Raw genomic sequence first — 57,671 nt, 5'->3', positions numbered from 1 at the left:
GCGGAGTCGTTGGCCGTTGCCGTCAGCACGTTCTGCTGCTGGTTCAGGCTCTGCATCGCGTTGATCGACGAGTCGGACGACGGTGCGTAGGTGATATCGCCGAAGGTGTACGACGGTACGTAATATTGGTTGTGGCCGCCGCGCACTGCCGCCATGGCGGTGCGGTCCAGTTGTTCGGCGCGGTCCAGGTCTTTGATGGTCAGGGTTTTCATGGTGTTCTCCTCGGATTGAATGGCGATAGATGGTTGGAATACGTTGCGCCGATCAGTGACGGACGATCACGTTCTTGCCGTCCTGCGACACGTTGTTTTGGACGCTCACGCCGTCGACGAAAGCCGAACCGTTGGCCGTGGCCGTCATCACGTTCTGGATCTGGTTCAGGCTCTGGCTGGCATTGATCGACGAGTCGGACGTCGGGGCGTAGGTGTAATTGCCGAAGGTGTACGACGGTGCGTAGTAGTCGTTATGGCCGCCGCGCACGGTGGTCATGGTGGCGCGGTCCAGGGTCTCGGTACGGGCCAGGTCGGTGATGATCAGGGTTTTCATGGTCAAAGCTCCTTAAAGTTTCGGTTGGTTGGTCGAGGCATTTATCTGCGCTCGATGGTCTTATTGCGAAAGGCGTGCCAGGTCGTTCCAGCAGGTGCCAATCCATACGCAAGTCATTGAAAATAAAGGAATTTTAGTAAATAAGCAGAAAAACTCGGCGGTACGACAACGACGCGCGGCGCCGGCTACTGACGGGTCCGATCCAACACTTTTCCGGCACCTGTTCGGCGCGATCCCACACCCTCGCTGGGGGGAGCGGCGTGCGCGGCTTGATCATCGGGCGTTTCATGCTAGTCTCAAGAAACGCCCGGGATACAGACAACACTATGGACAGCCTCGCCCACGCGATCCGGCAATTGCAGACCGGCGCCTTGCCGCGTACGGAGTTCTTTGCCCATGTCGACCACGTGCTCGAGACCGCTCCCGAGAGCGTGGGCCGACTGCTCGAAGTCTTGAGCGAGGAACATGCGCGCAAACCGCTGCCGGGCGAGGTCTACACGGAAATCCAGCACCGCATCGAGCGCCTGATCGTGGCGCGCCAGCGCAAGGGCGGCGACGACACGTTCGTCCAGACCCGCCCCGGCGCGAACACCTTGCGCGACCCGCCGCCCCCGCTCCCGCCACGCGACGATCCCGACCCGGAACCCGAGCGCATGAAAGGCGTCGGCGACACGCTGAACAACCGCTTCGTGCTGGAAGAATGCATCGGCTTCGGCGGCATGGGCACCGTCTACAAGGCGCTCGACCTGCGCAAGCTGGAAGCGTCCGACCGCAAGCCGTATATCGCCATCAAGGTGCTGAACGTCCAGTTCCGCGGCCATCCGAAATCGCTGATTGCCCTGCAGCGCGAGGCACGCAAGGCGCAGGCGCTGGCGCATCCGAACATCGTGTCCGTCTACGATTTCGACCGCGACGGCCCGATGGTCTACCTGACGATGGAGTACCTGAAGGGCAAGCCCTTGAGCCAGGTGTTGCGCGCGCCGGGCTTTGCCGGCATGCCGTATGCCGACGTGTTGCGCATCGTGACGGGGATGGGCAACGCGCTCGCGTACGCGCACGCGCACGGCTTCGTCCACTGCGACTTCAAGCCCGGCAACGTCGTGCTGACCGATTCCGGCAACGTCAAGGTCATCGATTTCGGCATCGCCCGCGTGTTTCAGAAAACGGAAGAGGACGTCGACGTCACCGTGTTCGACCCGGGCAGCCTGGGCGCGCTCACGCCCGCGTACGCGAGCCCGGAGATGCTGGAGCACCTCGACCCCGACCCGCGCGACGACATCTACGCGCTCGCCTGCATCGCCTACGAAATGCTGACGGGACGGCATCCGTTCACGGGCGCATCCGCGCTGCAGGCGCGCGGCGCCGGCATGAAACCGCAGCGTCCGCCCGGTCTCGCGCGCGGGCCATGGCATGCGCTCAAGTGCGGCCTCGCACTCGAGCGGAGCGCACGCACGCCCACGGTCGAGCGCTTCCTGCACGACTTCGGCTCGGGCGCATCGAAGGCGCGCTACGGCATGTTGGCGGGCGCGGCGGCAGGCGTCGTCGCGGCTGCCGCGTTGGGCGCGGCCGGCTGGCACTGGATGCACGGCAAGCCGCCGGTGCCGGCGACGGTATCCACGCCACCCGCATCGACACCTGCAGCCACGCCGCCCGCTGCCGTGCACGAGCCCATCCAGGCAGCGCCGCCGCCGGCCGCGACCGTACCGGCACCTGTACCTGCACCCGCGCCTGCGCCGACACCGGCCGCCATCGCCGCCGCGCTGTCACGCATCCCGTGCGCGGCACTCGTCGGCAACGTCGACGGCCATGCGGTGACGGTACGCGGCCTGCTGTCGACGCCGCCCGGCCCCGGCGGCTTGAAGGAACAGCTCGCCGCGCTGCCCGGCGTCGCGGCCGTGCAGCTCGACGTCGCGCAGGTGGGCCGCGACAAGTGTCCCGTGCTGTCGGCCCTGGGCCCGTACTGGGCCGCCTACCGCCAGGCCGGCGGCGGTGCCGCCATCCATCTCGCGGGCGCGCACGGACCGGACGCGCAGCTGACCGAGGGCGACTCGCTGATGGTCGACGTGACGACGCCGGCAGTGGAGTCGTATATCGCGGTCGATTATTACTCGCTCGACGGCAGCGTCACGCACCTGCTGCCGAACGAGCGCGCGCGCGACAACCGGGCACCGCCGAACTACACGGCCACCATCGGCAGCCTCGGCGAATGGGGCATCGGCAAGCCGTTCGGCGCGGAACTGGTCGTGCTGCTGACGACACCCGCGCCGCTGTTCGACGGCGTGCGCCCGATCTCCGAACCGGCCGCCGGCTACCTGGCCGACGTGGCCGGCCGCCTCGACAAGATGCGCGCGAAGGACTCGATCGCCGTCGAGTTCCTGCAGATCCACACGCGCCCGCGCTGACGGTGCATCACTTGAGGCTGCGTGCGACGCGGAACCCGTTCTGCGAATGGCGCACGCTCGCGTCGTATTTGAAACGGGTGGACGCGACCATGTACGGCGCGCCTTCGCGCCACGACCCGCCCCGGATGACGCGCACGCGGCAATCGGACTCGTCCCACGCGCGGCCGTCGGCAGGCGCGCCCTTGAAGTTGTTGTGCCAGCAGTCGGCGACCCATTCCCACACGCCGCCGCTCGTGTCGTACACACCGTACGGGTTGGCGGCGAAGCTGCCGACGTTCGCGGGCGCGTCTTCCGCCCACGGCTTGCCGCATTCCTTGCAGTTGGCCTTGCCCTGCGTCATTTGTTCTCCCCACCAGTAGCGCGTGGCCGTGCCGCCGCGTGCCGCGCGTTCCCATTCGGCCTCGGTGGGCAGGCGGTACGGCTTGCCGCTGACGGTGGCCAGCCATTTCACGTACTGCTGCGCGTCGTCCCAGCTGACGTCGCGCATGGGCGCCGTCGGGCTCGTGTTCGGCCGCTGGGCGATCTTCTGGCATGCGCCGGCAGCCGCGCACGCGTTCCACTCCTGCACGGAGACTTCGTAGCGGCCGATCGCGAATGGCCCGACCGTGACCGCATGCGCCGGCTTCTCGCTGGGGTCGCTCGTGTTATTCCCCATCGTGTAGGTGCCGCCGGGAATGGAGACGAGCGTCGGACAGGCCGGACAATCCTTGATGTCGGTGCCGGCCGCGACCGTGTGCGCGGGCGTCGCTGCGGCAGCAGGCGCAGGCGCAGGCGCGGTCGTCTTCGCGGGCGGCGGCGGTTTCGGCACCGCTTCATGCACGACGGGCGGCGGGGGCTTAGGTGTCGGCGTGGCCGCGGCCGGCTGCGCCGCGCGCAAACGGGCCAGGCGTGCCTGCGCGAGCGCGGCGAAGCGGCCTTTCGGATACTGCTTCAAATAGGCCTCGTAATCGCTGGCCTGGTTGCTGTCCTTGATCGTTTCCCAGAACGCCAGTTCGAACTGCTCCGCGCTGTTCTTGGGAACGACGCCGACGAGTTCGATGCGCGGCGCGCGGTCCTGCGCTGCCGCCACGCCCACCCACGCCGGCCCCGCCAGCACGACTATCATCAGAAGCCGTTGCCACATGACGCCCTCCCGCTCTCGATTTGGCTACATTCGACAGAAGTGCCTTGCGATCTGGCTCCGAGTGTGCCAGATTTAGAAGTATTGACGCGCACCTCAGCTTGCCCTAGCCAGGAGCTATCGATCATGCGCTTTCCTTTGTTATTCCCTGTCCTGCTGACGGCGGCCCTGTGCGCCGGTCCTGCCACTGCGCAACGGAGCACAGCGCCCGAAAACGCGCAGGTGTATTTCATCTGGCCCCACGACGGCACCGTCATCAACGGCGGCAAGTTCTGGGTACGGATGGGCCTGCGCAACATGGGGGTCGCGCCGAAAGGCACCGCGGTCCCCAACACGGGCCACCACCACCTGTTGATCGATACCGACCCGCCGCCGATGACCGAGCCGATCCCGAACGACCGCAACCACCTGCACTTCGGCGCCGGCGAAACGGAAGCGCGCGTCGAACTTCCGCCCGGCAAGCATACTTTGCAACTGCTGCTGGGCGACAAGGACCACATGCCGCACGACCCGCCCGTCATGTCGAAGAAGATCACCGTCACGGTGAAATAGCCGCCGCGCCGGCCATCCGAGGGAGACCATCATGCGCAACCTGTTGCCCGCCGCCGTCGCCCTGGCGGCCCTCGTCGCCGTCGCACCGGCCGGCTCGACCGATGCCCCGTCCAACGCGTACTGCTATATCGGCTGGCCATCGGACGGCGCCGTGCTCCCGGCGGGCAAGCCCTTCCGCGTGTGGTTCGGCCTGCGCAACATGGGGGTCGCGCCGAAAGGCGTCGTGGCCAAGAACACGGGCCATCACCACCTGCTGATCGATGCCGACGTGCCGCCGCCCGGCCAGGAAATCCCGTCCGATCGCAACCACCTGCACTTCGGCGCGGGCGAGACGGAAACGATGCTCGAGCTGCCGCCCGGGAAGCACACGCTGCAGCTCGTGATGGGCGACGACAAGCACATCGTCCACAGCCCGCCCGTCGTGTCGAGGAAAATCACGATCACCGTCAAGTGACGCCCGCCCGGGCACGGAAACGACCGCCGCCATGGAACCGAACGCATCATTCGTCCCTACCAGCGCCGGCCCCGTGCGTGCGTACCTGGAATGGATGGGGACGGCATCCAGCAAGCCGGCCGTGTTCCCCCTGCATGAAGAGGCCGTGCTCGGCCGCAACGCGCAGGATGCGCTCGCGTCCGACAAATACGTGTGCATCCCGGAGCAGACGGTCAGCCGCCGCCACGCGCGCATCCGGCGCCGCGGCGCCAGCTATTTCATCGAGGACCTCCATTCGAGCAACGGCACGTTCGTGTCCGGCGAGCGGCTGTCGCCCGGCACGTGGCACCCGCTGACGGAAGGCGACGAGCTGGGGCTCGCGTCCGCGCGCCTCGTGTTCCACTCGCTGCTCGTACCGGAGCGAGGCGCGGCCCAGGCCGTGATCACGCGCTCCGTCGACGCCACGCAGTTCGCCCCCATCGTCGACACGCGCCACGCCGACCGCGACGAGCTTGAGAACACGGTGCACCGGCTACATGCGATGGCCCAGGTCGGCATCGCGCTGGGCGCCGTCACCGACCAGGACACACTGATCGAAAAGCTGATGAATTTTATTTTCGACCTGTTCCCTGCCGCCGAGCGCGCGTTCATCATGCTGCGCCCGAGCGAGCGCGATCCGCCGCAACCCGTCGCCGCGCGCCGCCGCGGCGGGGCCGCGGAAGACCCGACGCAGATGCGCATCTCGCGCACCATCGTCGACGAAGTGCTGGGGCGCAAGCGCGCGATCCTGTCCGTCGACACGCTGGCCGACCGCCACTTCGGCGCGCACGAGTCGATCGTCGCCCAGGCGATCCTCAGCGTCATGTGCGTGCCGCTGATCCTCGGCGACGACGTGCTGGGACTGATCCAGGTCGACACATCGTCCGACCGCCACGCATTCCAGGACGCCGACCTGGAAATCCTCAGCGGCGTGTGCGCGGAGACGGCCGTCGCATTGAAAAATTTCCAGCTGTACTCCGACATCAAGGGCTTGCTGGACGGCTTCGTGTGCGCCTCCGTGCAAGCCATCGAGGAACGCGACCCCGTCACGGCCGGCCACTCGTTCCGCGTGGCGGGTTACGCCGAGAACCTGGCGCTGGCGCTCGCGCGCACGGACGACCCCGCGCTGCGCCGGCATGCGTTCACACCCGCGCAGCTGCGCGAGATCCGGTATGCCGCGCTGCTGCACGACTTCGGCAAGGTGGGCGTGCGCGAACACGTGCTGCGCAAGGAGAAGAAGCTGCACCACGCCGACATGCGGCTGCTGGAACAGCGCTTCCGCTACGCCCGCGCCTGTCTAGAGCGGCAGGCCTGGCGCAACCTGACGGAACGCCAGTTGCGTGGCGAGCTGGACGCCGACGGCCTGCGCCGCGAGCGCGACCGCATCGAGGCGCAACTGGCCGACGAGGGCGCGCGCCTGGACGATTTCCTCGACACCATCGTGCGCGCGAACGAACCCGCCATCTCGCACGGCCCGCCACCGGCCGGCCTCGACGCGATCCACGACCACGTGTGCGCAGGCATCGACGACCCGGCGTTCAAGTTGCTCGGCGACGAGGAATACGCGGCGCTGTCCATCGGCAAGGGCTGCCTGACGCCGGACGAGCGGCGCCAGATCGAAGCGCACGTGGCCGATTCGTATTCCTTCCTGATCCTGATCCCGTGGACGCGCGAACTGGCCGGGGTGCCCGCGATCGCGCACGGGCACCACGAAAAGCTGGACGGCTCCGGCTACCCGATGGGCTTGTCCGGCGCGCAGATCAGCGTGCAGACGCGCATCCTCACGATCAGCGACATCTACGACGCACTGACGGCACGCGACCGCCCGTACAAGCAGGCGATCCCGGCCGAACAGGCGCTCGACCTGATCGCCGAGGAATGCCGCGCCGGCCACGTGGACGAAAACCTGTTCAACGTCTTCGTCGAATCGAAGGCATGGCAGGCGCGGCCGAGCGCCTGACGACACCTCACGAGGCGAGCCATGGACACACGCCCCCCTTGGAACAGCACGCACCCGGCACGGGCATTGGCGGCATGCGGCGCCGCCGTGCTGCTGTGCGGTTGCGCCGACGTCAGCATGAAACCGTACAAGACCCCCGACACACCCGCCAAGACGGGCTGGGCCGGCACGCAGGCGCCGCCGACCGCCCCGAGCGTGCTGGTCGAGCAGGATTGGTGGAAGGGCTTCCGCGACCCCGAACTGGACGGCCTCGTCGCGCGCGCCGTGCACGACAACGTCGATCTCAAGATCCTCGCCGCGCGCACGAAGATGGCCGGCGCGCAGATCGAGGAAGCCCGCGCGGGCGCGTTGCCCACGCTCGACGCGGGCGCGGGCGCCAGCTTCGAAAAGAGCACCGGACAAAAATTCAGCAAGCAGTTCAACCTGGGCACGCAGGTCAACTGGGACGTCGACGTGTGGGGCAAGGTCGCGAAGGGCGCGGAAGCGCAGACGGCCGAGTTCCACGCCACCGAGGCCGACTGGCGCGCCGGCTACCTGACGCTCGCGTCCGACGTCGCGACGACGTACTTCCAGATCCTGCAGTTCGACGAGCAGATCGACCGCCAGCAGAAGACCCTGGACAAGAACAAGCAGATCCTCGCCACGTACGAAGCGATGCAGCAGCAGGGCCTGCTGCCGGAGACGCGCGTGATCCAGCAGCGCGCCGAGATCAACCGTCTCAGCAACGACCTGATCGAACTGGGCCGGCTGCGCGCGCTGTCCGGTAATGCGCTCGCCACGTTGCTCGGCGTGCCTGCCGGGAATTTCCAGCTGCCGAAAGGTGCCCTGCAAGACCGCGTGCAACTGCCCGCCGTGCCCGAGGGCCTGCCGTCCGACCTGCTCAAGCGCCGGCCCGACGTCGTGGCGGCCGAGTACCGCGTGCTCGAATCGTACGACCTGGTCGGCCAGGCCAAGCTGGCGCAACTGCCGTCGATCAGCCTGACGGGCCGCGGCGGCACGTCGAGCTTCGCGCTCGGCTCGCTGTTGAAGTCGTTCACGTTCGGGCTACTGCCCAGCATCAACTTCCCCATCTTCGACCCGGGCGTGAAAGCGCACATCAAGACGAGCCAGGCCAACAATGAGGTGGCCGAACAGCAGTACCGCAAGGTCGTGATGGACGCGTTCGCGGAAGTGGAAAACGCGCTCGTCAACCTCGACGCGCACAAGCGCCAGCGCGTGGAGCTGCAGCAGCAGGCGCAGCGGCTGGGTGTCGTCGCCGCGGCGGTGGAGGCGCAGCTGAAGGAAGGCGTCGTCTCGCAGCTGGAAGTGTTCGAGGCCGAGCGCTCGCTGCTGGGCGCGCAACTGGCGCTGCTCGCGAACCACCAGCAGATCCTGGCCGACACGGTCACCCTGTACAAGGCACTGGGCGGCGGCTGGCCCCCGGTGGACGTGCGCAATGTGGCGCGCAACTGAGCCGGAATGGCCGCCATGGCGTCCGACGTGACGATGGCCGCAGCCCGCCCCGCGACGGAGACCGGCGTGCGGATCGTGCTCGAGCCCGCGTCTCACCCCGAGCTGGCGCCGATCCAGATCCACGACAGCCTGTTCGCGATCGGCCGCGCGGAAGCGCCGTTCGATGCCTACCCGCCCGAACTGTCGGCTGAACTGTCGAGGCGCCATGCGCGCATCTTCTGCGAGCACGACGCCGTCTACCTCGCCGACCTCGGCAGCACGAACGGCACGAGCCTGAACGGCGTGGCCGTCAAGACGGCGATTGCCCCGCTGCGCGACGGCGACACGGTCGGCTTCGGCAAGGCGCTGCGCTACCGCGTGCACCTGCGGCACGGCCCCGCGCCGCCGCCGCGCGCGCGCCTCGCGAGCCTCACGTTGACGCCGAAACTGAACGGCGCAGCGCTGCAGACCATCGTCATCACGAACTTCCCCTTCCTCGTCAGCAAGAGCGAAGAGACGTTCGCGCGCTACCGCGACAGCGAACCGGCGCAGGTGAACTACCTGTCGCGCCGCCACGCGCACCTGTTCCTGAAAAGCGGCGAGCCGTACGTGGAAGACCTGGGCAGCACCAACGGCACGTTCGTCAACGGCACGCGCCTGGAGGCGCAGGCCGTGCCGCTGCACGAGGGCGACACGCTCGCGTTCGGCGGCCGCCATTTCGTCTACCGCGCCAGCATGCAATGGGAAACGCCCGTGTCCGACACGGCGCCCACGCGCATCGGCGTGACGCAAGTCCCGCCCGGCGTCGACGTCGACCGCACGACGTTCGTCGCAGCCGCCGATTCCTTCCTCGACATCTTCTGCGTCGAGCCCGCGCAGGCGGCGGGCAACGAGGCGGAGAACACGCCCCCCGACACGGCACCGGAAGCACCGCGCGATGACAGCCTCGTCGCCCGCGTCGCGCGCAGGCTGGGCCTCAAGACCGTGCCCGATGCGCGGCGCCTGGCCCGGTGGGGCGCGGCCGCGCTCGTGCTCATCGTTGGAGTCGCCTGGCTGCTACTGCGCGATGGCAGCCCCGAAAGCAGGACGGAAGACTTGCTGGCGCGTGGCGACTACGCGCGTGCCGCCGCCGTGGCCGCCAGCGGGCTCGATGCGGACCCGGGCAACGCCCACCTGCGCGCGCTCGACACGGAGGCGCAGCTGAAAGCGACCTTGCCGGCGTGGATGGCGGCCGTCGACAAGAAACAGTTCGGACGCGCGACGGCCCTGACGGACGCCATGCGCCGCCAGGGCAGCAGCAATCCCGACCTCGTGCCGCTGTTGGCCGAGCTCGACTGGGTCGTGCGCGTGCGCGCGTACGCGGCCGCGCGCGGCGGCGCGCAGGCACCCGTGCGCGACGCGGCGGACGCCGCCCGCATCCGCCAGTTCCAGAAGCAGTGGGAAGACCAGGGCGACGCCTACCAGCGCGCCTTCGTCATCATGTCCGCCCAGGTGCCGGCGTACCGCGACGCCTACGCCGCGGCACTGAGCGATATCCGCAAGCTCGCATTGCAGGAGGCCAGCCATGAAGCTGCCAGCCCTGAAACCAAAACCGATGACGCCGCTGAGCGAAGCCCTCGAGGACCATAGCGCCGAAGGCATCGGCATCCTCACCGCCGTGCCGTGGCGTTTTACGCAAGCGCTGGTGTACGCGATGGTGGCGCTCGTCTTCACGGCCCTCGTGTGGTCGTTCTTCGGCCACGCCGACGTGCTCGTGACGGCCGGCGGCGCGCTCGTGCCCGCGTCCGACGTGCGCCGGCTGTACGCCCCCATCGACGGCGAGCTGAGCAACATCTACATCGCCGAGGGCCAGCCCGTGAACAAGGGCGACGTCGTCGCGCGGCTGTACGCCCGCGGCGCGATCGAGGCGGCCAAGAACGCGCTGGAAGCGCGCCTGAAACTCGAGGATGCGGAACGCGACTGGAAGGAATTCCCGGAGAAGAAGGCGCTGATGGAACACCGCGTGGCCGTGCTGAAGGAAGCGGTCGAGGTCGAGGAGCGCCAGCACCGCCAGCGCCTCGCGGAAGGGACGAGCCGCCTGGCGCAGGGCCAGTCTGCGCAACAGCAGGAAGCGCGGACGAACCTCGACGAAGCCAAACGGGCGCGCGACGCGGCCAAGGACGAGGCCGACAAGTACGCGCGCCTGTTCGCGGCGCCCGGCGGCGGCGGCGTGTCGCAACTGCAGGTCGAGACGAAGAAGAACGCGCTGCTGGCGGCCGAGAACGCCGTGCGCGTGGCGCAGTCGCGCATCGCGGAGCTGGGCGCGCGCCAGAGCGTGGAAGCGACGCAGGCACGCTCGGAACTCGAGACGAGCGGCCAGGAATTGTCGAAGCTGCGCTTACAGCTGGAAGCGGCCGAACGCGAGATGGACAATGCGGAAGACAAGATGCGGCTGCAGGTGCAGACGGCACGTCTCGTCGCCGACGCCGCCGCGCGCATCAAGTTCGAGAACATCGACAAGGAAAACTTCCTGCTGATCGTCGCGCCCGTCGACGGCGTCATCACGGACGTCACGTCGACGCAGCCGGGCGACAAGATCCAGGCGAACACACCGCTGGGCGGCATCGCGCCGAAGAACGCGAAGCCGATCATGAAGATCGAGATCGCGGAGCACGACCGCGGCTTCCTGCGCGAAGGCTTGCCCGTGCAGCTGAAATTCAACGCCTTCCCGTACCAGCGCTACGGGCTGATCCGCGGCACCCTGCAATTCATCTCGCCCGCGACGAAGGCGTCGCCACAGACCCGGCAACCCGTATACGAAGGCCGCGTCACGCTGGACCAGGATCACTACAAGGTGGGCGAGACGGTCTATCCGCTGCGCTACGGGATGACGGCCGTCGCGGAGATCGTCGTGCGCGAACGCCGCCTCATCGATCTCGCGCTCGACCCGTTCCGCAACGTCGGCGGGTAGGCTCCCTGCGACGTCAGTCGTGCACGCTGCGGCGTCCGACGATCACGTGCACGACGAACAGCACGGCGACGACGAAGCCGAGGACCCAGTGCAGCAGCGACCACAGCGGCCGGTCGCTTTCGCCGGCCACGTAGTACAGGCCATAGCCGGTCAGCGTGAGGAACGACAAGGTCGCGATCATCGCCCAGCCCGTCAGCGTGTTCCTGCCCGCGCGCAGCGCGCGGCGCACGTGCATGTGCAGCAGGCTGCCGACGAAGAACAGGGCGGCCATCGCGGCCGCGCCGTGCAGCTTCATCGCCCACGGCTCGAGCGGATTCACGGATTCGCCGAACTCGGTGACAGGCCGCAGGAAATAGTGCAGCACGAGCCAGGCCGCGCCGGACAGCAGCAGCAGCAAGCCGGTCGCGTAGACGCTGCGGCGGTGCCAGCGTTCGAGTTTGAAGGCAATGCGGCCGGTGGTCGGGCCGGGCGGACGGGTCATAAGGTCTCAGGTCAGGAAAGCGGTGGCGCAGAACGCCGCCAGTGCCGGATGGCGACAGTCTCCCGTCGCCAGCACGACCTTGGTCAGCGCGTCCGCCACGGCGCAGCGGGCAGCGCGCACGGACGCGCTGGCGGCAGAGACGAGCGGCCGGCCGTCGCGCGCATCGAGCAGGGCACTGACGACGCCGCCTTCATGCACGCGCGCCGAAAAATAGCTGCCCGACGTCGCCAGGGCCTCGTCGCACAGCATTATATGCCGCGCGGCCTGGCCGGGCGCGCGCGGCGAGCGTACGGCCACCGGGAATGCTTTCGTACCGAACGCGCGCAAGTCGCCGCCCGCGTTCACGCAGCCCTCGATCGCGCCCGCTTGCTGCAGCACGGCGACGGCCGCATCGACGATGTAACCCTTGGCGATGCCGCCCACGTCGATCCACCCGGCGTCGCGCTTGACGACGCGGCCGCCGTCTTCCAGCGCGAACACGCCGGCCGCGGCACGCGGCGCCGGACGGGCCTCGTCGGGCGCCGGCAGGATGTGGCGGCCGACGAGCCAGGGCGCGCACGCGATGTCGAACGCGCCGCCGGATACGTCCGCGACGTGCAGCGCCAGCCGCAGCACGTCGCACGTGGCCGCGTCGACGTCGACGACGTCGCCGGGCAGCGCACGGTTGATGCGCGCGACGTCGCTCGCGCGATCGTGAAAACTCATCAGGGCGTGCAGGCGGGCGATCTCGGCGAACGCCCGGGTGACCGCATCCTGGCCGGCCCCATCGTCGACGGTGATCTCGACGAGGGTACCGAGCCAGGGCTGCGCGCGGCGGATCATCTGGCCAGTGCGACCTGCGCCACCGCGGCGATGCGGCGCACGCCGTCCGTGACGTGCGTACTGGACAGGGTGGCGCCGCTGATGTTGTCGATGCCGGCGCCGATGCGCAGGTTGCCGCTCTTCGCGCTCTTGCCGACGAATTGCCGGCGCCAGGCGGGCAGGCGGATCTCGCTGCCATGGCTTTCGCGGTAGGCGAGGATCTCGACCTGGCGCACGGTCGCGTCCGGGTTGAGGCCCACGGCGTAGGAGATGAGCTCGAACTTGCCGATCACGTCATCGAGCACCATGTAGCCGAGCAGCGTGTCGCCTTTGTACGCGCCGACGACGCGCCACTGCGCCGACCGCGTCGGCAGCCCGGACGCCTGCTCGACCAGGCGCATCTGCGCCGTGTCGAGCGCCAGCGGGTGCGGGCGGAAGGCGTCCGCCTCCGGGAACATCAGCTTCTCGGCCTGTTCCGGGCTGAGATACTGCGTCGCGAAGGCGGGTGCGGTGACGGCGCAGGCGGCGAGGACGGTCAGGGGAACGTAACGCATGGCACCTCCGGGTACTGATCAATCAATAAGCGAAGCCGACGCCCAGGTTCAAGCGGTCCAGCGTCTTGTCGTCGCGGAATTTCTGGTAATCGGCCTTCAGCACGACGCCCTGCCCGATCATCAGGTTGGCGCCGACGGTCGCGACGCGCTCGTACGGCGACGTCGGCACGCCCAGGCCCGCCGGCACCTGCGCGTACGTGCGGGCCGTGTTGAAGCTTTCGAAGCGCGCGAACGGGGTCAGCGCGTAGTCGGCGTTCTGCCACAGTTTATACGCGGCCTGCAGGTACCAGCCGGCGAAGCTGCTGGGGACGGGCGTCGGGTTGCCGACGAACGTCGCGTTCAGCGCTTCCGTGTTCGAGATGCGGCCATACGCCCACAGCGCCGACAGGTCCCACGCGCCCGGCGTGTAGCGGGTGTGCAGTTCGGTCATCGTCACGCGCGCGTCGTTGCCGGCGAAGTCGGGCGTCTTGTGGCCGGCTTCGCCCGTGAACACGGAACCGCCCACGAGCAGGCCCGGCACGCCGCGCCAGTTCAGCGCTCCGTGCACGGCCAGGTTGCGCGACTTGGCCAGCTGGCCTTCCTGGTGGATGGCGCCCAGCGGCGATTCGCGGCCTTCGCCCGATGCGGGATCCCACTTGGTCAGGTCGAAGCCCGTCGTCAGGCCCGTGTCCCAGGTGAAGCCGTCGCCGAATTCGCCGGACAGGCCGACGCCCGCTTCGCGCCACGTCGTCGGGATGATGGCCGTCTCGACGAAATTGCGCTCGACGCCGTAGTAGGCGGTCGGTTCGTGGTTCTGGTTCAGCAGGCCCACCGGCATCAGGAACAGGCCGGCCTTGCCGCGCAGGCCGTTGTTGAATTCACGCTCGACGTACATCTGCTCGATGGCCGACTCGCCGCTGTCGGAAGCCGACGCGATCGCGTGTTCCCACTCGAATTCGGCGACCACTTTCGTCTTCTCGTCGAAGCGGTGCTGGATGCCGATCACGGCACGGCGCAAGTCGGTCTGCGCGCCGCTCGCATTGCGCACGGGGTGGTTGTAGTTCACTTCGCCGTAGCCGGAGAACACGGTGTCCGACGCGAGTGCGGCGGCCGGTGCGGCGGCGGCGGCCGGTGCCGTCACCGCGGGCTGCACTGCGGACTGGACCGGCTGGGCCGCCCGCACGGGCTGGGCCGGCGCGGCGGCCGCTTGCGCGCGCTGCGCCGCGAGTTCCGCCTTCACTTTTTCCAGTTCGGCCGCGAGCTGCTCGACACGTTTCGCCAGGTCGGTGTCCTGGGCCAGGGCGGCCGCCGGGGCGGCGAGGAATGCGGCGGCCAGGGCCGCGCTGAGGATGCGTTGTTTCATGGATTGTCCTAAAGGTGGAATCAGGGGCGATAGCCGTCGTCGAGCGTGCCGAGGAACTGGACGAGGTCGGCGATCTCCGCCTCGTCCAGCGCGGGCGCCATGCCCGGCTGGCGGTTGTACGGGACTTCCGTCGTGTTCACGTTCTTGCGCATGGCCGACGGCAGGTCGTTGAACTTGTCCACGGTCCCGTCGGCGTTCAGGGGATACCAGCGCTCCGGGTTCGTGTCGCGCGTCACGTAGAAGCGGACGACGTCCGTCAGGTTCGTGAACGCGCCGTTGTGGAAAAAGACCTTGCGCGTGGCTACGTTGCGCAGGGTCGGCACCTTGAACGCGCCGCACAGGTCCGTGCGCGCCGCGAGATCGGTACGGTCCGGGCCGCACAGGCCCAGGTCGAAGTAGGCCGCATCCAGCGTGGCCGGAATGCGCGCATTGCGCGGCACGCCGAGGTTGTCGTAGCTGAAGTCGGTGAACAGCGGCGCGCTGCCGTCGGCGCCGCGCGCGCTCGTGTGGCAGGCCGCGCAATTGCCCTTGTTCGGATCGTTGAACAGCGCGAGGCCGCGCAGCTCCGCATCGGACAGCTTCGCCTTCCCGGCCAGGAACGCATCGTATTTCGAATCGAACGGGTGGAAGCGCGGGTCTTCGTTCTCGAATTGCTGCAGGGCGAACGTGGCGCGGTTGAACGCCTGGTCGACGTTGTCGAAGATGTTGTCGCCGAACGTGGCGCGGAACTGGGCTGAGTACGCCGCCTGCTTCAGGCGTGCGACGACGTCGGCCTTGGTGGCGTTGGCCATCTCGTGCGGTGCGAGGAACGGACGTTCGGCCTGCTCTTCCAAGGTGCGGGCGCGGCCGTCGCGGTCGAAACCGCCGACGGGCGTGCCGTCCGCCTCGAAGTGGAATGCGGGCGTGCGCTGCATATAGCGCAGCGACGGCGACGCGCGGAAGCCCGGCACGTCGCCGTTCGGGCCGCCCAGCTGGACGGCGAAATCGTTCGTCGGGCCGTGCGCGTTGTCGGGGCTATGGCATGTCGCGCACGACTGGCGGCCGGATGCGGACAGCGACACGTCGCTGTAGATCCTGGCGCCCAGCGCGGCGCTGGGGCTGAACGACGTCTCCAGGGCATCCGTGGACGTGGCCGGCGCGGGACCGCCGTCGCCACCGCCGCCGCATGCCGCGAAGGTGGCAGAGATCAGAATTCCCAGCAACAGGGTGGCACGACGGGACGATAGGCGGGACATACGCAAATGATAATGGAAATCTAAATGAGAACCATTCTAATTTATGCGTATACGGTTGACAACGAACGGAGGGGGTTAACGGCCCGATCCGGTGATTTCTGTATCCAGTTAGCAACGATCAGGTGCGGGGCAACGTTACCTTGAACATCGTACCGCTGCCGACGACGCTCTTCACGTCAATGGTGCCACGGTGGCTCTGCACGATGCCGTACACGATCGACAGGCCGAGGCCCGTGCCCTTGCCGACGGGCTTGGTCGTGAAGAACGGTTCGAAGATGCGATCGAGATGCTCGGGCGCGATGCCGCTGCCGTTGTCCTCGATCTCGACCCAGACCGCGTGCTCGTCGTAGCCCGTGCGAGCGACGATCCGGCCCCGGCCCTCGATGGCGTGGGCCGCATTGATGAGCAGGTTCAGGAATACCTGGTTGACCTGCGACGGCAGGCACAGCAGATCGGGCACGCCGGCGTATTCCTTGACGACGTCGGCCTTGTACTTGATTTCGTTCCACGCGACGTTCAGCGTGCTGTCCAGCCCCTGCTCGACGTTGGCAAGTTCCTTCGTCGTGCCGCCCGCCCGCGAGAAATCGCGCAGGTTCTGCACGATGTGCTTCACGCGCTGCAGGCCTTCGTGCGATTCGCTGAACAGTGCGTCGAGGTCCTGGCGGATATCGTCCAGGCCGATGTCCTGTTTCATGAACGCGACCGGGGCACGCGCGTCGCCCGGCAGCAACGTTTCGACGCCTTCGAACGCGCTGACGAGGCGCAGGATGTCCCGGGCGTCCCGTTCCAGTGCGCCGAAATTGGCGCTGATGAACGCCAGCGGATTGTTGATCTCGTGTGCCACGCCGGCCGCCAGCAGGCCGATCGACGCCATCTTTTCGGATTGCAGCAGCTGGCCCTGCATGTCGCTCAGCTTGCGGATCAGGACCTGCTGCTGCGCCTTCTCCGCTTCCAGCCTCGCGTTCGCGACTTCCAGCGCCTGGGTGCGCTCCAGCAGGCGCGCCTCCATCTGCTTGCGCTGGGTGACGTCGTAGCCGATGCCGACGATGCCGTTCACGGTGCCGTCGACGTCGCGCAACAATACCTTCGTCGTCACGGTCCAGCCCAGCTCGCCCGTATCCTGGTCTTCCACCAGTTCTTCGTAGTCGAGCAGCGACTCGCCGGAATCCATCACCTGCTTTTCGTCGGCAAAATACTTGGCCGCCAGCTCGGGCGGGAAGAACGCGTAGTCGGTCTTGCCGATCAATTGAGTCGGCGTCTCGACGCCGGCCAGGCGGGCCATCCGATTGTTACCGAACAGAAATCGGCTACCGCGGTCCTTGGCGTAGACGCGGAAAGGGATGTGGTCGACGAGAGTGCGCAGCACGTTCTGCTCGAATGCCCATTCCGCGGCCGACACGTCGTGCCTGTCGCGTGCCTGCCGGAGGTCGGCGCGCAGCCGGGCGTTCGCCAGCGCGCTTGATGCCGACGTGGCGAGGATGTCGAGCAGCGCGGAAGACACGCCGTCCGGCACCTGCTCCAGCACCACGACGGCCGCTTCGCCGACGGCGAAACAGGCCACGCCGCCGTCGCAGGCGGCCTCGCCCGTGCGCCGCACGTGCGCGACGATCTCTGCTAGCGCCGTCGAGGCAACAGGGGTGTCGGCGGCAACCCAGTCCCCGCGGCCCGCACCGCACAGCGCGACCGCGACGGCCACGGTGTCATGCTGCACCGTGTCGACGCTGGCGCTGCCGGCAAGGCGGCGCAATCCCTGGGCAAGCGCGTCGAGCGCCTGCCCGTCAGATTTACCCTCGGAGAACTTTAATTTCGTCATGGCAAGTTGATTCTTGCAGGTTTCGGTCCGCACTTGCAAATGAATTCCGAACGATGCGCAGATTTGGTACACCAGCTCGCCAACCGCCGGGCTTGGCCCTCGTTGTGGCTTCGCAACATGAGAGATTAGGAGAAACGCGTATTTACCTGGAGCACTATTGTCAACGTACGTTGAGCGGTGACAAGAAGTTGGCCCCGGCTGGTAAATTTCATTTCCGACATTAAAAATTATTGTAATTGCCCTCGCGATCGCCCAAGTGTCATCATAAAGCGTCCGAATGTCCGTTATATATAAAAAACCATAACGCGTAGAGTTTGATAAGGAACACGGCTGGGGTTTCCGTGCTGCCTGGACGCCAGGATTGCACACGGGTACCAGCCGTTCCGCAACCAGTCGATACCACCCCGTTTGAACCACCGCCGTTGGCGCATCGTCCCCGCATGGCGCGGCGGGCATCGCATCGTGTCCCGGCACGGCGCAGGCGCTACGAGCAACCAAGTTAATACAAATGAAAGGGAACACTACCATGAGGAGACAAGCGATGAAATTCCAAGTTTCTGCGATTGCGCTTGGCTGCATCGCGCTGCTGAGCGGTTGCGGTGGCGGCGGCGGCGGTTCGAGCGATGGCGGCAAGTCGCAATCGATTACGTTCAACTTTGCGGGCGGCCCGCTGGTCGGTATCCCACCGAATGTCACGACCACTAAGCTGGTTGCAACGGCAAGCGGCGGCGGCGCTGTCACATTTACATCGGAAACGCCGACGACTTGCACCGTCAGCGGCGACACGCTGTCGCTGATCAAGGCAGGCGAATGCGCGGTGACGGCCCACCAGGCCGGCGGCAACGGCTACGCCGCGGCATCGCAGCCCCAGCTGTTCGTCATTCCGAAGAACCCGCAGTCGATCGTCCAGTTCCGCAACCCGGGCTGGCAGGCGCTCGATTCGACGCCGGTTATGTTGTCCGCCAGCACCACCTCCGGCCTCCCGGTCACGTTTACGAGCAAGACACCCAGCGTGTGCTCGGTCAACGGTAACACGATGACCAAGCTCGCCAACGGGACGTGCACCGTCACCGCCGCGTCGGAGGGGGACTACTACCAGAAAGTGTCGATGGATCGGAGCATTCCGATCGGCACCGAAAAGGCCTCTGCATTGAATTTCCTGACCGGCTACAAGGACGGCGGTACCACCAAGGAAGGCGGTCTCATTGGTCACCTGGGTGGCAACCAATGGTGGTGCCCCCCAGACGCATGCACGCACGACGCTTCCAGCGATGGCAGCACCTACACATTCACCGCGACCTGGAATAGTGTTCCGCAACCAGGGTCGTGGAATTACAACTCGGCAATATTCTGGATTAACGCGGTTGGATTTACCGACGACAGTTTCGATTCGAAGGGTCCTTACCGCGGCACCTTATTAGCCAGCAACTTCGATCAGACCGGCAACGCGTCCGTAGGCCTGCATATCGACGCCCAGGCGGCGCTGAAATTCAATTTCGGGGAGAACCCCGAATGGTTCGGTTCGACGAATAATTCGTTCAACGTTGACCTGGTCCTCGGCCACTTCAACCTCAAGAACGGCACGGATGCATGCAGCGTGACCCTGAGGGCCACTGTGAAGCCGACCGCCGCCGCCGCGGACTACAGCGTCGGTCTCAAGGATCAATTCGCGATCAGCGAAACGTGCGGCCTGGCCGGTCTGGATCTCTGGAATGAACTCCAGGACCACCCCATTACCCAGATTAAGTTCTCCGCAGTACAGCCGAACGCGGACGTGGCCGACAGCGCGTCGAAGTACACCACCCAATTCAAGCTGACCGGACCGATCTACTTCCAGTAACGACGGATCGTTATACACAGCCACCGCCCGGCGCGGTGGCAACCAAGGCATAAACAAAGGATATAGATAATGACAAGAGTTGAGACGAAGATCGTGAGGAAGCCGATCAAGATGACCGCGCTGTCGATCGCGGTGGCACAGGTGGCCCTGGCCTGGGGCGGCGTGGCACACGCGCAGACGGAGCCGGCCGGTGACGCACAGAGCACGACGGTGATCGTGACCGGCCAGCGCGCGGCCATGCAGTCGGCCACGAAGCTCAAGCAGTATGCCGACGAGGTCATCGACGCGGTCGTGGCGGAAGAAGCCGGCAAGCTGCCGGACAGGTCGATCACTGAAGTGCTGCAGCGCGTCGCGGGCGTTACCATCGACCGCAACAACCGCGGCGACCCGGAACACTTCAACGTCGAAGGTTCAGGCATCTCGGTGCGCGGCCTGACCTGGGGTTCATCCACGCTGAACGGTCGCGAATCGTTCTCGGCCGGCTGGCCGGGACGTGAACTGAGCTGGGGCGACGTGCCGCCGGAACTGATGTCCGCGGTAGTCGTGCACAAGAATCCGCCCGCAGAACTGATCGAAGGCGGCGTCAGCGGCCAGGTCGATCTGCGCACGGCACTGCCGTTCGACTACAAGGACAGCAAGGTCGCCCTGTCGATCAACGGCAACTATAACGCACTGGGCAGCAAGAAATCTCCGGGCATTTCAGGCCTGGTGTCGAAGCGCTGGAAGACCCACACCGGGGAATGGGGCGCGCTGCTCGACCTGTCGGCCAACGAAACCAACAGCCACAACGATTCGCTCCAGATGGATGCGTATTATCCGCGCACCGACATCGTCAACGGCAAGACTGTCTGGGTGCCGAAGTCCGCGGAATTCCGTACCAACACGGGCAAGAACGACCGCGCCGGTATTTATGGCGCACTGCAGTGGAAGAGCAACGACAAGAGCATGGAATCCGCTCTGACTTACTTCCATTCGGGCTACAAGGGAAGCAGTAAGGAATATGCCACGTTCTCGGGTGTCGGCGGCAACCCCGAGTCGCCCTACAATATCAAAGTACTGAATCCCGTGTTCGACGAGCGCGGTGTCCTACAGAAGGGCACCCTGACCATGCCGATCGGCGGCCTGGGAGCGAACCAGTTCGCAGCGGGCGGCCTGGCCTTCAACTCGGGCACCTCGGGCGGCGAATCGCGCTCGCAGACGCGCGAAATCGCCTGGAACTTCAAGTGGAACATCAATGACCGCTGGTCGCTCCAGAACGACGTGCAGTGGGTACACGCAACGGACAGCTCTAATGGTTACTCCATGATCATGAGCACGTTCGCGCCCCGCGTCAACGTCGACATGTCGGGCGGCCTGCCGAATTACACCTACGACGACGCCACGCGCGCCTTCCTGGCAGACCGGAAAAATTACTACTTGTACAACATCATGCCGTCGCTGGGCAAGGCCGACGGCGATTTGTATGCCTGGAAAGGCGATGTACGCTACCGCTTCGACCACCCGATACTGCGCGACCTGCGCTTCGGCGCCCGTGTGACCCAGCGCACGGCTAACCACTTCAACAACTATGGCTGGAAGAGCATGGCCGAACCGTGGGCCGTCCTCCCGACGGACGTGGCGGGCCAACTGCCTTCGGCCCAGGCACAACAGGGCCAATGGCAACCGCGCGTGAACATGGGTTACTTCAGCGATCCGCGCTATGGAAATCTGGTGCCGACCACGGCCCGCACCTTCCCGAACTTCTTCAACGGCAAGGTCCCGGCAGTGCCGACCATGGTGGCGCCGACCGATGCTTACGCCGCCAATTATCCGGCGTCCTATGCCCAGGCAATGACGATCCTCAAGCTGTTGTGCGAGGATGGGCACACGGCCAAGGGTACGACCGGCGACTGCTCGAACGCCGATGGTGGCTGGAAACCGCTGGACTTTAACGACCCGTCCCATGTCAGCCGCCAGAAAGAACGTACCGAGGCCGTCTACGGACAACTGCGCTTCGGCTTCGACGAATTGCGCTTCCCCGTCGAAGGCAACCTCGGCGTGCGCGTGGCCCGTACGAATTCCAACTCGCACGGCTTCATGATCTTCAATCCGACCTACGGCGCCACGACGCCACCGTCGGTCCCGCAATTCGGCACGGTCAATGCGCCGATCCAAGTGAAGAATTCGTACACCGACGTGCTGCCGAGCCTTAACCTGAAGGCCGACCTGACGGACAAGGTGCAGACCCGCATCGCATTCGCCAAGTCGATCTACCGCCCGAGCTTTGGCGATCTGAGCGAGTACGTCAACCTGAGCCAGACGATCACGACGGCCGCCAACGCGCAAGGGGTTTCCCAGGTCCAGAGCGTAGCGTACACGGGCAGCGACAGCGGCAACGGCAAGCTCAAGCCGATCCGTGCCAACAGCTTCGACTGGACGCTCGAGTGGTATCCGGGTAATGGCTCGTCGCTGACACTGGCGCTGTTCCGCAAGAACGTGAGCGACATCATTCTGCAGACGGGCTATCTGACACCGGTGAAGGACCTTGCGGGCAACCCGCAGAACTTCCTGGTCACGGGGCCGGACAACGTCGCCAAGGGTTCGGTAACGGGTGCGGAACTGGCTGGCCAGACGTACTTCAACAATGTGCCAGGCCTGGACCGCATCCTGCCCGACTGGGCCAAGGGCTTCGGTATCTCGGCGAACTACACGTACATCGACAGCAAACAGACCCTGTACCATCCGTTCGACCAGAAGTATTGCCCGGCCAACGGCTCGTTCAACAACTCCTCGGTCAGCATCTTCGGTTGCGACACCAACGGCCTGCCGTTCACGTCGATGCCGCTGCAATACCTGTCGAAGAACGCGTTCAACGTGATGTTCCTGTATGACCGCGGTCCGGTGTCGGCACGCCTGGCCTACAGCTGGCGTAGCCGCTTCCTGCAGGGCGTGGGCACGAACGGCACCGGTGGTCCGGACGGCACCAGTGCCGATCCGGCTCGCAAGGATGCGAACGGCAACGAACCGAAAGACGTGGCTTGGGGCCTGCCGACCTGGCAAGAAGCGACCGGCATGCTGGACTTCGGCATCGACTACAAGTTCACCGACCACATGACGGGCAGCTTCTCGGCCAGCAACCTGACGGACGTCGTCGTCCGCCAGACGCAGCAACAGACGGTCGGCAACATGGGCCGCGCCTGGTTCGAGCCGGGCCGCAGCTACCGCGTGACCATGCGTTACTCGTTCTAAGCCGCACCCAGGCGGTGCCCGCCCGGGCGCCGCCTTCCGCAGTTCACGCCCGGCCGTCTACGGCTGGCCGGGCGCCTTCCACCGCCGCGCAACGATGCGGTAGCGCACTTCCAACTCATCCCCCACCGCCAGCAGCCCGGCGCCCACCGAGAACGGCGTGATGCCGAAATCCGTCTGTTTCAAACGTGCCGTACCATCCGCAACGATCGTCGCGGCGTCGACCCGCACCGTGGCCGGCAGATCCAGCCGGCGCGTCACGCCGTGCAGCGTGACGGCGACCTGTAACGCGCCGTCGCCCGGCCGTTCCACGTGCAGGCTCACCACCGGATAACGCTGCGCGTCGAGCACGGGACCGAGCATGTTGCTGCGCGTGCCCGCCACTGCCTCCGGCGACGGTTGCGTCGCGATGCCCGCGTCACGCAGCAGGTGCGGCTCGTCGACGGTCAGCGCGTCGAGACGGAATGCCAGGTCGGCGCGCCCCAGGCCCGGCGCGGCAAAGCCCGCCAGCGTGTGGCTGGCCACCACGTGCTCATGCCCGAGCCGCGCCATCAGCCCCGCGCGGCGCACCGTGACGGCAATGAGCGAGGCGCCCGAATCGACCGCGTAGACGGCCGCGCCGGACGCCGCGGCCGTGCGATAGGAAGCGGGATCGGCGTTAAGTCCGGTTGCCGGACCGCGCGCCGGCGGCGCGAGTGGCTGTCCGCAGGAGGCCAGCAACAACAACATGGGGACGAGGCGCTTCATCGCCCGAGGTTGTCCCACAGCTTGTCCAGCATGGGCTTGCGATGGTCGATGGCGCGGAACAGGCGGATCTCGAGGCGCATCGTCCACGCCTCGCCGCCCGCCCGGACGAGCCTGCCTGCCGCCAGTTCGGCCGCGATGCAGCTGTCGGGGAGCCAGGCCAGTCCCTGGCCGGCAAGCGCCATCGTTTTCAACAACTCCGCCAGATCGCTTTCCTGGCAAGTCTGCAGGCAGGCCGGCTGGTCGACCCGGGACTGGATGTGCCGCACCGCCCGGCCAAAGTACGACGTGGCGGTAAAGGCAAGGTAGGGCAGCGGTGCCGTCTTACTGCCCGGCAGGGCAAATGCGGCGGAGCCCGCCCGGTTGGCGATCGACACGGGCATGAGGGTTTCGAAGCCCACGACCCGGTACTCGAAGCGTTTCGGATCGAGTTCGACCGGCAGCTCCGCATGGTGATAACACAGCAGCAGATCGCAGTTGCCCTCCACCAGGGCAAGCACGGCATCGTGCACGTTCGCGGGCAGGATGCGGGCGCGCAGCGGCCCGTACCAGGCTTGAACGGAATTCAGCCAGGTCGGGAAAAAATTCAGGGACAGCGCGTGGCCTGCCGACACGCGCAACACGTCGTCGCCCGTCTCCTTCACGCGCAACATCGCGCGCGTGTCGTTCAGCAGCCGCATGGCTTCCGTGGCCGAGGCGCTGAAGAGTTTTCCGGCCGGTGTCAGGGAGAGTGGATACGTGCTGCGGTCGACCAGGTCGGCGCCGACCCAGGCCTCCAGCGCCTGGATGCGCCGGCTCAAGGCCGACTGGGTGACGTGACGGTCCTGCGCCGATCTGGAAAAATTGCGCGTTCGTACGAGGCTCAGAAAGTCTTCCAGCCATTTGATATCCATGCATCCCCCCGGGTTCAGGGAATTATAGGCGCGTGCAGTTGCGCAAGTATGCGTGGCAGGCATAGGGCCATCGCCGAATTGCATAATCGCCGCCGGGCAGGTCGGTATCGTCGTGCCATGACACCTCATTTTCATTCACGCCACCTGGCCGTCGTCGGTGGGCTCGGCCGCCTTGCCGGTGCCGATCTCTACAGCAAACTGGTCAAGGCCCTGGCCCTGCGCGGCGACACGGATCGCTATCGCCTGACGCTGGAACAGCACGGCTACCAACGACCTTGCGGCCACCACGCCGAGCCCGCCGCCATGGACGGGCGCGAACTCTATCTCTACGACACGCTCGACGCACTGGCCCACGCCGACGGCGTCCTGCTGCCCTGCTTCATGAGCCATACCTGCATCGATGCCCTTCAGGCCGAGGTGCGCGTGCCGATCGTGAACGTGATGGGCGCCCTGGCGCGCCATATCGACGACGTCGGGCGTCCCCGTCGTCTCGGCATCCTGTGCACCCGCTATGTCCGCGAACAGCGCCTGTTCGAGCGCTATTTTCCGGACCATGCCCTGGCTTACGTGTCGAACGACACGCACGAACACGTCGTTGCGTCCGCGGTCTACGGCGAACGAGGCCTGATGGCGGGACACACGGATGGCGCCATCGACAAGCTGCAGCGCGCATGCGCAGAACTGTTGCGGCAAGGCGCCGAGGTCATCATCCCGGGAGCGAGCGAAATCGCGGCGGTGGCCCATCTGTTGGCACAGCGCGGGTTGCCCGTCGTGGACACTCACCAGGTGTACGTCGACTTTGCACTGGCCCATCCGGAACCGCACCCTGCCCGCGCGTTCAAGCTCGGCATCGTCGGCGGCATCGGCCCGGCGGCGACGGTCGACTTCATGCAGAAGATCGTTCGACATACCGCGGCAGAACGCGACCAGGACCATATCCGCCTCATCGTCGACCACAATCCGCAGATACCGGACCGCACCGCGAACCTGGTCGCCAACGGCACGGACCCGACGCTGGCGCTGTATTCGGCGTGCAAGCGGCTGGAAGCCAACGGCGCCAGCGCCGTGGCGATGCCGTGCAATACGGCGCATGCCTATGTCGAGCGGATCCAGGCAGGCTTGGCGACACCCATCGTCAACATGCTGACGGAGACCGTGCGGCACATCGCCGCGCACTGCCGGGGCCACGACACGGTCGGCTTGCTGGCGACGTCCGGGACCATCGCCAGCCGGGTCTACCACGACGCGGCGCGCGGCAGTCCGTTCGACGTCATCGTGCCGGACGACGCGCACCAGGCAGAGGTGACGGATGCGATTTACGGCAGCCGGGGCGTCAAGGCAGGCTATACGGAAGGCCGCTGCAAAGGGTCGCTGCTGGCAGCGCTGGCGCACCTCGCGCGGCGCGGCGCCAGCGTCGTGATCCTCGGGTGCACCGAACTGCCGCTGGTGCTGCCGGAGCATCCGGCGTTCGACGTTGCGGGGAAAACGGTGGTCCTGCTGGACCCCACCGCGATCCTGGCGCGACGTTGTGTCGCGCTGGCCGGCGTCACAAACGCGCGCGCAGCGGGGCGACCTGCAAACGGGGCTGCAGCAATGCCATGACGTCGTCGACGGATTCGGCCAGGTGCTGCGTTCCCGTATCAACGATCAGTTCCGGCGCCTCCGGCACTTCGTACGGCGACGAGATGCCCGTGAATTCCGCGATGGCGCCCATGCGCGCCAGGCGGTACAGCCCCTTGACGTCGCGCTCTTCGCAGACGGCCAGCGAACAGCGGCAATGGATCTCGATGAAGTCGCCGTCCGGCACGAGGGCGCGCACGCGCGCGCGATCGCTGCGAAACGGGGAGATGAAGGCGGCCAGCACCACGACGCCGGCATCGACGAACAGCTTCGCCGTTTCCCCCACGCGCCGGATGTTTTCCATGCGCTCGTCTGGGGAAAAACCCAGGTCGGCACAGAGGCCCTGCCGCACGTTGTCGCCGTCGAGCACGTACGTGCGGTAGCCTGCCAGGTGCAGGCGTTCCTCGACGGCGTTCGCCAACGTGGACTTGCCGGCGCCGGACAACCCGGTGAACCAGACGATGACGCTGCGATGCGCGTTCAGGCGTTCGCGCCGCGCCCGCGTCACGGTGCCGTTGTGCACCCGGGTGTGGGTCGATTTGCGTTCGTCAGCCATAACCCCACCTCTTCGCATAAGGCCCCCAGCGGCGCGCGACGTCGGCCCGCCGCTCGGGCGACAGCCTGGCGTGGGCATTGGGGCGGTAATCGTTGCGTGATGCGACCAGCCGGGCGATGGCGGGCCGCGCCGCGTCGAATCCCGGCAGGTCGAGCGCCCGGTATGCCTGTTCCAGTTCGCCGAGCGGATCCGCGATGAGCTGCTCGTAGGTGATTTCCGTCAGCCGCCCGGGCGGCAGTTGCGCCGCATCCGTGACGTAGCGGTCGTAGATGTATTCGAAGCGATGCAGGATGTGCTCGGCGACGTCGTCTTCGGTCTCGCGCTGCAGCCGCATCCTTTCCCCGACCGTCGTCATCATCCGCATATTCGACGCGAACAGCGTTTCCGGGTCCCGGCTCAGGTGCAGGAAGCGCGCCTGGGGAAACATCTTGAGCAGCAGCGGCAGCCGCGCCGCGGCCGGCGGCGATTTGAAGAGCAGCGCCTGCTTGCGTCCCCGCGTCATCCGATGGCAGATCGTGACATAAGCCTGGCGCCAGCGCCGGATCTCCGCCTCGGACAAATCCTTCAGGTCGAGCATCCTGTCGAAGTGGTGGAAATCCTTCGGGAACACGGCCGCTTGATAAGGCGATGTGCCGGTGAGGGAAAACAGCATGCCTTCCTCTTCCCACGGCCCGGCGAGATCGAGGGCCATCGCGTCATAGCCCCGGTCCTTCGGCAAGAAGGGCGCCACGAACGGCGCCAGCGCGCGGCCCACCGAGAGGCAGGGTGCCACGTTGGCGTCCACGAGGCTGGGTGTCGCGAATTGCGGGTCTTGCGCGATCAGGTCGTGCAGCAGCGTCGTCCCGCTGCGCCAGTAGCCGAGGATGAAGAGGACGGGGCCGTCCCAGTCGATGCGGTCCGGCGCCTGGCCAAAGGACAAGCGGTCGATCGGAGAAAAGGCGGCGCCGATCAGGCTCATGGTCATCATGAAGGCGGCGCGGCCGGCGTAACCGGGCTCGATCCGATGACGGTTGCGCCACAGGCACGTCGCCGCGACGCCGGGCCGCAAAATCGGCACACCGGACACGACGCGGGTGCCGAGAAAATTCGCCACGCTCATTTGGCCTTCTCGAGGACGAACGAGCCCATGACGAGTGCATCCAGGCCGCTGCCGAAGAAGCAGCGGATCGCGTCGGCGGGCGTGTTGACGATCGGTTCACCGGCCACGTTGAACGACGTGTTCAGCACCGCCGAGACGCCCGTCGCCTCGGCAAAGCACGAGATCAGGCGGTGGTACAGCGGATTGGCCTTGGGGCAGACGACCTGCGGCCGCGCGGTCCCGTCGACGTGGACGACGGCCGGGATGTCGGCGCGCGCCTTGTCGGACGCCGGCACCACGAACAGCATGTACGGAGACGAGCCGAGGCCGGGAAAATAGGCCTCCGCGGCGTGCTCCAGCACCGACGGCGCGAACGGGCGATAACCTTCGCGTTCCTTGATCCTGCGGTTGACCTGGTCCTTCATCTCCGCCGCACGGGGGTCAGCAAGAATGGAGCGGTTGCCCAGCGCCCGCGGGCCGAACTCGGACGCGCCCTGGAACCAGCCGATGACCTCACCGTAGGCGAGGCGCCGCGCGGCTTCCTGCGCCGGGTCGGCGAGACGGCGGACCGGAAGACCGCAGCGCGTGATCTCGGCCTCGATCGCCTCGTCGGAAAACCGCTGGCCGAGATACGCATGGCTCAGCGGCTCGGGCCGGGCCTGGCCGTCCTCGTAATAGTGCAGATAGGCCGCCGCACCCAGCGACGTGCCCGCGTCGTGCGGCGCGGGCGGAATGAAGATGTTGTCGAACCCCGACTCCGCTTTCAGCCTGCCGTTCGCCACGCAGTTCAAGGCCACGCCACCCGCCAGGCACAGATTGCGCGAGCGGCTTGCCGTGCGCAGGTGCCGGACCACGTGCAGGATCGCTTCCTCGATGCGCCGCTGCAGTTCGCGGGCAAAGCTCTTGTGTGCCTCGGTGAAGGCTTCCGGGCCATCCATATGCCGTCCACCGAGCCTGGCCGCGACCTCGTCGGGGAACTGGCAGCCGCTGCTGGCCATCCGGCCCGCGAGCTTCGGATTGACGCGGTAACGGCCGCCGTCCTCGAGGATGATCAGTTCCTCGAAAAAGCGCCGGAAGACCGGGTCGGCTTCCCCGAACGAGGCGAGTCCCATGACCTTGTACTCGTCGCCGATCAGCCGGTAGCCCAGGTGGCGCGTCGACATCATGTAGATCGAGCCCAGCGAGTCGTTCGGCAACGTCATGGCCGCGAGCCGCCGGATCGACCGGCCCGCGCAGTGGTAGGTCGTCGTGCAATCGAGCTCGCCGGATGCGTCGATCACGGCGACGGCCGACTCGTCGTAGGGCGAGTACAGGAACGTCGAGGCCAGGTGCGCCAGATGGTGCCGGACCCGCCGGATCGGCGGAATCGCCCCGCTCAGCGAATAGCGGATCAGGGCCTTCGAGTGGCTGGCCGATATCGTGATGCAGTTGGCGATGATCCCGAGGTCGGCGTTGCGTTGCCGGATGCAGGCCCACAGATGGGGCAGGTAACCCCAGTTCGCCAGGATGCCGGCATCGTAGTTGACGGCCAGTGCATCGATGTCGCCCAGCTCGAGCCCCGTGACCGACAGCAGCCGCCCGACGGCCTGTTCGGGAAACGGACTGATTTCGTGCTTGGCCCTGCGTATCTTTTCCGATTCGCTCGCGAAGATGAGTTTGCCGTCTTCCAGCAAGGCGACCGAGCTGTCGTGGTTCAAACCTGAGTAGCCGAGGATTCGCATGATTTAAGTGGTGGTTGCACGATTGTGGAAGATGCCGTGCAGCCAATTCAGGCCGCGATAGAAAAGCCGGATCGATTCGGTATAGAGACGCGGCCGGATGCGCCCGCAGCGGTAGCCGAAGCCCTTGATCGTCCGCACCGAGTTGTAGCGGCCCGCATTGTGTACGACCGGGATCCGTCCCTGGTGATTGCACAGGAAGCCGTCGCGGTCGTAATAAAAGCGCTGGCCGTTGATGAACGTGACGTAGTTCCAGATGCGGTCGAGCTCGACGAACCCGTCGCGCCGCAGGATGTAGTTGATGATCAGCTGGTCGGTACCGTGCAGGTCGACGCCGTGGCACAGCTTCTGGTAGGTGTCCCAGATCGCCGCGATTTTTGCTGCGGGGCCGACGACGAACCCGCAATTGGCCGTCGACCGGTCGCCGATGGTCTTGCGGATCTCGTCCAGATATTCCGGCCGGACGTCGCCGAAGCCGAGCGTGATGCCGTGCAGCGCCACGTTGAACTCGGGCTCGACGACCGCCTTCATCATCGCCGTGTCGTCCTTGAGGATCGGCGCGATGTCCGCCTGAAAAATGAGGTCGCCGCAGTCCGAATAGACGACCTGGCCGACGTCGTCCCGCGTGGCGAGATACCGTGCGATTTCGCGGTACTGGATATTCGGCGTACGCCCGTCGGCTTGCGCGGGCCACAGCTCGACGCCTTCGTCGCGCAGGGTGTCCCGCTGGTCCGGGGTCAGGCCGAAATCGATCACGACGATCTCGATGTTGGTCAGGTCGATATGCAGCTTGATCGACTTGAGCCAATGGTGGATCAGGATATCGCCCGCACCGGAATTGCAATGCGTATAAATAATATTAACCATTTAGACCTTCTCGCAAAACGGGGAAATGGACGTCATCATGGCACCTGCCGGGTTGCCGCGAGCTTGTCCGACGCTTCCATCTGCACGCGCTTGAGCAACGCAGCGCCCGTCAGCAGGGCACTCGCGAGGAACTGCGTGCCCACGAGCGCCAACGGCAGCAGCGCGCCCGGTACGCCGTCGTGCAAGGCGGCGACGGCTGCCGCGGCGGAGACTCCCGCGAGGCTCGCGTCGAGGACCGGCGGCCCGATGTGCGCCCTGAGCCACGTCTTCTTGCGCCCGCCGATCACGCCGGTCTGTCCAGCCTTCGGCGTGGCGACGAATTCGAGTTTGTCCGGACGGAGGAAGTCGACGAAGCCGAGCAGGAAACTGCTCATCGCCGCGGCCAGGTAGGGGCCGGCGCGCACCAGCAGCCGGACGCGCACTCGCCAGTCGTCACGATGGAACGACCGTTGTGCCAGCACGATGGCGAGCGTCGCCGGCGAGATCGCCATCAGCGCGCTGAACGTCCAGAACACGCCCGGCGCTGGCGGCACGCCGCACAGCACCCATGCGGCCAGGCACAGCGTGACGAGCGGCGTCAGCGGAATCAGTGCGTGCGGGGCGAACGACGTCCAGTCGACCAGCGTGGCCCAGGGGCGCCGCCACGATTGCGGCAAGGTGCGCACGGCACTCACACCGGCCTGCAGCACGGCCTGCGCCCAGCGCCTTTGCTGCGTACGGAAGGCGAGAATGTCTTCGACGGCGTCGTCGTCCGCGAGGACGTCGGGTTCGTACGCGATCTTCCAGCCGGCGTTCCCGGCGCGCAGCCCCATGTCGACGTCTTCCGCCGTGAACGGCTTGAAGCGCCAGCCACCGAGGGCAAGCGGCACCGACCGGCGCCACACGGCGGCCGAGCCGAAATAATAGGCAGGCAGTCCGAGTGTCGCACGCAGCGGCAGGTCGTACGCGAACAGGCATTCGAATGCCGCTGCCTGGAGCATCGTGAGCGGCGACGTGCGGGCATTCGGGAACTGCCAGCGCGCCTGCACGGCCGCCATGTCGGGATCGGCAAAATGCGGGATCGTCCGGCGCAGGAATTGCGGATCGGGCCGGCAGTCCGCATCGAAATACGCGATGTAGTCCGCGGGCGACGCGATGTCGAGGCCATGGTTCAACGCGCCCGCCTTGAAGCCTTCGCGCGAACCACGGCGGTGACAACGCACGGGCAGGCCGCGACCCGCATGGTCCGCGGCGATGGCGTCGATGCGGGCGGCATCGGCCGGCGGACTGTCGTCCAGGATCTGCACGAGCAGCTTGTCGCGCGGCCAGTCGAGCCGCCCGATCGCGTCGAGCAGCGAGGCGATCGTCGCGGCCTCGCGGTAGGTCGCGATCTGGACCGCGACGAGCGGAGGCTCCAGCCGGCTTGCCGGCGCCCGGGGCGGGCGGCGCGACACGACCATCAGCAGCGCGAAGCGGACCTGGCACAACACGAACAGTCCGCCGACGATGCCTGTCACGATCGGGATGACGTCCGTCATAGCCTCAATTCCTCCGCAAGTGCGCGCCAGGTCGGCGTGAAACCGCAATGCCAGAACAGCGGAGGGCGCCCGCCGTGATCGATAGTCATCCGCTCCATCACGTCCCACGACTTCGCGCCGTACACGGGGTCGATGGTCAGCCCGAAGCTGTCCTCGACGCGCGCGCAGATCGCCTCGTGCGCCGCCGAGAAACGGCCATAGGTGGTGTTGCCGGGCCAGGCCACGACTTCGCACTTCGGGAACGGGATGCGGGCCGGGCGCAGGTACCGGAGCGTCCAGGTGAACAGGACCGGCAACCAAAGGCGCAACGGCTCGGGCACTACCTGCACGGCGACGATCCTGACGGGCGGATCGCCGGCGGCGCGCCCCAGCGCTTCGCCCAGCGCGAGGCCGGCGACGGACGTCCCCGACGCGGAAGCGAGATACACGGCGCTCGGCAACGTGCCGAATTGCGCCTTCGCGTGACGGACCATCTCCAGGTAGCCGCGTGCCATGCCGATGATCGCGGATGGATGCGCGGGGCTGGGCGGCACGCAGATCGACCGTGTCCGCGCCAGCCGGTCGCGCACCAGCCGGCCGCCGAGACGCAGTGCCGCCGTGACGTAGCTCGGGCCGTACAGCCGGGCGATGTCGGCATAGCCGCTGTGGACGGCTCGCCGGCTCTCCGCGCGCAATGGCGGATCGTCGACGAGATCGAGGTGCACGGCGATGCCGCGCTTGCCCGCTTCCGCGACGAGGGCAGGCCCCAGGTTCGTGATGTTCCCGAGCGGCATGCGCAAGACGTTCAGTCCCTTGGCCTGCATATGCTCCAGCAGGCCCTCGAGCTTGCGCGCCTTGACGCCGCTGCGTCCGTCGCCGCCGAAGCCGGCGAGATCGTCGCGCTTGACCAGCACGCGCCCCAGTCCCGGGTGCTCGATGCTTTCGAGCGGCGTCGGCCATTGACCGAGCGGCCGCTGCGATTGGCCGAACGCGGCCCGCAATGCGGACGAGGACAGGTAGTCGTGCATCGGCATCGTGCGTTCAGCCGAACGACGGATCGAGTTGCGGCACGACGCTGGTCGCCGCTTGCGTGACGATCGCCGGCGGCGCCTCGACGGCCGGCCGGATCCCCAGCGCCAATGCCGCATCGAGGAGCGCGAGCGCTTCCGTCTTGCCGGCCTGTCCCTGGCCCCGCGCGAGATGGCGCAGGTCGGGCCGTGCGGCCAGCACGACGCTTTCCGTCGAACAGCCGAACAGGTGATTCGGCTGCGCCAGCCGCGAATAGGCGCCGATCGGAATCGGGGCCGGGAAGGCGGCGAGGCCCGCCCGCATGATGTACGCCTTGCTGCCGGCGGCAGCGCTGGTTGCAGTCGGGGGATAGCCGAGGTCGAAGATGAGCGTGCCGGGCGCGACGTCGTCGGCGGAGATGATCGGTTCGGTGGCCGACGTGGCGACGAGAATCGACGTTGCCTGCGCCACGGCTTCGGCGATCGATACGCAGGCCGAATTCGGGTGGCCCAGCGACGTCCGCGTGCGCTCGAGACGTTCCTGGTCGCGCGCGACGAGCAGCAGCTTGCGGGGTTCGCTGTTGAGGAGCGCCGCCGCCGTTCCGCCGACGTCGCCGGACGCGCCGATGATGGCGACGGTTTCGTCCTCGAGCGGGCGCTTGCGTGCCTCGAGTTCCGTGCGCAGCCTGGACACGGCCAGCGCGGCCGTCAGCGCGTTACCCGCGGTCAGCGTGATGCCCGACGTTTCGGCGGCCTCGAAACGGCGCCGGCCGGCCAGGATCGACGTGAAACCGCCGAGGCTTGCGACCTGCGCGCCCATGCTCGCGGCGATGTCGACGCCCTGCAGGACTTTCGAGACGGCCAGCTTGAGCTTGTGCCGATGGTCGATAATCTGCGGCAGGAACCAGCACACGATCATCGCCGCGCGGATCGACACGCCGTTCAACTGGATCACCGGCCGATGGTGGGTGACGTTCGACGGCATCCAGTCGAGAAACGCGGTGAACGATTTCTCGTTGCGGGTGACGCGGCGTGCCGCTTCGGGCCCGTCCATGTCCTCGATCAGGCGGACGATGTGGCTGAAGCTCGATGGATGGCCGATGAAGGCGACGTCCAGTACGTTCCGATCGCTCATTTCAGCCCCGCCCGCGCCTGGATATTCACGAGCATCGCATCGAGGTTCTGGCGCAGGCGCTCGTCCAGGATCGGTCCGATGATTTCTTCGATTTCCGGCAGGCCGAGATCGTAGAACACCGACACGGCAAGCTCGGTCCCGTTCGCGCCGGCGCGCACGCGCCACGTGCCGTCGAAGTGCAGGAAGACGCCGTCCAGCGCCGTGAAGTCGGCCGTCAGCAGTTCACGGTCGTAGCGGATGTCTTCGGTCCAGTCCAGCGGCGCGCCGTCGATCAGCATTTCCCATTTGACGACCTTGCGCGCACCGTCACTGGAAATGACCTCCGCCGTCGTCACGCTGGGCATGAACGTCGGGAAGCTCTCGACGTCATACACGACGTCGAAGGCCCGGTGCGGGTCGACATCCAGTGTCTTGGCGATCTGGATGGATTTTCCTTTGCTTAGGCTCATTTATTTATCCTTTAGCATCTTGAAAAGCGTACGCGTCGTGGTAAAGCCGATGCCGGGTGCTGGCAGGCCCATTTCCTTCGTGACGATCAGCGCGCGGGGGCGCACGGCGGGGACTTCATTGACATCGAACCGGATGTCGAGCACGCAGGGACGGCCGCTGGCGAGGCCGTCGGCCAGTGCCGACGCCAGGTCGCCGGGCTTTTCGACCTTGAACCCGCGGGCGCCGAGACTTTCGCTGAACGCGATCAGGTCCGGACTGCGGAACTGCGTGCCGCAATAGCGGCCGCCGTAGAGCATTTCCTGCAAGTCGTGGATGATGCCGAGCCGCGCGTCGTTGAACACCATCCAGACCACGGGCAGGTTGTGGTCGACGGCGGTCGCGATTTCGAGCGCCGACATGAGGAAAGCACCGTCGCCGCTGAGACTCACGACGGGGCGGTCGGGAAAGGCACGCTTCACGCCGAGGGCCGCGGCCACCGCCCATCCCATCGGTTCGAAGTCGTGGGCGGACAGCACTTGACCCGGGCGGGCACAGAAGAACCTGCCGAGCCACCGCACCCATTTCGAACTGTCGGACAGCAGGATGGCGTCGTCCGGCACGGCTTCCGCCAGGTCGGCCATGATCCGTTGCGGCAGCATCGGCACCTGGTCGCTCTCCATTTCCGGATCGGCGAACAGCGGATTGCGTTTCAAGTGATTGGCCAGGGCGACGCGGCGCTCCTCGAGCACGGACGGCGCGATCTCCGGATGCACGCGGGCGATCTCCTCCAGCACGTCGGGCAGGCTGCCAATGGTCGCATCCGTCACCGGATAGGCCTTGCCGATTTCGTCGGCGAGGCTGTCGATCTGGATGAGGTCGCGTCCCTGGGCGATGGCCGGGTCCCACGACAGCATCGATACCTCGTCAAAACTCTCGCCGACCGCCACCACGAGGTCGGCAGTGGTCTTCACGAAGTTTTCCGCGGCGCGGTGGCCGAGCACACCGAGGCATCCGAGGTAGGATGGATGGCGCTCGTCGACGACGGATTTGGAACCGACGTCGACGGCGACGGCGATGCCGAAACGCTCCGCAAGCTGCTCGACCACGCGTCCGCAATGCCGCGCCCGCATACCGAGCAGGAATACGGGCGCTTGCGCCGCAGCCAGGCGTTCGGCGATACGGGATGCCGCCTGGCGGTCGACGACGTGCGACCTGGTCAGGCGATATTGATGGGGCGCGAGCGGTTCGTAGTCGATTTCCTCGTGCAGCAGGCCGCTGGGCAGCGACACGTGCACGGGGCCCGGCCTGCCGGCATGCGCAAGGCGGATCGCGCGGCGGAAGGCATCCGGCAAGTGGCTCGCCCGCGTCAGCATTTCGGACGACTTGCAGATCGATGCGAACAGCGCCGTCTGGTCCGGCGTGCCGTAGAGGCCGGTACTGTCCTGATGGCCGCCTCGACGCTGGCCATCCAGTTGCACCTGTCCCGTAATCGCCAGCACAGGGACGCCCTCGACGCCCGCGACAGGCAGGCCGGGGGCAAGATTGGTGGCGCCGGGGCCGAGCGTCGCGAGGCAGACGCCCAGGCGTCCCGTTGCCTGCGCCTCGCCGAATGCGGCAAATGCCGCGGCCTGCTCGTGTTTCGTGAGCACGAACTCGATTTCGCCATCCCGCTTGATCGCATCGCACAGCGCCATGACGGGGCCGCCCGGCACTCCGAAGACGGTCCGCACGCCCTCGCGCTTCAGGATGTCGACAAGGGCCATCGCGGCTTCTTGCTTCCTCATCTTGGGATTCCCTTTCGTTACTGGTGGCGCTCGATCAGGTGGACGCCGTTATAGAGCGCAGTGCGGTCGGCCGCGGTGAATGCGGGCGTCAGATCGTCGCGTGCGGTCCATTTCCGGCGCAGGTCTTCCGGCAGCCAATGGAATGGATTCGCCGGACCGGCGGTGCGGAACAGCACCCGCGCGTCCTCGGGATGGGCCGTCCGTCCAATTTCCCGCCACAGCGCGGCGACGTCCGCCGGCGACATCCAGTCCTGCGCGTCGAGCAGCACGAACCGGTGGATGGAACCAGCGGGCTGGGCCGCGAGGTAATCGGTCAGCGGGGTTGCGTGCAGATTCACCCGGCCGGCCCTGGGCTGGATGACGTCGTGGATGCGCGGTTCGAGATAGAACGGAATCGCCTTGCCGTCGGCCGGCCCGTAGCGGCGGGCGAAGACCTGCCAGGCAAACGGGTTGTCCGCGATCGGGAAATCGCAGGCCAGCCGTTCGATACGCTTGATCAGCAAGTCGGACAGGTTGCCGCCGGCACCTTCTTCGAGCCGGTCGTACTGCGCCGGGGGAATGCCGAGCGCGAATAGCGACAGGTGGCTGCGGGCGAATGCGCGCGTCAGCTTCGTGCTGAACACCGGCGCGACGTCCGATGCAAACAGGCGCGCCTGCTCCTCCATGCTGGACGCTTCCACGAGCCGCGCGGGATGACAGCCCTTGAGCTTTGCCAGCTTGTGCGTCAAGCCGATGAAACGGTGCAGCAGGCCGTGGTGATAAAAGCCGGAGCGGAACATGCCGATCCTGCGCTCGCCCGTCATGCCCCGTCCGGACCAGTAGGCCCGCACGGGATCGGGCAGATGGGCAGCGAGATGCGCGTCGTAGACCCGGACGTTTTCCGGACTCTGCCCCGTACCGAATAAACGGTAGAAGGTGGTCCAGTCGGGAACGCGCTCGAGCGCGGTGCGCTTCAAGGTAAACAGCGCCCGATGCGCCGCATTGATGTCGACCGAGTCGACGCGCTTCACGTCGGCGAACAGATACGCGAGGGCGTTGCATCCTGCCGACCCGATCGAGACGACCCTGTGATCCGGCCCCAAGGCCAGCGCCTCCAGATCGACGAGAGGGTCTTCCCAGACCTGGTTGTAGATCAGCCCGCGAAACATTCGGCTGAATGTCCAATCGAGGACGGTCGAGCGGGCAGATTTGGGAAGGGGAGCGCTCGCTTCAATATTTGCTATGGACATGGCTTCAGCCTGAAAAAGACGTGAGTGAGCATCAACCGATACGTCGTTCGAACGTTGGGCAGCAAGGTCGCAAGCGTCGATCTAGCGCGGCCGGAAAAAGATCGGTTCAGCGACCGGTTCGGCGACCATCCGGGCGGGCGCTTCCCTGGCAGGCGGACTGGCCGTGTTGAAGGCTTCGAAATGCCCGCCGACGGCCGCGTTGATCGCCTCGTCCTTGCGGTCGCAGATCCGGCATTTCAATTCGGTGTCGACGTCGAGCCCGAACATGGCCTTGCGCTTCGCCGAGACGAGAATGTCCGGAAGGGGCATTTCACGCACATTGCCCATGCAGAGATTCCGATACGGCGCCAGCGCGACCTGCGGACAGGGAAACACGTTGCCCGACTTGTCGATGGTCACCTGCGTGCGCTGCACGACGCAGCGGCTGAACGCCGTGCTGCGTGTCGGCGTATGGGAATTCGTCAAGATCCTGACCTTGGGATTACCTTCGAACTCTTCGACGAAACGCGACAGCAGTTTTTCCCGGTTTTGCGGCAGGGTTTCCAGCCGTTGCCCGTCATTGCGGTCTTGCGCAATGGCGACGCGAATGAGATCGACGTCGTCCTGCAGCAGGTCGACGGCCTCGGCCAGTTTGCCCGGTTGCGCCATTTCTTCGAAAACGAGGATCGAGGCGCGCAACTTCAAATCGGGTTTGACCTCGCGCTTGAGGGCCGACAGCGCGCGGATATTGCCGAGAATGTTTTCGAAGCTTGCCGCGTATGCCATCTCGCTGTTCCTGGTCGGCGCGATATTGTGTACGCGCTCGTAATCGACGGCGTTGCCGGCATCCAGCGAAATCGTGACAAAACATTCGCCAGGGCCTTCGACGAGCGCCTCGCGCACGCTGGCATCCAGGTTATGGCCCTTCGTGTAAAGGCCGACCGGGAAACCGCGCCGCCGGAACGACCCGAGAATGCTGGCGATGTCGGGATGCGTCAGCGGGTCCGTCGCGATGCCGGAAATAATGACGGTGGGACGAAGCTCACCGAGGCTTGCGGCAATCGCTTCGAATTCTTCCCCGGTCAAATACGGGCCCGCGTTCAACGCCTGGCCATGTCCGAAGCAATATTTGCACCGATAGAGGCCGCAATTGAGGCCGGGGTGCAGTTCCATCTGCGTCAGTATCCTGGGATCGTGCGCCAGCGCCAGGCGCCAGAAATAATCCGAGGTGTAGTCGAATGTCGTCATGTCTCAGACCCGCGCATCGGCGATGGCTTTGCGCGGCAAATACCAATCCAATGTGCGTGCGAGACCGGCGCGCAGGTCGGTGGAACGCTCCATGCCGAGGACGGTGCGCATGCGGTCGACCCGCATCACCTTGCGCATCGCGCCATTCGACGTCGCCCCGGCCCAATGGACTTTGCCTTTAAAGCCGGTCAATTCCGCAATGAGCTCGGCGAGTTCGCGAATGGACGTGCCTACGCCGGTACCCACGTTGACCAGTTCGACGCCATCGACCCTCGTCTCGCAGGCGCGCACGACGGCGAGGGCCAGGTCGTCGATGTACATGAATTCCCGGATCGGCGTGCCGTCGCCGAGAAGTTCGACGTCGCTGCCGGTCTCCACGGCGTCGGTGAATTTCTTGAGCAGCGCGGCGACCACGTGCGCCCGGCGCTCCTGGTAGACGTCACCGGGGCCGTACAGGTTAGCCGGCAGCAGGTGGATGCCGGCAAGGCCATGGCTGGCGAAATAGGCGCGGTTACCGGCGATCATCGCGAGTTTGGTGAAGCCGTGACACTCGACGGTCGGATGCAACGGGCCGGTGAACAGGTCGTCCTCGCTCAGGTATTTGTCCGTGACCCCGGGGTAGGAGCAGGCCGATCCGATCGTGACGATCTGCCTGGCCTTGAGCGCTGCCGCTATTTCGAATGCATGGACGTTCATCTTCATGTTTTGCGTGAAGATCTGCGCCTGGTTTTCCATGTCGAATGGCATTCCGCCATATATTGCGGCGGCATGCACCACCACATCCGGATTACCGAATGCCTCCAGATTGGCGGGCGGTTTGGTCAAATCCAATTCACTGCTGCGTGGCGCCATAACTTCATGCCCGGTCCGCTCGAACATGGGCAAAAGACGTGATCCCAAAAATCCGTTACAGCCCAATAACAGTAGCTTCATGCTTTGGCCCCAACTTAATTGTGTGAGAGCGCCAAATATAAAGGTATGTAAACTCATGGTCAAATAATTTTTTCATAAGTTTACAGTCTTGGAATTTGGAGAAATGCAGAAAGCATATCGTTATGCATAATGGATCGGCGTGCAATGGGCTTAATCCAGATGCATAAGTAACTGATTCTCATGAGAATTTTTTATTTAACGAAAGCACGCATGATTGCAAATAAAAAGGCAGAATGGGAGGGAATCGTATTTTTGAAACGTTAAACAATCCAGCATGCCGACTGGGTATCCAAAATGGATATGCAAGGCAAATGTTTCGGAGATTGGCACCGTCTCGATATGCATGATGATTATCCCGCTTCTCAATTCGGTGAACCGTGTTACCATTGAATATTGAAGCCGAGAGGTTCTGGAATTAATCATTCCGAATCCACCGCAACAATACCAGCGCTGATTTAAATTGCGGTCACTACCGAAAAGGAATCATGCAAACGACGCCGAAGCTTGCCATTACTGTGACAACGATTAATGACGGTCGCTTTCTGGAGCGTTTTCGTCCCTTGTTGATGGCCGGCGAAGAGCAGGTCTCGATGGTGATCGCCGGCGATCGCAAAACACCTCCGGATTGCGCAAGACGCGCCGGCCAAATGGCCGCCGAGGGTTTCGACGTGCGCTATCTGGGACTCGAGGCGCAGGCAGAGATCCTGGATGCGGCCGGGCTCGCGCAAGACTTCGTACCATTCAATTCGGATAACCGGCGCAACGTCGCCGTCCTCGAGGCCTGGCGCACAGGCGCCGACGTTCTCGTCTCGCTCGACGACGATAACTTCCCGCTCGATCCCCAGGAATTTCTGACCCGCTACAGCCAGGTCGGCAGTGTCCAGCGCTTGCCCGTGGCGCAAGGCGCAGGTCGCTGGCCGAACGTGTGCGCCATGCTCGACGTCCGCTCGGGATGGACGGGAAACCAGGTCGACGTGTTCGCCAGGGGACATCCCCATGCGCGGCGCAACGACGACGCCATCGGGCTCGCGACCGGCGTCGAACAGGAGGGCAAGGTGCTCGCCCACGTCGGCCTATGGGAGGGCCATCCGGACGTCGATGCGGCCACGCGCGCGGCGCTCGATCCGGTCAGTCACGGCATGATCCGCTCGCATGTCCTGCTCGCGCCAGACGATGCACGCGCCCCGATGTCCACACAAAACGTCGCCGTCGCCCGCGAATTGATTCCCGCCTGGTGGTATGTGCGCATGGGACCGATGGCATCCGGGCGGCCGCTCGACCGCTTTGGTGACATGTTCCAGGCCTATTTTTCTTCGATGGTCATCGAGGCGCTGGGCGGCCGGTTCGCATTCGGCGCACCGCTCGTGCGGCACGAACGCAATCCGCATGCCCTGTTGCGCGACCTCGCCGCCGAAACGAGCGGCATGGCACTCCTCGAAGACCTGTTGCATTACATCGAAACGGTACCGTCCGGGACGACCGCCGCAGAAGCCTATCGATCGATCGCCGAAGGATTGGTCGACGCCTTGCCGGCCGGTGGCGGCTTCCTCGGCGACGACGCACTGCGCTGGGCCGACCGGACTGCCGAATCGATGGTCGTGTGGACCCGTGCCTGTGCACGGCTGGGCCAGTAACGCCGATGGCAGACCTTACCCATCAACGCGGAACGAAGCCCATGCTACGGATGGCGATCGCAGCGCTCATTGCTTTCGGCCTCGACCGGCTTTCCAAGGTCGTGATCGTGCACTGGCTCGACCTCGCGTCGGTCCACAGGATTCCCGTCTGGCCGCCTTACCTCAATTTTGTGATGGCCTGGAACAAGGGGGTCAATTTCGGTTTCCTGAACGCGTTCGATGCCCGCTGGCTGCTCGTCGCGATCAGCATCGTCGTCTCGATCGCGCTGGCGATGTGGGTCCGCAACAAGTCCGGATGGGTGGTTCCGCTGGCGGCCGGCGCCATCATCGGCGGTGCACTCGGCAATGCGTATGACCGGGTCGTTTATGGTGCGGTCGCCGACTATCTCAACATGAGCTGCTGCACGATCGACAACCCGTATTCGTTCAACGTCGCCGACGTATTGATTTTCGGCGGTGCGATCGTCCTCATCTGGGGTCATGAGGCCGAAGCTCGACGCAGGACATAAGCAAGCCGCTCCATCTGCTCTGCTCATCCATGAAAAAAATCGTTCTCTATTTCTTGCTACTGCTGCTGCTGGGGACTGTCGTTTACGCCGGCGCCATTGGATTGCGCGGCGGGGACGTCGAGCTTCGTGGCACGGTGTTATCCCGTGGCCCCATCGGCTCTTATGTATCGGCCGCGGGGACCGTCATCAGCCGCGATGAGTTGACGATCAACAGCCCGGTCGGCGGCCGGTTATCGGACGTGATGGTCAACGAAGGCGACGACATCGGCGCAGGACACCTGCTGGCAAAATTCGACGCCCGCGAACAAGCGGTTGCGATCGAAAAACTCGCGTCGACCTTGCGGAGCGCAAAAGAGCGCAGTGAATTCGCCGTGCGCGACCTGGAAAGCCTGCGGCGGGTGTATCAGGTCGGCGGCGAATCGCGCAGGGCGGTGGAAGACGCCGAACTCCGTGTCGCCACCCTGCGCGAAGAGCGGACCATGGCGGAACAAAATCTGCGCCAGGCGCAATTGGAGACGGAAAAGCTGACCTTGACGGCGCCAAAGCGGAGCGTGGTGACGGCGCGCCTGGCGCGGCCGGGTGTGTGGGTGCGCGCGGGCGATCCCTTGTTCAAGCTGGCCCCGATCGACACGCGCGAGATCGAAGCGAAACTCGATGCCAGCGACAGCGCGATTGCAGTGGTGGGCAAGGTGGTGACCGTTTCTTCCGATGCTTACCCGGACAAGACATGGCAGGAAACGATCACCTGGGTGTCGCCGTCGACCAGCAAGGAGGGGGCGGCAAACAACCTGTCCGCCCGCATCAGTCTCGGTACGCACGCGCCGCATCTGGCCTTGGGCCAGCAGGTCGACGTCAAATTGACCGTAGCCTCGGAAAACAATGCGTTGCTGCTGCCGTCGAACGCCATCATTTCGAACCAGGGTCAAGCCAAGGTCGCCGTCCTGGAAGGCGGGCGTATTCATTGGAAGCCCGTGACGACCGGCGTCGAAAGCGTCAGCATGACCGAAATAAAAAGTGGACTGACGTTGGGTGAAAAGGTCGTGGTCCCGGAGGGCCGGGCATTGCGTGAGGGGGATCGCGCCAGGTTTGCGAGTGACGTGCGCTGATGATTGCCCTGCACAACATCACCAAGTCGTATCAGGTCGAAGCCATGTCGATTCCCGTGCTCAAAGGGATCTCGCTGAAGGTCGACAAAGGCGAATTCCTCGCCATCATGGGCCCTTCCGGCTCCGGCAAATCGACGCTGCTGAACATTATCGGCTGCCTGGACGCCGTCGACACGGGCAGTTACCGCCTGGATGCCGAGATGATCGCCGGCGCGTCGGAAGACCGTCTGGCGGACATTCGCAGCCGCAAGCTGGGATTCGTGTTCCAGCTGTTTAATCTCATCCCGCGCGTCGACGCGCTGCGCAATGTCGAGCTGCCGCTCATCTATGCGGGCGTCGCGCCGAAATTGCGCCGCGAGCGGGCCATGGCCATGCTGCAGGCAGTCGGCATGGCCGACCGTGCCGCGCACACGCCGGCACAACTCTCCGGCGGCCAGCAGCAACGCGTCGCCATCGCGCGCGCGTTGGTGAACCAGCCCGACGTCCTGATCGCCGATGAACCCACCGGCAGCCTGGATTCGAAGGCAGGCCATGACATCTTGCGCCTGTTCGATCAACTCAACGCACAAGGCTTGACCATCGTCATGGTGACGCACGAAGAGGACGTCGCGGCCCACGCCAGCCGCACGTTGCGCTTGCGTGACGGCGTCATCGAACGTGACGAGTGCAATCAACGCCTCGCGCGGGTCCATTGATGCGTGTCAGCCTGCGCCGCTTCATCCTCGATGGCTTGGCCCAAGCCATCCAGGCACTCCACTACAACCGCCTGCGCACCTTGCTCAGCGTGCTCGGCATCACCGTCGGCATCGCGGGCGTGATGGCGGTCGGTACGATCAGCAAGAGCGGCCGCTACCTGATCTTCAGCGAGCTGCAGACCTTCGGATTGAAGTCGGTCTGGGTCTACCGCACGAACGACGACAAGGATCCGAACCGCGCGGTGCGCGCCGGCACCGGCATCGAGGCGCGCGACGTGGACGTGCTCACGAACTGCTGCCTGACCGTACGCCACCTGAGCCCGATCGTCTTCGGCAGCGGTGCACACCTGCTGGTCCACGCAGGCAAGCGTTTCAGTAATCCACAACTGACGGGCGTGGGCGCGGACTATGCCATCGTCAACAACGAAGAGATGCGCGAAGGGCGCTTTTTCAAAGCCTATGAAGTGGTCCACCGGCGCGACGTGGCCGTGATCGGCGTGACAGCCGCGCAGGATTTGTTCGGGGCCGACGTCGACCCGGTCGGCAGGGAAATCCGTATCGGGAACCGGCCGTACCTGGTCATCGGCCTGCTGGAAAACAAGGATCGCTCCTTCATCGGCAGCCTGGGCTCACCGGGCGGCATCGACGCGAACAATCGCATCCTGCTGCCGTACACCACGCTGCAAGCGCAGATCGGCACGAAGGACGTCGGCGTGATCCAGGCGGAGGCCGTCGATGTGTCCAAGGCCGATGCGGCCGTCGATGAATTGATCCAGGTGCTCGAACGCGAGCATAACCATCGCTACGCCTATAAATCCACGACGATGGCGCAGTACATCAAAGTCTCCGATCGGATTCTGCAGGGCGTATCGCTGATCGGCATCATCGCCGCGTCCATCTCGTTATTGGTGGGCGGCCTGGGCATCATGAACATCGTCAGCACGTCGGTACAGGAGCGCACGCGCGAAATCGGATTGCGCAAGGCCGTGGGCGCCAACCAGCGCAGCATCCTGTTTCAATTCCTGATGGAGTCCGTGATCATCAGTTCCAGCGGAGGCTTGTTCGGTTTGATATTGGGCGTGGGAGGCAGCGTGATACTGGCGTTGGCGACGGGTTTTCCCCTGATGCCATCGTGGCCCGTCGTCGTACTGGCGCTCGTGACGTCGATCCTGGTGGGTCTGCTCTCCGGCTATTTGCCCGCGCGCCGTGCGGCGCATTTGCGGCCCGTTCTGGCGCTGCGCTATGAGTAATTTGCGAAGGGAACCGTCGATGCGAATGCATGTCCTGTCCGTTTTTTTGTTATCGACAGCGCTACATGCCGCCCAGGCTCAGGTACTGCCCCAGGACTACGTGGGCGCCCTTCGACAAGCGCTGGCGAACCGTCCGGAAATCGGCGTGGACTCGGCCGGCAATGCCATGGCCTCTGCCAAGGTGGGCGAGGCAAAAGCGGCCTTTATGCCCACGCTGACGGCGTATTCCTCGATTCAGCACACCAGCGTTTACAGCGGCGTGTCGCCGACCGGCGTCAGCGTCAATTACGCCAATCAGAATTTGCCCGTGACGTTCACCGACTCGCTGCCGCCCAATGGCGCCAGCACCGGCCTCGAACTGCGCTACAACCTGTATGCGGGCCGGGCAGATGAAGCCAGGCTCGACGCCGCGCATGCCGGCCAGCGCGCGGCCGCGGCGAGCGCCCAGATCACCCGCAAGCAGGTGGTCGAGGACGTGACCCGGGCGTATTGGACCGTCGTCAAAGCCAAGCTCGACGCGCGCAGGATTCGTCGCGCACTGGACCTGGCCCACGCGGAAGCCGAGGCCGCCGGCGTACAAGCGCGTGACGGCACGCTCGCCAACATCGAAGCGGACGTCAAGGCATTGTCCGCGCAGGTGTTGGAGACCGAATGGCGCAACAGCCAGCGCGCACTCGCCGATTCGATTCGCAATTACCTGCTTGCCGTGGGCATCGACACCAAGCCGCAGTACGTGGAGATGCTTCAACAAGCTTCGCCCGCCGATGAGGTGGAGCACATCGGTGCGCTGGATCCGAACACCATGCTGGCAGGCTTCGATCTGGTCGGCGCGGCGGAGGTCAAAAAAGAAATCGCGGAATTCGACGGCGCGACTGCCACGATCGTCCAGGCGCGGGCCGACAAGAGACCCAGGCTGGATTTCCTCGTCGGCTACAACAGCGGTGGACGCAGCGCGGCCGGCCTCGATAACGCCATCACCCACTACAAGCGGGACTTTTCTTATGTCGGCCTGCAATTGAGCTGGAAATTATTCGACGGCTTCTATACCGACAGCCGCATCGACTATGCCGTGGCCAAGGCAGAAAAACAGCGCTGGATCGTCAAACAGGCGCAGCGCGATGCCGAGCATGCATGGCAGAACAAGTCGTCGCGCGTCACCGAGTTGAGTGAAAAAATCGAGCTCGCGGAAAAGCAGCTTGCCCTCAGCGAGGCACAACGCCAGATCGCGGAAATGCGGCTGGCCACGAAGCGAAGCTCGGCATTGCAAACCCGCGCCGCGGTCAACGCCGTGGAAGATGCGCGGGACAAGGTGACGGGCTTGAAAGTCGATTTGTTTGTCGCCAGGGTCGAGGCCATGCTGGCGCGGGTGAATTGATCATGTAAATCATGGTACGACGGCGATCAATTCCAGCTTGAGTTCCTTGATCCCTGACGGGACATAAATCGAAATGGATTGCGCCTGCAGCATGCGTTCATACATCTGTCCTTTCCCTTCCAGCATGAAGTAGCAGGTGTCGGGCCGCACCGGCACCGCGGCCGGCAGTTGGGGCGTGTACTGCAGGCGCACGCCAGGCAGGGCGGCCAGCACGCATTTCTCCACGTCGTCCGGCGCGCCGATCTTGAAACGCAGCGGCACCGCATCGACCAGTTCGAGTGCGGGAAGATCGGCCGAGACCGAAATATAGAACGTGGTCTTGTCGTCGATTTTGCCAGAGTCGAGCATGCCGTGATAATAGGACGGCCGCGTCTCACTCAGCGCGATGGCGAAGTATTTGGAAGAGATCACGGTATCCAGCAAATCGCGAATGATGCCGTTCAACTTGGCGAAGCCGGGGCCGGGATCGGCATGCTGGTAAGGCGGCAAATCGGCCAGGGTCCAGCTCTTGGAAAACGTCATCAGGCTACCGGCCACTCCGAGCAATTGCTCGTACAAGCGCTCGGGATGTGCGCCCGGATGCTGTGTGTAATGGTTGAGCGTGGCGCAGGCGCTGCTGGCCGTGTGCAGCAGCCAGAACGAGGACATGTCGCCGGAACGGAATTCGATCACGTTGCGGCTCGGCTCGCGCTGGTGTCCGATCAGGGCGCTGACCTTGGCCTGCAAGGCGTCCAGCAGGCGGCGGAGTTGCAGGGCAAGGGCCGACGTCGTCCCCACGGACAGGCTGGGCGGCACGAAGCTGCCGTCCAGTTCGAAACCGGCGGCCCCCGTGCGGCGCAGGCGCAGCAAGGGAAAGGTCAAGTAGGCATCGCGCGGTTCGAATTCGGAGATCAGGCGTACCGACGTGGTCAAGCTGGCCATCTGCACGTTGGCGGCCTTGGTGTAGAGGTCTGGCGTATCGTGGTTGGCTTGGACGAAACGCGTCGCTGTGCCAGCCTGGACTGGCTGGCCGACATTGCCGCCGAAGGGTTTCAGCGCGGGGAGCGCGGCGTAATACGTCACCTGCTGTTGTCCCTGCGGCAGCTGGCTCAGGTCGATGCTGGCAGGGAGCTCATCGCTGGCGGGCGCGTCGACCCATTCTCCGTCCTGGAAACGTAGCGACAGCGCAAGGATGCGCAGCACATTGCTGCCCAGCGCGTCGCGGTCGACCTCCAGCTTTTCCACACCCCAGGCATACGGTTGCAGTGTGTGGATCGTCTTGTGCAAGCGGTGTTCATGATACTGGTCCTGACGCTGGAAATGTTGCGGACGCAATAGCAGGCCTTCGCCCCACAATATCTTTCCGCTCATGCCGCTCTCCTCTCCGAATGATGTCTTCAGCGCCAGCAGCGAACATTAGTCCTTCTCACGCGCGTTTGTACCTCAACAATGTGCAGGATTGCGGTCGCTCAACAGGTGCACTTACCTGCCCATACTTCGCTGTTTTTTCGGTGCGGCCTATGCAAATATTTCGCTTTGGAACGGTTGCTACCGACGCGGGGAGGGGACGATGCGGGGTTTTACACCTGGGCTGTTTGATCGCTTGCTGGGTGTGCCGGTGCGCGGCGCAACCGGCGATGCCGCGCTCTCGCGCATCTCGCTCGAGGAGCTCAAGGATATGGTCGCGCGCGACCTCGAGGCGTTGCTGAATACCCGTTCGGCACTGCCCGACGACCTGTTGAAAGCCTATCCGGAATGTAGCCGCTCGGTGGTCAGCTACGGTCTCAACGATTTTGCAGCCCGCTCGCTGTCCAGCCCCGCCGACCGCGCCTACATTTGCGCCTGCCTGGAAAAAGCAATCGAGCTCCATGAACCGCGTTTGCGCAATGCCAAAGCCTCGCTCGACGCGGACGACGAGATAGTCAACCGTCTGAACTTTTCAATCACCGCAATGCTCGTCGCCAGCACCTCACAGGAAGCCGTGAACTTCGATGCGGTATTGCAGCCGTCGTCACTGCACTACAGCATCAGCAAGGCGAGCCGGGCCGTTTCGACGTCGACACGTGCCGGAGCATGAGCTTGGAACAATTACTCCCTTACTACGAGCAGGAACTGGGCTATCTTCGCCGTCACCTGCGCGATTTCGCCGATCGCTATCCAAAAATCGCCGGCCGACTCTTGATCAGTGGCGAAGTGTGCGAGGACCCGCACATCGAGCGCATGATCGAATCCTTCGCTCTGCTCAATGCACGCATCGCCAAGCGTCTCGACGACGATTACCCGGAATTCACGGAAGCACTGTTCGAAGTGCTGTATCCGCACTACGTCCGCCCCTTTCCCTCGTGCTCGATTGCGCGCATGGACCTCGACAGCGCCGAGCTGAAGACCACATCCGGCGTGATCGCACGCGGCACCAAGCTCAACACACGGGCGATCCGCGGCGCGCCCTGCTGCTTTCGAACCGTTTACCCTGTCACGATCGCGAAGCTGGCGATTTCGTACGCCCGCTTCGAGGCCATCGTCCAGGCGCCGGCTGCCGTGCGCTTGCCTGCCGGCGCCGGTGCCGGGATCGACATCACGATCCACTCGACCGAGGGAAAGGCCGCACTCCACAGTTTTTCGCTGCCGAAGCTGCGCGTCTTCATCGATGGAGAGCCCTCGTTCTGTGCAGCATTGCGCGATACCCTGTTCATGCGGTGCGTCGACGCCTACGTCGAAGGCGAGCGCGATGGACGCTGGGTGAAGCTCGACACCATTCCGCTCAGCCCGGCCGGCTTCGACGACGATGACGCGCTGATCGATTTTCCGGCGCGCTCGCACACCGCCTATCGTTTGCTGACCGAATATTTTTGCTTTCCCGAGAAGTTCAATTTTTTCGACATCGACCTTGCCACCCTGACCGCTGTCCTGCCGCCTCACACGCGTACGCTCACCCTGCATCTCGTATTGTCCGGCATCCGCTCGGACTCGAACCTGGCGCGCATGCTGGGCACGCTCGGCACCAACAACGTCGTGCTCGGCTGTACGCCGGTCGTGAATCTGTTCCGCCAACGTGGCGAGCCCATTCGCCTGACGCACGCCAACGCCAGCTACCCTGTGCTGGCGGATGCGCGCCGCGCCTTCGCCTACAAGGTGTATGCGATCGAATCCGTCAACCTCGTGCGCCAGACGCCACAAGGGGAATCGATCGTCGAATTCCGTCCCTTTTATTCACTCAAGCATGCGCAGGAACCGGAACACAACGGTCATTACTGGGCATTGCGGCACGACGACACCCTCGCCGATAAAAGCCCCGGCTTCGAGACACAGATCACCATCGTCGACATCGATTTCGATCCGGCGGAGGTCGAGACCAGCACGCTGAACGTCGAACTGACCTGTACCAACCGGGACTTGCCGTCGCAGCTTCCGTATGGCCAGCGCGGCGGCGATTTGTTCTTCGAAGGTGGATCAAGCTTGAGTTCAATCAGCTTTTTGCGCAAGCCGACAACGGCTTACCACTTCGAGCGTGGCTATAACGTCCGCTGGCGCCTGATCTCCCTGCTGGCGCTGAATCACTTGTCGCTGAGCGCCGGCGGCGCCGACGCCTTGCGCGAAACGCTGGCGCTGTACGACCTGCCGCGTTCGCCGTCCTCGCAACGCCAGATCGGCGGTATTACCGGGCTCAGCCAGCAACCGGTCACCGCCTGGCTGCCCGGCAATCCATTTCCGTGCCTGGTACGGGGCGTCGAAGTCCGGCTGGCGGTCGACGAGGACGCCTTCGTCGGCAGCGGTATCCATGCCTTCGGCCAACTCATCGAACGCTTTCTGGCGCTGTACGTGCACGCCAACAGTTTTACCCAGTTGGTAATCGTCTCCAACAAAAGCGGGGAAGCCTTATTCACATGCCTACCGAGAAGCGGCGAATTGAACCTCCTGTAATCAAGCGCCTGTTCGAGGAGCCTTATCGCTTCGATTACTTCCAGGCGGTACGGATCCTCGAACTCTGGCTGCGGCGCCGCGGCGTCGCGCAGGCGGACGTGGTCAATCATTTCCTCCGCTTCGAGAATTCGACCTCGCTCGGCTTCCCGGCCAGCCAACTGGAGGCGATCGCCACCGAACCGCGCGAACTGGCGCACGACGCGCCTGCGCTGGCCACGGCAGTGCAAAATTCGACGCTGCACTACATCCGCGTCCGGCCCGCGTTCATGGGACTGCTGAGCGGCACAGGCGTGCTGCCGACACATTACACCGAGCGCATCGCGGAACATGAGCTGCATCACAAAGACAATGGCCCGCGTGCCTTCCTCGACGCGTTATCGAACCGCTCGCTGGCCCTGTTTTATGGCGCCTGGAAAAAATACCGGCTTGCACTGCGCTGTGAGAGCCGGAATGAGGATGACTTTCTGCCATTGCTGCTCGACTTGGCCGGCCTCGGCAATCGAGCCCCGCGCACGCGCAAGCACGCGCACGAGACCGGTGGCGTACAGGCAGCGGCGATCGGCTATTTCGCCGCCTCGATCCGCCACCGGCCCGTGTCCGCGGTGCAGATCGCGCGCGTGCTGTCCGAGTACTTCGGCCGGCCCGTGCACGCCGAGCAATTTATTGGCGCTTGGTACGCGATCCCAGCTCCGCAGCAAAGCATGCTCGGCCATCCTAATGCGACTCTCGGTGCGACGGCGATCAGCGGTGCGCGCGTCTGGCAGCGCGACCTGCGCATGCGCTTGATCGTCGGTCCGCTCGATACCATCGGCTTCTCCTCCTTCTTGCCGGATGGCACGGCGGCACGCGCCTTGCGGACGCTGCTCGCGCTGTTCACTGGCCTCACGCTCGAGTACGAGATCGAACTGGTGCTGCGGGCCGCTGACGTGTGCAGTGTCACGCTTGGTGATGATCACGCGGGGCGGCTTGGGTGGAATGCTTATCTGGTCGATGGGCCTCAGGAACGGGACCGCAGGGATGTGTGTTACGACATCGAGTTGACCTGAAGCGTTCGCCGAACGTCGAGCAGGCTGTCATCGCACCAGCTTGCGTTTTGTCACTGGCTAATCGCAATTTAATGACTACAGTCCACAAATTCGTCGCACGTTCAGACCCGCTCTAACAGCGACTTCGAGCATCTCGAGGTCAACAATACCTAGCGAGCAAAACGATGACTGACTTGCAAGCACTGCTGGAAGCCCACCAACATACCCGGCTGTTACGCTTGTCGTTCCCGAGGAACGACGGCCCGCAAGCCACGTTGATGGTGAACCGGTTCGAAGGCACGGAATACCTGTCGCGCGACTTCGAATTCAAGGTGGAGCTCCTGAGCGACGACAGCAGGATAGAACTCGAGAGGATGCACGGCAAGCTGCTGTGCATCTCGCTGGTACTGGCTGACGGCAGGCTTCGTCCCTTCACCGGTTATGTCACCTCATTCAAGCTGGTCAAAACGGATGGCGGCGTAGCGTTCTACGAGGCCACGCTGATGCCATGGTTGGCGTACGCGCGCCTGCGTCGGAACAACCGGTTATTCCATGCGCGAAGCCTGCGCGAGCAGGCGGAGACGATCTTCACCGGCTACGGCGGCCTTCCTGCGTGGGAATGGGAGGTCGGAGGCGAACAGCCGCAGCTCACGATGTGCACGCAATGGGACGAAACCGATCACAACTACCTGTGCCGGCGCTGGGAAGCGGCGGGCTACAGCTATTGGTACGAGCACGGCAGTGAAGGCCATACGCTCAGGGTCTGCGACGACACCCGTGCCGCCCCGCCGATCGACGGGCCGTCGCCCGACATCCGCTTCCACCGGGCCGGTGGCTCGGTCGAAGAGGACGCGATCGGCGACTGGAGCCCGCGGCGCCAGTGGGCCTCCGGACAAGCGGCGGTGAGCGGCTTCGACTTCAAGAGTCCGCGCCCGATCCATGCGGATACCGTCACCATCAACCAGCAAGGCGATATTCCGCAGCTGGAGGTACACAGCTATGAGGGCCATTACGGATTCAAGGACCAGTCCAGCGCCTACCGGCTTTCACAACTGCGCATGGAAGAGATCGAAGCCCGCGGCAAGCTGTACGAGGCGCAAGGCAACAACCGGCACGTGGCTGCTGGCAGGTGGTTCAGGCTGCTCGACCATTTCAGCGAAAGCGAAGACCGCGAATTCCTGATCCTGGAAGTGCACCACAAAGCCAGCAACAACTACTTGCAAGGGAAGGATGGGCTCGCCGAGTACACGAACCGCCTGCTCTGCCAGGACAAGGCGTTGCCCTGGCGGCCGGGACGCGGCTTCAACAGCATGGATACCAGACTGCTGGCCCTGCAGACCGCCATCGTGGTCGGCCCGGAAGGTCAGGGCAGCCTGAACGTGGACCGGTACGGGCGCATCCAGGTCAAGTTTCACTGGGACCGGGACGAAAGCGGTAGCTGCTGGGTACGGGTAAGCAGCAACTGGGCCGGTGGGGAGAAGGGCTTCGCCAGCCATCCGCGGGTCGGCTCGGAAGTGATTGTGCAATGGCTCGACGGCAATCCCGACCATCCCATCGTGACCGGCTCCGTGTACAACCAGAGCTATATGCCGCCGTGGAAGCTGCCCGAACAGCGGGCACTGATGGGGCTCAGAAGCCGCGAGCTCACGGCCAAGGGCGGCAATGCGCCCGGCGGACGCAGCAATCACCTGGTGCTGGACGATACGCAAGGGCAGATCCAGGCACAGCTCAAGAGCGACCATCTCGCCAGCCAGCTCAGCCTCGGCCATATCAACCGCATCGAAGACAATGCCGGACGCAAGGACGCCCGCGGCCAAGGGTTCGAGCTGCGCACCGACGGCCACGGCGCGGTGCGCGCACAGCAGGGCCTGCTGCTCAGCACGGAAGGACGGCCGAACGCCCGCGCCCATATCACCGACATGGCGGAGACGCTGGCGCGCATGGCGCAGGGCCATGCGTTGCACGACAGCCTGTCGCAGGTCGCACAACAGGCGCAGGCGCACCAGCCGGGCGACCAGGACCAGGTCGCCGCCGCGCTGCAGGTGCAGGTCGACGCCATCAAAGGCCAGGGCGGCCAACCTGCGCGAGACGAAGTCCCGGAATTCCAGGCTCCTCACCTGGTTCTAGCCAGCCCCGCCGGCATCGAAACCAGCACGCAGGGTTCCACGCATCTGATGAGTGTGGAGCACACCGCCCTGACCAGCGGCGGCCATACGAGCCTGAGCTCGGGCAAGAGCCTGCTTGTCAGCGTAAAGGAAGCGGTACGCATGTTCGCCTACAAGGCCGGCATGAAGCTGGTGGCGGCCGGCGCCGACATCGACATCACCGCCCTGAAGGACAGCGTCAACATCCTTGCCAAGCTCAACATCACCCATACCGCCAACCGCATCACGATCACGGCCAAGGAAGAGGTGGTGATCAACGGCGGCACCAGCTTCAGCCGCTGGAACGCATCGGGAATCGTCCATGGCACCAACGGCACCTGGCGCCAACACGCGGCACAACATAGCTTCGTCCCCGGCAAGAGCGAAGGTACGCCAAGCTTGCCGCAGACCGTGCAACTGCCGCCGGGGCAGCTCGACTTGTATCACCAGTACGTGAACCAGGAAGGCGCCAGGCGCCAGGGCATCCGGCATGGCGACTACACCGTCGTCGACGCCGATGGTGGCGTCCACCAGGGGACGCTCGACGGCAACGGCTTTGCCAGCGTGGCCGGACTGCCGATGGGAATGGCCACGGTCAGCTACGGCAAGGACCCGCGCGACCCATGGGATGAAGACAGCTACTTCGGCCAGGGAACCGAATGGCCGACCGTGGCGCTGTCCGACGCTGGCGCCGATGCTGCGGCTGACCGGCCGGCGCCCGTGCCGAGGGCGCAACACCCCGGAATGCTCGCCGGCGCAAACGCTGCGCCAGCCAGCCTCAACGGCGCAGCCGGCAAGTTCGGTGCGATTGCGCAAGTCGCGCAGCAAGCTGCGAGCGCGGTGCAGTCGTTAAAAAAAGGCGGCGCGCAAGCACTGCTGGCACCGATCTGCCAGATGGTCCCGAATACCTACGGCGCGTCAAGTGCCGGCAAGCCTGCCGCCGCGTCGCCCCTCGGTTTGCCCGCATCGCTGCCGCGCATCGATGCTGAAGTCCCGACCTCGCCCTGAAAAATTCATCGGATAAAAAACGTCCATGACCGAACCCACGCAAGCCCCGTCCAAGCCGGCCGAACGCGTGCCGGAAGTCGCAGTCGCTCCGCTCAATACGATAGACCAGAAAGACATCGGTGCCGCCGCCGCCGCCTTCGACAAATGGCTGCGCAAGATCAGCCATGACTATGTGACGCTGGAGCGCCTGAATACGGTTGCCGGCAGCCTGCCAGTGATCGGCAACATCATGGCGTTGATCGACGCCATCATGGACGTGGTGGGGGTCATCCAGAAGACCATCGCCAAGAAAGAAATTGATTTCCTGGAGTGGGTCAGCCTGGGCATCAACCTGATCGGTGTGGTCCCGGTGCCGCTGGGGATGAGCGCGGCCCGCATGAGCCTGCGGCCGGCGCTGCACCTGGTCCGGCAAAAGCTGGCGCTGGGCGTCAAGGATCTCGGCGCCGCGCTGATCGAAGTGCTGATCGCGCACCTCAACGCCACGCTGGCTGGCGAGATCGAGACCTTTATCGACGGTGCGATGGGCAAGCTGGCGGGCATCCTGGACGATTGCGCCCACGTTGCCGACGGCATCGCCGACGATCTGATCAAGATCCTCAACCGATGCATCGGCAAGGAACCGCTATTCGAGGTGGCCTCCCCGGCGCAAGTCGAGAGCAAGCTGCACGACCCCAAGGTGGAAAGCAGCTGGCGCCGCCTGCTCGGCGCACTCGCCCGGCAGTACAAGAACACGGCGAACTACGTTGTCGCCGCGGCAGCCCGCCACCTGCCGCAGAGTGCGGTAGCGGGCGTGACGGGCATCATCGGCCACCTGACCGACTTCAAGCCGGCGTTTCGCAGCAAGCTCGCCGCCCTGGCCGACGAACGGGCACAGATGAGCATCCGGTGGATACTGATGCGGCTGCGCGACGCGGTCGGCAAGCACAAGAAGCGGCATGCGGCGCTGGTACCGTCGACCAAGGGCGCGAACCACAAAAAGAACAACCCCGGCCACGAGCTAGGCACCATCGGTCGGCAAAGCCCGGCCACGGGCGACGCCAATGCCTGCAAGCTGTGTCCCGCAAAAGGCGGCACCGCGCATTCGATCAGCTTCGCCACGGGCGCCGAAACCTTCACCCACACCGACTTCGTACTGGATGCGCCGCTTCCCATCGCATGGAGCCGAACCTATCGCAGCCAGCTGACCGCCTATGACCGCGGGAATCTCGGCGCGCGCTGGCTCACCCCGTACAGCACCCGCATCGACGTCATCGGCCAAGGCAAGCCGGCGGCCCTGCTCTATCACGCCGCCGATGGCCGCAGCCATCGCTATCCATGGCTGGACATCGGCCAGCGGCACTACGATCCGGTCGAGCAAATCACGCTCACCCGCATGAGCGCCACCCTGCTCACGCTCGACTTCGGCAAACCGCTGCCCGAAGGCGAACCCAGTCCCTGGCGCGAAACCTACGAACTGGTCGACACCGTGCGCGCGAAGGCAGCCGAGGTGGGCAAGGAGCATTTCCGGCTGATCGCGCTGCATGCCCGCGACGGTGCCGCCCTCGGCCTGCGCTACGACCACATCGTGGCCAATGGCCCGTATGCTGGCGAGCAGGTGCTCAGCGACATCATCAGCAAGCAGGGCGAGACCATCGTCGCCCATGCCGGCACCCAGATCGACCTTGATACCGGCTGCATCCACGCGCTGTGGGAAATCAAGGAGGGCAAGCTGGTGCGTCAGCTTGCGGCCTACGATTACGACGACCACGGCGACCTGATCCGCGCCCAGGACGAAAACGCCGCCGCGTGGCACTACCAGTACGACCGCCACCTCGTCACCCGCTACACCGATCGTACCGGGCGTGGCATGAATCTAGCCTACGACACGAGCATCGACAGCGGGCTTCACGCCAGAGCGATCCGCGAGTGGGCCGACGACGGCAGCTACGACACCCGGCTCGAATGGGACAAGAACATCCGCCTGACCTATGTCACCGACGCGCTTGGCCACGAGACCCGCTACTACTACGACATCGCCGGCTACACCTACCGCATCGTGTATCCGGACGGGCTCGAGGAATGGTTGTTCCGCGACGACGCCAAGAACGTCGTCCGTCATGTCCACGCCGACGGTAGCAGCGAGCATCACCGTTACGACGCGCATGGCAACCTGCTCACGCACACCCGCGCCGACGGCAGCCAAGTCCACTTCGAGTATGACGGCCAACACCGCGTCACCGGCATCCGCGACGGGGAAGGCGGGACCTGGAAGCGTGACTACAATGCCCAAGACCACCTGGTCGAGGAAACAGACCCACGCGGCAACAAGACCGAATACGCGTACGACAAGGTTGGCCGGCCCGCTTCAGTGACCGATGCCAAGGGCGGCGTCAAGCAACTCACGTACACCCCGGACGGCCAGCTTGCCAGCTACACCGACTGTTCCGGGCACAGCACCCAGTGGGAATACGATGACCGCAAGCGCCTGATCAAGAGCATCGACGCTGCCGGCAAGGTCACGCGCTACCGCTACACGCCGCTCGGTGCGGAAACGGTGGCGCAAGCGCACAGCGAAGGCGGCAACCATCCAGGTCAGCTCGAAGCCGTCATCCATCCTGACGGTAGCGAAGAGCACCTGCGCCACGACGCCGAAGGCCGGCTACTGGCGCACACCGACGCACTGCAACGCACCACCGCCTACCGCTATACCGCCGCCGGACTGATCGCAAAGCGCATCGACGCTCTCGGGCACAGCCTGCACTACCGGTGGGACGCGCTCGGCCGTCTGTCTGCGCTGGAAAACGAAAACGGCAGCGTCTACCGTTTCCTGTACGACCCTGTCGGCCGGCTGCTGCAGGAACAAGGTTTCGACGGCAAGGCCACCGAATACCGCTACGACGAAGCCAGCGGCGTGCTGGCGGAAACCGTCGAAGCTGGCGTGACCACCCGGCTCGACTTCGACCCCATGGGCCGGCTCGTGCAACGCCGGGCCGCAGCCCCCGGCCAGGCGGAGCAAACCGAAACCTTCGCCTACAACGCCAACGGCCAGCTTGCCGAAGCGCAGAACGAACACGCCAGGCTGCAATGGTTCTACAACGCCGCCGGCAACTTGGTGCGCGAGCACCAGCACTACCAAGGTCCGTTCCATCCCGACAAGCGCACCGCGGTCTGGCACCACCGCTACGACGAACTCAACCAGCGCACCGCGACCACCCGCCCCGACGGGCATCGCGTCGAATGGCTGACCTACGGCGCTGGCCACGTGCACGGCCTGCTGCTCGACGGGCAAGACCTCGTCTCCTTCGAGCGCGACGCGCTGTACCAGGAAACCGGGCGCACCCAGGCCAACGGCCTTCTGCAAACGATGAAGTACGACCCGGCCGGCCGCCTGATCGAACAGGCTTTGTTGCATAAATCAGCTGGGCACGTAATGCCCCCAATCCCGGACGGAATTACGGCATGGCGACCGTCGTGGGCGTGCCCAACCGTGTGAAGCGATTGAGGATAGCGGCACGTACCTGCAACTCAGCGACCTGGCGGTCGAAGTCTCGCGCCATCACCCGTTCACCGAGCAGCTTAAAGCAACGCATTTTGGTTTCGACGAGG

General features: G+C 65.1%; 45 protein-coding genes and 1 pseudogene (1 of these 46 running past the window's edge). 21 read left to right on the top strand and 25 right to left on the bottom strand.

What is annotated here, in order from left to right; genetic code table 11:
- Nucleotides 1-212 carry the 5' portion of a hypothetical protein gene (locus HAV22_RS29515; protein WP_166865006.1) on the bottom strand. 67 nt of this gene lie to the left of the window's left edge, so only the first 212 of its 279 coding nucleotides appear in the window; its start codon is at nt 210-212; the stop codon falls past the left edge of the window.
- A 52-nt stretch (nt 213-264) separates the two neighbouring features.
- Nucleotides 265-546 carry a hypothetical protein gene (locus HAV22_RS29510; RefSeq protein ID WP_166865004.1) on the bottom strand — a complete coding sequence of 94 codons (282 nt, stop codon included), beginning with the start codon at nt 544-546 and terminating at the stop codon, nt 265-267.
- Nucleotides 547-872: 326 nt separating this feature from the next.
- Here HAV22_RS29510 and HAV22_RS29505 point away from each other — a divergent pair, with 326 nt between their 5' ends.
- Nucleotides 873-2,948 (top strand): serine/threonine protein kinase, encoded by a 2,076-nt coding sequence (locus HAV22_RS29505; RefSeq protein WP_166865001.1) that lies wholly within the window; start codon nt 873-875, stop codon nt 2,946-2,948.
- Between the two features lie 7 nt (nt 2,949-2,955).
- Here the strand turns inward: HAV22_RS29505 and HAV22_RS29500 are convergent, their stop codons facing one another.
- On the bottom strand, nt 2,956-4,071 hold the full coding sequence (locus HAV22_RS29500; RefSeq protein ID WP_166864998.1) for a formylglycine-generating enzyme family protein: 1,116 nt from the start codon (nt 4,069-4,071) through the stop codon (nt 2,956-2,958).
- A 123-nt stretch (nt 4,072-4,194) separates the two neighbouring features.
- Between HAV22_RS29500 and HAV22_RS29495 the strand changes: the two genes are divergently transcribed.
- From HAV22_RS29495 to HAV22_RS29470, 6 genes are read left to right on the top strand one after another with little or no spacing between them, the layout of a single operon-like run.
- The gene (locus tag HAV22_RS29495; protein ID WP_166864995.1) at nt 4,195-4,620 is read left to right on the top strand and encodes a DUF4399 domain-containing protein; all 426 of its coding nucleotides are present in this window, start codon (nt 4,195-4,197) and stop codon (nt 4,618-4,620) included.
- Nucleotides 4,621-4,651: 31 nt separating this feature from the next.
- Nucleotides 4,652-5,074 (top strand): DUF4399 domain-containing protein, encoded by a 423-nt coding sequence (locus HAV22_RS29490; protein WP_166864993.1) that lies wholly within the window; start codon nt 4,652-4,654, stop codon nt 5,072-5,074.
- Nucleotides 5,075-5,105: 31 nt separating this feature from the next.
- Nucleotides 5,106-7,052: an HD domain-containing phosphohydrolase gene (locus HAV22_RS29485; RefSeq protein WP_229421502.1), complete on the top strand. Its 1,947-nt coding sequence runs from the start codon at nt 5,106-5,108 to the stop codon at nt 7,050-7,052.
- Between the two features lie 21 nt (nt 7,053-7,073).
- A complete protein-coding gene (locus tag HAV22_RS29480; protein ID WP_166864990.1) occupies nt 7,074-8,504 on the top strand; it encodes an efflux transporter outer membrane subunit in 1,431 nt (476 codons plus the stop codon).
- A gap of 15 nt (nt 8,505-8,519) precedes the next feature.
- Nucleotides 8,520-10,112: an FHA domain-containing protein gene (locus HAV22_RS29475; RefSeq protein WP_166864987.1), complete on the top strand. Its 1,593-nt coding sequence runs from the start codon at nt 8,520-8,522 to the stop codon at nt 10,110-10,112.
- A complete protein-coding gene (locus HAV22_RS29470; protein WP_166864984.1) occupies nt 10,048-11,433 on the top strand; it encodes a beta-barrel domain-containing protein in 1,386 nt (461 codons plus the stop codon). Before HAV22_RS29475 ends, HAV22_RS29470 begins: the two co-directional genes overlap by 65 nt.
- A 13-nt stretch (nt 11,434-11,446) precedes the next feature.
- Here HAV22_RS29470 and HAV22_RS29465 read toward each other — a convergent pair whose 3' ends face one another.
- From HAV22_RS29465 to HAV22_RS29440, 6 genes are all read right to left on the bottom strand, one after another.
- Nucleotides 11,447-11,914, bottom strand: a complete 468-nt coding sequence (locus tag HAV22_RS29465) for a DUF4405 domain-containing protein (protein WP_166864982.1) — start codon at nt 11,912-11,914, stop codon at nt 11,447-11,449.
- Nucleotides 11,915-11,920: 6 nt separating this feature from the next.
- Entirely contained in the window at nt 11,921-12,736 is an 816-nt protein-coding gene (locus HAV22_RS29460) for an FAD:protein FMN transferase (RefSeq protein ID WP_166864979.1), read from the bottom strand.
- On the bottom strand, nt 12,733-13,269 hold the full coding sequence (locus HAV22_RS29455; protein WP_166864976.1) for an FMN-binding protein: 537 nt from the start codon (nt 13,267-13,269) through the stop codon (nt 12,733-12,735). The genes HAV22_RS29460 and HAV22_RS29455 overlap by 4 nt, the downstream gene beginning before the upstream one ends.
- Before the next feature lie 22 nt (nt 13,270-13,291).
- Nucleotides 13,292-14,611, bottom strand: a complete 1,320-nt coding sequence (locus tag HAV22_RS29450) for a putative porin (RefSeq protein ID WP_166864973.1) — start codon at nt 14,609-14,611, stop codon at nt 13,292-13,294.
- Nucleotides 14,612-14,631: 20 nt separating this feature from the next.
- Nucleotides 14,632-15,846, bottom strand: coding sequence for a cytochrome-c peroxidase (locus HAV22_RS29445; RefSeq protein ID WP_166864971.1), 1,215 nt, complete (start codon nt 15,844-15,846; stop codon nt 14,632-14,634).
- A gap of 118 nt (nt 15,847-15,964) precedes the next feature.
- Complete coding sequence (locus HAV22_RS29440) at nt 15,965-17,659, bottom strand: PAS domain-containing sensor histidine kinase (RefSeq protein WP_166864968.1); 1,695 nt, start codon at nt 17,657-17,659, stop codon at nt 15,965-15,967.
- A 541-nt stretch (nt 17,660-18,200) separates the two neighbouring features.
- Here HAV22_RS29440 and HAV22_RS29435 point away from each other — a divergent pair.
- Together HAV22_RS29435 and HAV22_RS29430 are read left to right on the top strand one after the other, a co-directional pair.
- Nucleotides 18,201-19,499, top strand: coding sequence for a hypothetical protein (locus tag HAV22_RS29435; protein WP_166864965.1), 1,299 nt, complete (start codon nt 18,201-18,203; stop codon nt 19,497-19,499).
- 69 nt (nt 19,500-19,568) lie between these two features.
- Nucleotides 19,569-22,727 carry a TonB-dependent receptor gene (locus HAV22_RS29430; RefSeq protein WP_166864962.1) on the top strand — a complete coding sequence of 1,053 codons (3,159 nt, stop codon included), beginning with the start codon at nt 19,569-19,571 and terminating at the stop codon, nt 22,725-22,727.
- Nucleotides 22,728-22,784: 57 nt separating this feature from the next.
- Here the strand turns inward: HAV22_RS29430 and HAV22_RS29425 are convergent, their stop codons facing one another.
- Both HAV22_RS29425 and HAV22_RS29420 read right to left on the bottom strand, forming a co-directional pair.
- Nucleotides 22,785-23,471, bottom strand: coding sequence for a YceI family protein (locus HAV22_RS29425; RefSeq protein ID WP_166864959.1), 687 nt, complete (start codon nt 23,469-23,471; stop codon nt 22,785-22,787).
- A complete protein-coding gene (locus HAV22_RS29420; protein ID WP_166864957.1) occupies nt 23,468-24,361 on the bottom strand; it encodes a LysR family transcriptional regulator in 894 nt (297 codons plus the stop codon). Before HAV22_RS29420 ends, HAV22_RS29425 begins: the two co-directional genes overlap by 4 nt.
- A gap of 117 nt (nt 24,362-24,478) precedes the next feature.
- Here HAV22_RS29420 and cuyB point away from each other — a divergent pair, with 117 nt between their 5' ends.
- Nucleotides 24,479-25,963 carry a cysteate racemase gene (gene cuyB, locus HAV22_RS29415; protein WP_166864954.1) on the top strand — a complete coding sequence of 495 codons (1,485 nt, stop codon included), beginning with the start codon at nt 24,479-24,481 and terminating at the stop codon, nt 25,961-25,963.
- Here cuyB and cysC read toward each other — a convergent pair.
- The 12 genes from cysC to HAV22_RS29355 form a co-directional block, all read right to left on the bottom strand.
- The gene (gene cysC, locus HAV22_RS29410) at nt 25,908-26,537 is read right to left on the bottom strand and encodes an adenylyl-sulfate kinase (protein ID WP_166864951.1); all 630 of its coding nucleotides are present in this window, start codon (nt 26,535-26,537) and stop codon (nt 25,908-25,910) included. The genes cuyB and cysC overlap by 56 nt on opposite strands.
- A complete protein-coding gene (locus HAV22_RS29405) occupies nt 26,530-27,636 on the bottom strand; it encodes a sulfotransferase family protein (RefSeq protein ID WP_166864949.1) in 1,107 nt (368 codons plus the stop codon). The genes cysC and HAV22_RS29405 overlap by 8 nt, the downstream gene beginning before the upstream one ends.
- On the bottom strand, nt 27,633-29,336 hold the full coding sequence (locus tag HAV22_RS29400; RefSeq protein ID WP_166864946.1) for a carbamoyltransferase family protein: 1,704 nt from the start codon (nt 29,334-29,336) through the stop codon (nt 27,633-27,635). The genes HAV22_RS29405 and HAV22_RS29400 overlap by 4 nt, the downstream gene beginning before the upstream one ends.
- Nucleotides 29,337-29,339: 3 nt before the next feature.
- Nucleotides 29,340-30,200, bottom strand: coding sequence for a hypothetical protein (locus HAV22_RS29395; RefSeq protein ID WP_166864943.1), 861 nt, complete (start codon nt 30,198-30,200; stop codon nt 29,340-29,342).
- A 35-nt stretch (nt 30,201-30,235) separates the two neighbouring features.
- Nucleotides 30,236-31,717, bottom strand: coding sequence for a glycosyltransferase family 2 protein (locus HAV22_RS29390; protein WP_166864941.1), 1,482 nt, complete (start codon nt 31,715-31,717; stop codon nt 30,236-30,238).
- On the bottom strand, nt 31,714-32,730 hold the full coding sequence (locus HAV22_RS29385) for a hypothetical protein (RefSeq protein WP_166864938.1): 1,017 nt from the start codon (nt 32,728-32,730) through the stop codon (nt 31,714-31,716). Before HAV22_RS29385 ends, HAV22_RS29390 begins: the two co-directional genes overlap by 4 nt.
- 7 nt (nt 32,731-32,737) lie before the next feature.
- Nucleotides 32,738-33,838: a hypothetical protein gene (locus HAV22_RS29380; RefSeq protein WP_166864935.1), complete on the bottom strand. Its 1,101-nt coding sequence runs from the start codon at nt 33,836-33,838 to the stop codon at nt 32,738-32,740.
- Nucleotides 33,835-34,287: a type II toxin-antitoxin system RatA family toxin gene (locus HAV22_RS29375; protein ID WP_166864932.1), complete on the bottom strand. Its 453-nt coding sequence runs from the start codon at nt 34,285-34,287 to the stop codon at nt 33,835-33,837. The genes HAV22_RS29380 and HAV22_RS29375 overlap by 4 nt, the downstream gene beginning before the upstream one ends.
- On the bottom strand, nt 34,288-36,051 hold the full coding sequence (locus tag HAV22_RS29370; protein WP_166864930.1) for a thiamine pyrophosphate-binding protein: 1,764 nt from the start codon (nt 36,049-36,051) through the stop codon (nt 34,288-34,290).
- A 17-nt stretch (nt 36,052-36,068) separates the two neighbouring features.
- Nucleotides 36,069-37,280: a BtaA family protein gene (locus HAV22_RS29365; RefSeq protein WP_208296433.1), complete on the bottom strand. Its 1,212-nt coding sequence runs from the start codon at nt 37,278-37,280 to the stop codon at nt 36,069-36,071.
- An 81-nt stretch (nt 37,281-37,361) separates the two neighbouring features.
- Nucleotides 37,362-38,507, bottom strand: a complete 1,146-nt coding sequence (locus tag HAV22_RS29360) for a radical SAM protein (protein WP_166864924.1) — start codon at nt 38,505-38,507, stop codon at nt 37,362-37,364.
- 3 nt (nt 38,508-38,510) lie between these two features.
- Nucleotides 38,511-39,440 carry an NAD-dependent epimerase/dehydratase family protein gene (locus HAV22_RS29355; RefSeq protein ID WP_166864921.1) on the bottom strand — a complete coding sequence of 310 codons (930 nt, stop codon included), beginning with the start codon at nt 39,438-39,440 and terminating at the stop codon, nt 38,511-38,513.
- A 485-nt stretch (nt 39,441-39,925) separates the two neighbouring features.
- Here HAV22_RS29355 and HAV22_RS29350 point away from each other — a divergent pair, with 485 nt between their 5' ends.
- The 6 genes from HAV22_RS29350 to HAV22_RS29325 are packed head-to-tail and all read left to right on the top strand — an operon-like array spanning nt 39,926 to nt 46,009.
- Nucleotides 39,926-41,074 carry a hypothetical protein gene (locus HAV22_RS29350; RefSeq protein WP_166864919.1) on the top strand — a complete coding sequence of 383 codons (1,149 nt, stop codon included), beginning with the start codon at nt 39,926-39,928 and terminating at the stop codon, nt 41,072-41,074.
- Nucleotides 41,075-41,079: 5 nt separating this feature from the next.
- Nucleotides 41,080-41,583, top strand: coding sequence for a signal peptidase II (gene lspA, locus HAV22_RS29345; RefSeq protein ID WP_208296432.1), 504 nt, complete (start codon nt 41,080-41,082; stop codon nt 41,581-41,583).
- 29 nt (nt 41,584-41,612) lie between these two features.
- Entirely contained in the window at nt 41,613-42,689 is a 1,077-nt protein-coding gene (locus HAV22_RS29340; RefSeq protein WP_166864917.1) for an efflux RND transporter periplasmic adaptor subunit, read from the top strand.
- Entirely contained in the window at nt 42,689-43,384 is a 696-nt protein-coding gene (locus tag HAV22_RS29335; RefSeq protein WP_166864914.1) for an ABC transporter ATP-binding protein, read from the top strand. Before HAV22_RS29340 ends, HAV22_RS29335 begins: the two co-directional genes overlap by 1 nt.
- Complete coding sequence (locus tag HAV22_RS29330) at nt 43,384-44,634, top strand: ABC transporter permease (protein ID WP_166864913.1); 1,251 nt, start codon at nt 43,384-43,386, stop codon at nt 44,632-44,634. Before HAV22_RS29335 ends, HAV22_RS29330 begins: the two co-directional genes overlap by 1 nt.
- 25 nt (nt 44,635-44,659) lie before the next feature.
- A complete protein-coding gene (locus HAV22_RS29325; RefSeq protein WP_166864910.1) occupies nt 44,660-46,009 on the top strand; it encodes a TolC family protein in 1,350 nt (449 codons plus the stop codon).
- 9 nt (nt 46,010-46,018) lie between these two features.
- Here HAV22_RS29325 and tssK read toward each other — a convergent pair whose 3' ends face one another.
- On the bottom strand, nt 46,019-47,359 hold the full coding sequence (gene tssK, locus HAV22_RS29320) for a type VI secretion system baseplate subunit TssK (RefSeq protein WP_166864907.1): 1,341 nt from the start codon (nt 47,357-47,359) through the stop codon (nt 46,019-46,021).
- Nucleotides 47,360-47,558: 199 nt separating this feature from the next.
- On the opposite strand from tssK, the gene tssE reads away from it, so the two are divergent.
- From tssE to HAV22_RS29295, 5 genes are all read left to right on the top strand, one after another.
- A complete protein-coding gene (gene tssE, locus HAV22_RS29315) occupies nt 47,559-48,065 on the top strand; it encodes a type VI secretion system baseplate subunit TssE (RefSeq protein WP_166864905.1) in 507 nt (168 codons plus the stop codon).
- A 2-nt stretch (nt 48,066-48,067) separates the two neighbouring features.
- Nucleotides 48,068-49,909 carry a type VI secretion system baseplate subunit TssF gene (gene tssF, locus HAV22_RS29310; protein WP_166864902.1) on the top strand — a complete coding sequence of 614 codons (1,842 nt, stop codon included), beginning with the start codon at nt 48,068-48,070 and terminating at the stop codon, nt 49,907-49,909.
- On the top strand, nt 49,873-50,955 hold the full coding sequence (gene tssG / locus HAV22_RS29305) for a type VI secretion system baseplate subunit TssG (RefSeq protein ID WP_166864899.1): 1,083 nt from the start codon (nt 49,873-49,875) through the stop codon (nt 50,953-50,955). Before tssF ends, tssG begins: the two co-directional genes overlap by 37 nt.
- A gap of 164 nt (nt 50,956-51,119) precedes the next feature.
- Complete coding sequence (locus HAV22_RS29300) at nt 51,120-54,086, top strand: type VI secretion system Vgr family protein (protein WP_229421501.1); 2,967 nt, start codon at nt 51,120-51,122, stop codon at nt 54,084-54,086.
- 25 nt (nt 54,087-54,111) lie between these two features.
- Nucleotides 54,112-57,558 (top strand): DUF6531 domain-containing protein, encoded by a 3,447-nt coding sequence (locus tag HAV22_RS29295; protein ID WP_166864896.1) that lies wholly within the window; start codon nt 54,112-54,114, stop codon nt 57,556-57,558.
- Here HAV22_RS29295 and HAV22_RS29290 read toward each other — a convergent pair.
- Nucleotides 57,518-57,671, bottom strand: a pseudogene (locus HAV22_RS29290) (IS5/IS1182 family transposase); the annotation flags it as partial. The gene HAV22_RS29295 and the pseudogene HAV22_RS29290 overlap by 41 nt on opposite strands.

The organism is Telluria antibiotica, assembly GCF_011682055.1.
Classification (GTDB): domain Bacteria; phylum Pseudomonadota; class Gammaproteobacteria; order Burkholderiales; family Burkholderiaceae_D; genus Telluria; species Telluria antibiotica.
This window is presented reverse-complemented; position numbering and strand designations above follow the sequence as displayed.

Coding starts and splice junctions, on each gene's coding strand:
- HAV22_RS29510 (WP_166865004.1), bottom strand. CDS start 546: ATGAAAACCCTGATCATCACCGACCTGGCCCGTACCGAGACCCTGGAC.
- HAV22_RS29505 (WP_166865001.1), top strand. CDS start 873: ATGGACAGCCTCGCCCACGCGATCCGGCAATTGCAGACCGGCGCCTTG.
- HAV22_RS29500 (WP_166864998.1), bottom strand. CDS start 4,071: ATGTGGCAACGGCTTCTGATGATAGTCGTGCTGGCGGGGCCGGCGTGG.
- HAV22_RS29495 (WP_166864995.1), top strand. CDS start 4,195: ATGCGCTTTCCTTTGTTATTCCCTGTCCTGCTGACGGCGGCCCTGTGC.
- HAV22_RS29490 (WP_166864993.1), top strand. CDS start 4,652: ATGCGCAACCTGTTGCCCGCCGCCGTCGCCCTGGCGGCCCTCGTCGCC.
- HAV22_RS29485 (WP_229421502.1), top strand. CDS start 5,106: ATGGAACCGAACGCATCATTCGTCCCTACCAGCGCCGGCCCCGTGCGT.
- HAV22_RS29480 (WP_166864990.1), top strand. CDS start 7,074: ATGGACACACGCCCCCCTTGGAACAGCACGCACCCGGCACGGGCATTG.
- HAV22_RS29475 (WP_166864987.1), top strand. CDS start 8,520: ATGGCGTCCGACGTGACGATGGCCGCAGCCCGCCCCGCGACGGAGACC.
- HAV22_RS29470 (WP_166864984.1), top strand. CDS start 10,048: ATGAAGCTGCCAGCCCTGAAACCAAAACCGATGACGCCGCTGAGCGAA.
- HAV22_RS29465 (WP_166864982.1), bottom strand. CDS start 11,914: ATGACCCGTCCGCCCGGCCCGACCACCGGCCGCATTGCCTTCAAACTC.
- HAV22_RS29460 (WP_166864979.1), bottom strand. CDS start 12,736: ATGATCCGCCGCGCGCAGCCCTGGCTCGGTACCCTCGTCGAGATCACC.
- HAV22_RS29455 (WP_166864976.1), bottom strand. CDS start 13,269: ATGCGTTACGTTCCCCTGACCGTCCTCGCCGCCTGCGCCGTCACCGCA.
- HAV22_RS29450 (WP_166864973.1), bottom strand. CDS start 14,611: ATGAAACAACGCATCCTCAGCGCGGCCCTGGCCGCCGCATTCCTCGCC.
- HAV22_RS29445 (WP_166864971.1), bottom strand. CDS start 15,846: ATGTCCCGCCTATCGTCCCGTCGTGCCACCCTGTTGCTGGGAATTCTG.
- HAV22_RS29440 (WP_166864968.1), bottom strand. CDS start 17,659: ATGACGAAATTAAAGTTCTCCGAGGGTAAATCTGACGGGCAGGCGCTC.
- HAV22_RS29435 (WP_166864965.1), top strand. CDS start 18,201: ATGAAATTCCAAGTTTCTGCGATTGCGCTTGGCTGCATCGCGCTGCTG.
- HAV22_RS29430 (WP_166864962.1), top strand. CDS start 19,569: ATGACAAGAGTTGAGACGAAGATCGTGAGGAAGCCGATCAAGATGACC.
- HAV22_RS29425 (WP_166864959.1), bottom strand. CDS start 23,471: ATGAAGCGCCTCGTCCCCATGTTGTTGTTGCTGGCCTCCTGCGGACAG.
- HAV22_RS29420 (WP_166864957.1), bottom strand. CDS start 24,361: ATGGATATCAAATGGCTGGAAGACTTTCTGAGCCTCGTACGAACGCGC.
- cuyB (WP_166864954.1), top strand. CDS start 24,479: ATGACACCTCATTTTCATTCACGCCACCTGGCCGTCGTCGGTGGGCTC.
- cysC (WP_166864951.1), bottom strand. CDS start 26,537: ATGGCTGACGAACGCAAATCGACCCACACCCGGGTGCACAACGGCACC.
- HAV22_RS29405 (WP_166864949.1), bottom strand. CDS start 27,636: ATGAGCGTGGCGAATTTTCTCGGCACCCGCGTCGTGTCCGGTGTGCCG.
- HAV22_RS29400 (WP_166864946.1), bottom strand. CDS start 29,336: ATGCGAATCCTCGGCTACTCAGGTTTGAACCACGACAGCTCGGTCGCC.
- HAV22_RS29395 (WP_166864943.1), bottom strand. CDS start 30,200: ATGGTTAATATTATTTATACGCATTGCAATTCCGGTGCGGGCGATATC.
- HAV22_RS29390 (WP_166864941.1), bottom strand. CDS start 31,717: ATGACGGACGTCATCCCGATCGTGACAGGCATCGTCGGCGGACTGTTC.
- HAV22_RS29385 (WP_166864938.1), bottom strand. CDS start 32,730: ATGCCGATGCACGACTACCTGTCCTCGTCCGCATTGCGGGCCGCGTTC.
- HAV22_RS29380 (WP_166864935.1), bottom strand. CDS start 33,838: ATGAGCGATCGGAACGTACTGGACGTCGCCTTCATCGGCCATCCATCG.
- HAV22_RS29375 (WP_166864932.1), bottom strand. CDS start 34,287: ATGAGCCTAAGCAAAGGAAAATCCATCCAGATCGCCAAGACACTGGAT.
- HAV22_RS29370 (WP_166864930.1), bottom strand. CDS start 36,051: ATGAGGAAGCAAGAAGCCGCGATGGCCCTTGTCGACATCCTGAAGCGC.
- HAV22_RS29365 (WP_208296433.1), bottom strand. CDS start 37,280: ATGTCCATAGCAAATATTGAAGCGAGCGCTCCCCTTCCCAAATCTGCC.
- HAV22_RS29360 (WP_166864924.1), bottom strand. CDS start 38,507: ATGACGACATTCGACTACACCTCGGATTATTTCTGGCGCCTGGCGCTG.
- HAV22_RS29355 (WP_166864921.1), bottom strand. CDS start 39,440: ATGAAGCTACTGTTATTGGGCTGTAACGGATTTTTGGGATCACGTCTT.
- HAV22_RS29350 (WP_166864919.1), top strand. CDS start 39,926: ATGCAAACGACGCCGAAGCTTGCCATTACTGTGACAACGATTAATGAC.
- lspA (WP_208296432.1), top strand. CDS start 41,080: ATGGCAGACCTTACCCATCAACGCGGAACGAAGCCCATGCTACGGATG.
- HAV22_RS29340 (WP_166864917.1), top strand. CDS start 41,613: ATGAAAAAAATCGTTCTCTATTTCTTGCTACTGCTGCTGCTGGGGACT.
- HAV22_RS29335 (WP_166864914.1), top strand. CDS start 42,689: ATGATTGCCCTGCACAACATCACCAAGTCGTATCAGGTCGAAGCCATG.
- HAV22_RS29330 (WP_166864913.1), top strand. CDS start 43,384: ATGCGTGTCAGCCTGCGCCGCTTCATCCTCGATGGCTTGGCCCAAGCC.
- HAV22_RS29325 (WP_166864910.1), top strand. CDS start 44,660: ATGCATGTCCTGTCCGTTTTTTTGTTATCGACAGCGCTACATGCCGCC.
- tssK (WP_166864907.1), bottom strand. CDS start 47,359: ATGAGCGGAAAGATATTGTGGGGCGAAGGCCTGCTATTGCGTCCGCAA.
- tssE (WP_166864905.1), top strand. CDS start 47,559: ATGCGGGGTTTTACACCTGGGCTGTTTGATCGCTTGCTGGGTGTGCCG.
- tssG (WP_166864899.1), top strand. CDS start 49,873: ATGCCTACCGAGAAGCGGCGAATTGAACCTCCTGTAATCAAGCGCCTG.
- HAV22_RS29300 (WP_229421501.1), top strand. CDS start 51,120: ATGACTGACTTGCAAGCACTGCTGGAAGCCCACCAACATACCCGGCTG.
- HAV22_RS29295 (WP_166864896.1), top strand. CDS start 54,112: ATGACCGAACCCACGCAAGCCCCGTCCAAGCCGGCCGAACGCGTGCCG.